58 protein-coding genes (2 of these 58 running past the window's edge) are annotated in these 55,888 nt (G+C 64.1%); 30 read left to right on the top strand and 28 right to left on the bottom strand.

Going from position 1 to position 55,888, the window contains the following annotated elements:
• Positions 1-586: the 5' portion of a LacI family DNA-binding transcriptional regulator gene (locus V1280_RS42330; protein WP_334536789.1), read on the bottom strand. The gene continues 455 nt to the left of window position 1, outside the view; only the first 586 of its 1,041 coding nucleotides appear in the window; the start codon lies at positions 584-586; its stop codon lies beyond the left edge, outside the window.
• A gap of 80 nt (positions 587-666) precedes the next feature.
• Here V1280_RS42330 and V1280_RS42325 point away from each other — a divergent pair, with 80 nt between their 5' ends.
• The 7 genes from V1280_RS42325 to V1280_RS42295 all read left to right on the top strand — a co-directional run bounded on the left by V1280_RS42325 (position 667) and on the right by V1280_RS42295 (position 7,370).
• Positions 667-1,812: an acyl-CoA dehydrogenase family protein gene (locus V1280_RS42325; RefSeq protein WP_334536788.1), complete on the top strand. Its 1,146-nt coding sequence runs from the start codon at positions 667-669 to the stop codon at positions 1,810-1,812.
• A gap of 14 nt (positions 1,813-1,826) precedes the next feature.
• Positions 1,827-3,362, top strand: coding sequence for an AMP-binding protein (locus tag V1280_RS42320; RefSeq protein WP_334536787.1), 1,536 nt, complete (start codon positions 1,827-1,829; stop codon positions 3,360-3,362).
• 10 nt (positions 3,363-3,372) lie between these two features.
• The gene (locus tag V1280_RS42315) at positions 3,373-4,152 is read left to right on the top strand and encodes a citryl-CoA lyase (protein WP_334536786.1); all 780 of its coding nucleotides are present in this window, start codon (positions 3,373-3,375) and stop codon (positions 4,150-4,152) included.
• A gap of 11 nt (positions 4,153-4,163) precedes the next feature.
• Positions 4,164-4,622, top strand: coding sequence for an acyl-CoA thioesterase (locus V1280_RS42310; RefSeq protein WP_334536785.1), 459 nt, complete (start codon positions 4,164-4,166; stop codon positions 4,620-4,622).
• Positions 4,623-4,624: 2 nt separating this feature from the next.
• Positions 4,625-5,386, top strand: coding sequence for an enoyl-CoA hydratase/isomerase family protein (locus tag V1280_RS42305; protein ID WP_334536784.1), 762 nt, complete (start codon positions 4,625-4,627; stop codon positions 5,384-5,386).
• Between the two features lie 3 nt (positions 5,387-5,389).
• On the top strand, positions 5,390-6,034 hold the full coding sequence (locus tag V1280_RS42300; RefSeq protein WP_334536782.1) for a flavin reductase family protein: 645 nt from the start codon (positions 5,390-5,392) through the stop codon (positions 6,032-6,034).
• A gap of 73 nt (positions 6,035-6,107) precedes the next feature.
• Positions 6,108-7,370: an epoxide hydrolase family protein gene (locus V1280_RS42295; RefSeq protein ID WP_334536781.1), complete on the top strand. Its 1,263-nt coding sequence runs from the start codon at positions 6,108-6,110 to the stop codon at positions 7,368-7,370.
• 693 nt (positions 7,371-8,063) lie between these two features.
• On the opposite strand, the gene V1280_RS42290 is transcribed toward V1280_RS42295, so the two are convergent.
• Positions 8,064-8,264, bottom strand: coding sequence for a hypothetical protein (locus tag V1280_RS42290; RefSeq protein WP_057848204.1), 201 nt, complete (start codon positions 8,262-8,264; stop codon positions 8,064-8,066).
• A 410-nt stretch (positions 8,265-8,674) separates the two neighbouring features.
• On the opposite strand from V1280_RS42290, the gene V1280_RS42285 reads away from it, so the two are divergent.
• Positions 8,675-8,911 carry a helix-turn-helix domain-containing protein gene (locus V1280_RS42285; RefSeq protein ID WP_334538569.1) on the top strand — a complete coding sequence of 79 codons (237 nt, stop codon included), beginning with the start codon at positions 8,675-8,677 and terminating at the stop codon, positions 8,909-8,911.
• Between the two features lie 471 nt (positions 8,912-9,382).
• Positions 9,383-9,667, top strand: a complete 285-nt coding sequence (locus V1280_RS42280; RefSeq protein ID WP_334536779.1) for a hypothetical protein — start codon at positions 9,383-9,385, stop codon at positions 9,665-9,667.
• Positions 9,668-9,949: 282 nt separating this feature from the next.
• Here the strand turns inward: V1280_RS42280 and V1280_RS42275 are convergent, their stop codons facing one another.
• From V1280_RS42275 to V1280_RS42225, 11 genes are all read right to left on the bottom strand, one after another.
• On the bottom strand, positions 9,950-10,630 hold the full coding sequence (locus V1280_RS42275; protein WP_334536778.1) for a response regulator transcription factor: 681 nt from the start codon (positions 10,628-10,630) through the stop codon (positions 9,950-9,952).
• Between the two features lie 295 nt (positions 10,631-10,925).
• On the bottom strand, positions 10,926-12,506 hold the full coding sequence (locus V1280_RS42270) for a Do family serine endopeptidase (protein ID WP_334536777.1): 1,581 nt from the start codon (positions 12,504-12,506) through the stop codon (positions 10,926-10,928).
• 226 nt (positions 12,507-12,732) lie between these two features.
• A complete protein-coding gene (locus V1280_RS42265) occupies positions 12,733-13,215 on the bottom strand; it encodes a cytochrome c-type biogenesis protein (protein WP_334538567.1) in 483 nt (160 codons plus the stop codon).
• Between the two features lie 5 nt (positions 13,216-13,220).
• On the bottom strand, positions 13,221-15,203 hold the full coding sequence (locus V1280_RS42260) for a heme lyase CcmF/NrfE family subunit (protein WP_334536776.1): 1,983 nt from the start codon (positions 15,201-15,203) through the stop codon (positions 13,221-13,223).
• On the bottom strand, positions 15,200-15,721 hold the full coding sequence (gene ccmE, locus V1280_RS42255) for a cytochrome c maturation protein CcmE (RefSeq protein WP_334536775.1): 522 nt from the start codon (positions 15,719-15,721) through the stop codon (positions 15,200-15,202). The genes V1280_RS42260 and ccmE overlap by 4 nt, the downstream gene beginning before the upstream one ends.
• A 37-nt stretch (positions 15,722-15,758) precedes the next feature.
• Positions 15,759-16,874, bottom strand: a complete 1,116-nt coding sequence (ccmI, locus tag V1280_RS42250; RefSeq protein ID WP_334536774.1) for a c-type cytochrome biogenesis protein CcmI — start codon at positions 16,872-16,874, stop codon at positions 15,759-15,761.
• Between the two features lie 131 nt (positions 16,875-17,005).
• Positions 17,006-17,275 (bottom strand): hypothetical protein, encoded by a 270-nt coding sequence (locus V1280_RS42245; RefSeq protein ID WP_334536773.1) that lies wholly within the window; start codon positions 17,273-17,275, stop codon positions 17,006-17,008.
• A 99-nt stretch (positions 17,276-17,374) separates the two neighbouring features.
• Positions 17,375-18,778, bottom strand: a complete 1,404-nt coding sequence (locus tag V1280_RS42240) for a hypothetical protein (protein ID WP_334536772.1) — start codon at positions 18,776-18,778, stop codon at positions 17,375-17,377.
• 148 nt (positions 18,779-18,926) lie between these two features.
• A complete protein-coding gene (locus tag V1280_RS42235; protein WP_334536771.1) occupies positions 18,927-20,303 on the bottom strand; it encodes a sensor histidine kinase in 1,377 nt (458 codons plus the stop codon).
• Positions 20,304-20,409: 106 nt separating this feature from the next.
• On the bottom strand, positions 20,410-21,084 hold the full coding sequence (locus V1280_RS42230; protein WP_334536770.1) for a response regulator transcription factor: 675 nt from the start codon (positions 21,082-21,084) through the stop codon (positions 20,410-20,412).
• A gap of 231 nt (positions 21,085-21,315) precedes the next feature.
• On the bottom strand, positions 21,316-21,471 hold the full coding sequence (locus tag V1280_RS42225; protein WP_177248457.1) for a hypothetical protein: 156 nt from the start codon (positions 21,469-21,471) through the stop codon (positions 21,316-21,318).
• Positions 21,472-21,705: 234 nt separating this feature from the next.
• On the opposite strand from V1280_RS42225, the gene ku reads away from it, so the two are divergent.
• From ku to V1280_RS42185, 8 genes are all read left to right on the top strand, one after another.
• Positions 21,706-22,704, top strand: a complete 999-nt coding sequence (gene ku / locus V1280_RS42220) for a non-homologous end joining protein Ku (RefSeq protein ID WP_334536769.1) — start codon at positions 21,706-21,708, stop codon at positions 22,702-22,704.
• A gap of 58 nt (positions 22,705-22,762) precedes the next feature.
• Entirely contained in the window at positions 22,763-22,999 is a 237-nt protein-coding gene (locus V1280_RS42215; protein ID WP_334536768.1) for a hypothetical protein, read from the top strand.
• 227 nt (positions 23,000-23,226) lie between these two features.
• Complete coding sequence (locus V1280_RS42210; protein ID WP_334536767.1) at positions 23,227-23,370, top strand: hypothetical protein; 144 nt, start codon at positions 23,227-23,229, stop codon at positions 23,368-23,370.
• A 186-nt stretch (positions 23,371-23,556) separates the two neighbouring features.
• Complete coding sequence (locus tag V1280_RS42205) at positions 23,557-23,721, top strand: Flp family type IVb pilin (RefSeq protein ID WP_148774078.1); 165 nt, start codon at positions 23,557-23,559, stop codon at positions 23,719-23,721.
• A 261-nt stretch (positions 23,722-23,982) separates the two neighbouring features.
• Positions 23,983-24,387 carry a hypothetical protein gene (locus tag V1280_RS42200; RefSeq protein ID WP_334536766.1) on the top strand — a complete coding sequence of 135 codons (405 nt, stop codon included), beginning with the start codon at positions 23,983-23,985 and terminating at the stop codon, positions 24,385-24,387.
• A gap of 132 nt (positions 24,388-24,519) precedes the next feature.
• A complete protein-coding gene (locus V1280_RS42195) occupies positions 24,520-26,154 on the top strand; it encodes a thiamine pyrophosphate-requiring protein (RefSeq protein ID WP_334536764.1) in 1,635 nt (544 codons plus the stop codon).
• Positions 26,155-26,249: 95 nt separating this feature from the next.
• Positions 26,250-28,727 (top strand): GAF domain-containing protein, encoded by a 2,478-nt coding sequence (locus V1280_RS42190; protein ID WP_334536763.1) that lies wholly within the window; start codon positions 26,250-26,252, stop codon positions 28,725-28,727.
• A 78-nt stretch (positions 28,728-28,805) separates the two neighbouring features.
• Positions 28,806-30,449 (top strand): alpha/beta hydrolase, encoded by a 1,644-nt coding sequence (locus V1280_RS42185; protein ID WP_334538566.1) that lies wholly within the window; start codon positions 28,806-28,808, stop codon positions 30,447-30,449.
• A 2-nt stretch (positions 30,450-30,451) separates the two neighbouring features.
• Here the strand turns inward: V1280_RS42185 and V1280_RS42180 are convergent, their stop codons facing one another.
• Together V1280_RS42180 and V1280_RS42175 are read right to left on the bottom strand one after the other, a co-directional pair.
• On the bottom strand, positions 30,452-32,041 hold the full coding sequence (locus V1280_RS42180) for an MDR family MFS transporter (protein WP_334536762.1): 1,590 nt from the start codon (positions 32,039-32,041) through the stop codon (positions 30,452-30,454).
• Positions 32,042-32,201: 160 nt separating this feature from the next.
• Positions 32,202-32,717: a YcgN family cysteine cluster protein gene (locus V1280_RS42175; RefSeq protein ID WP_334536761.1), complete on the bottom strand. Its 516-nt coding sequence runs from the start codon at positions 32,715-32,717 to the stop codon at positions 32,202-32,204.
• A gap of 257 nt (positions 32,718-32,974) precedes the next feature.
• On the opposite strand from V1280_RS42175, the gene V1280_RS42170 reads away from it, so the two are divergent.
• The 5 genes from V1280_RS42170 (at position 32,975) to V1280_RS42150 (ending at position 37,896) form a co-directional block, all read left to right on the top strand.
• On the top strand, positions 32,975-35,302 hold the full coding sequence (locus tag V1280_RS42170) for a transglycosylase domain-containing protein (protein ID WP_334536759.1): 2,328 nt from the start codon (positions 32,975-32,977) through the stop codon (positions 35,300-35,302).
• Positions 35,303-35,311: 9 nt separating this feature from the next.
• Positions 35,312-35,890, top strand: a complete 579-nt coding sequence (locus V1280_RS42165) for a DUF1214 domain-containing protein (protein WP_234681231.1) — start codon at positions 35,312-35,314, stop codon at positions 35,888-35,890.
• A complete protein-coding gene (locus V1280_RS42160) occupies positions 35,887-36,471 on the top strand; it encodes a DUF1254 domain-containing protein (protein ID WP_334536758.1) in 585 nt (194 codons plus the stop codon). The genes V1280_RS42165 and V1280_RS42160 overlap by 4 nt, the downstream gene beginning before the upstream one ends.
• Positions 36,472-36,729: 258 nt before the next feature.
• Positions 36,730-36,948: a hypothetical protein gene (locus V1280_RS42155; RefSeq protein WP_334536756.1), complete on the top strand. Its 219-nt coding sequence runs from the start codon at positions 36,730-36,732 to the stop codon at positions 36,946-36,948.
• A 165-nt stretch (positions 36,949-37,113) separates the two neighbouring features.
• A complete protein-coding gene (locus V1280_RS42150; RefSeq protein ID WP_334536755.1) occupies positions 37,114-37,896 on the top strand; it encodes a sulfite exporter TauE/SafE family protein in 783 nt (260 codons plus the stop codon).
• A gap of 7 nt (positions 37,897-37,903) precedes the next feature.
• Here V1280_RS42150 and V1280_RS42145 read toward each other — a convergent pair whose 3' ends face one another.
• The 4 genes from V1280_RS42145 to V1280_RS42130 are packed head-to-tail and all read right to left on the bottom strand — an operon-like array spanning position 37,904 to position 42,055.
• A complete protein-coding gene (locus V1280_RS42145) occupies positions 37,904-39,076 on the bottom strand; it encodes an MFS transporter (protein ID WP_334536753.1) in 1,173 nt (390 codons plus the stop codon).
• Between the two features lie 28 nt (positions 39,077-39,104).
• Entirely contained in the window at positions 39,105-40,325 is a 1,221-nt protein-coding gene (locus V1280_RS42140) for an MFS transporter (protein WP_334536751.1), read from the bottom strand.
• Positions 40,322-41,689 carry an NAD(P)-binding domain-containing protein gene (locus V1280_RS42135; protein WP_334536750.1) on the bottom strand — a complete coding sequence of 456 codons (1,368 nt, stop codon included), beginning with the start codon at positions 41,687-41,689 and terminating at the stop codon, positions 40,322-40,324. Before V1280_RS42135 ends, V1280_RS42140 begins: the two co-directional genes overlap by 4 nt.
• A gap of 48 nt (positions 41,690-41,737) precedes the next feature.
• The gene (locus V1280_RS42130; protein WP_334536749.1) at positions 41,738-42,055 is read right to left on the bottom strand and encodes an ArsR/SmtB family transcription factor; all 318 of its coding nucleotides are present in this window, start codon (positions 42,053-42,055) and stop codon (positions 41,738-41,740) included.
• 124 nt (positions 42,056-42,179) lie between these two features.
• On the opposite strand from V1280_RS42130, the gene V1280_RS42125 reads away from it, so the two are divergent.
• The 4 genes from V1280_RS42125 to arsC are packed head-to-tail and all read left to right on the top strand — an operon-like array spanning position 42,180 to position 44,161.
• Positions 42,180-42,542, top strand: a complete 363-nt coding sequence (locus V1280_RS42125; RefSeq protein WP_334536748.1) for an ArsR/SmtB family transcription factor — start codon at positions 42,180-42,182, stop codon at positions 42,540-42,542.
• Positions 42,535-43,062 (top strand): arsenate reductase ArsC, encoded by a 528-nt coding sequence (locus V1280_RS42120; RefSeq protein ID WP_334536747.1) that lies wholly within the window; start codon positions 42,535-42,537, stop codon positions 43,060-43,062. The genes V1280_RS42125 and V1280_RS42120 overlap by 8 nt, the downstream gene beginning before the upstream one ends.
• Positions 43,062-43,763, top strand: coding sequence for an MIP/aquaporin family protein (locus V1280_RS42115; protein WP_334536745.1), 702 nt, complete (start codon positions 43,062-43,064; stop codon positions 43,761-43,763). The genes V1280_RS42120 and V1280_RS42115 overlap by 1 nt, the downstream gene beginning before the upstream one ends.
• A complete protein-coding gene (arsC, locus tag V1280_RS42110) occupies positions 43,760-44,161 on the top strand; it encodes an arsenate reductase (glutaredoxin) (RefSeq protein WP_334536744.1) in 402 nt (133 codons plus the stop codon). The genes V1280_RS42115 and arsC overlap by 4 nt, the downstream gene beginning before the upstream one ends.
• 79 nt (positions 44,162-44,240) lie before the next feature.
• Here the strand turns inward: arsC and V1280_RS42105 are convergent, their stop codons facing one another.
• A complete protein-coding gene (locus tag V1280_RS42105) occupies positions 44,241-45,128 on the bottom strand; it encodes a transglutaminase-like domain-containing protein (RefSeq protein ID WP_334538565.1) in 888 nt (295 codons plus the stop codon).
• A 182-nt stretch (positions 45,129-45,310) separates the two neighbouring features.
• Between V1280_RS42105 and V1280_RS42100 the strand changes: the two genes are divergently transcribed.
• Complete coding sequence (locus V1280_RS42100) at positions 45,311-46,219, top strand: transglutaminase family protein (RefSeq protein WP_334536742.1); 909 nt, start codon at positions 45,311-45,313, stop codon at positions 46,217-46,219.
• Here the strand turns inward: V1280_RS42100 and V1280_RS42095 are convergent.
• Positions 46,216-46,842, bottom strand: coding sequence for a LysR family transcriptional regulator (locus V1280_RS42095; RefSeq protein ID WP_334536741.1), 627 nt, complete (start codon positions 46,840-46,842; stop codon positions 46,216-46,218). The genes V1280_RS42100 and V1280_RS42095 overlap by 4 nt on opposite strands.
• 128 nt (positions 46,843-46,970) lie before the next feature.
• On the opposite strand from V1280_RS42095, the gene V1280_RS42090 reads away from it, so the two are divergent.
• Both V1280_RS42090 and V1280_RS42085 read left to right on the top strand, forming a co-directional pair.
• Positions 46,971-47,363 (top strand): RidA family protein, encoded by a 393-nt coding sequence (locus V1280_RS42090; RefSeq protein ID WP_334536740.1) that lies wholly within the window; start codon positions 46,971-46,973, stop codon positions 47,361-47,363.
• Positions 47,364-47,401: 38 nt separating this feature from the next.
• Entirely contained in the window at positions 47,402-48,091 is a 690-nt protein-coding gene (locus tag V1280_RS42085; protein ID WP_334536739.1) for an L-2-amino-thiazoline-4-carboxylic acid hydrolase, read from the top strand.
• Here V1280_RS42085 and V1280_RS42080 read toward each other — a convergent pair.
• Positions 48,088-48,915 (bottom strand): MBL fold metallo-hydrolase, encoded by an 828-nt coding sequence (locus V1280_RS42080; RefSeq protein WP_334536738.1) that lies wholly within the window; start codon positions 48,913-48,915, stop codon positions 48,088-48,090. The genes V1280_RS42085 and V1280_RS42080 overlap by 4 nt on opposite strands.
• A 95-nt stretch (positions 48,916-49,010) precedes the next feature.
• Here V1280_RS42080 and V1280_RS42075 point away from each other — a divergent pair, with 95 nt between their 5' ends.
• On the top strand, positions 49,011-49,841 hold the full coding sequence (locus V1280_RS42075) for a LysR family transcriptional regulator (RefSeq protein ID WP_334536737.1): 831 nt from the start codon (positions 49,011-49,013) through the stop codon (positions 49,839-49,841).
• Between the two features lie 22 nt (positions 49,842-49,863).
• Here the strand turns inward: V1280_RS42075 and V1280_RS42070 are convergent, their stop codons facing one another.
• The 6 genes from V1280_RS42070 to V1280_RS42045 form a co-directional block, all read right to left on the bottom strand.
• Positions 49,864-50,628: a hypothetical protein gene (locus V1280_RS42070; protein WP_334536736.1), complete on the bottom strand. Its 765-nt coding sequence runs from the start codon at positions 50,626-50,628 to the stop codon at positions 49,864-49,866.
• A gap of 2 nt (positions 50,629-50,630) precedes the next feature.
• Positions 50,631-50,753 carry a hypothetical protein gene (locus tag V1280_RS42065; protein WP_334536735.1) on the bottom strand — a complete coding sequence of 41 codons (123 nt, stop codon included), beginning with the start codon at positions 50,751-50,753 and terminating at the stop codon, positions 50,631-50,633.
• A 71-nt stretch (positions 50,754-50,824) separates the two neighbouring features.
• On the bottom strand, positions 50,825-51,271 hold the full coding sequence (locus V1280_RS42060; protein ID WP_334536733.1) for a hypothetical protein: 447 nt from the start codon (positions 51,269-51,271) through the stop codon (positions 50,825-50,827).
• Between the two features lie 27 nt (positions 51,272-51,298).
• Positions 51,299-54,718, bottom strand: a complete 3,420-nt coding sequence (locus tag V1280_RS42055) for a CHAT domain-containing tetratricopeptide repeat protein (RefSeq protein WP_334536732.1) — start codon at positions 54,716-54,718, stop codon at positions 51,299-51,301.
• A gap of 316 nt (positions 54,719-55,034) precedes the next feature.
• Positions 55,035-55,796, bottom strand: coding sequence for a hypothetical protein (locus tag V1280_RS42050; RefSeq protein ID WP_334536730.1), 762 nt, complete (start codon positions 55,794-55,796; stop codon positions 55,035-55,037).
• A 15-nt stretch (positions 55,797-55,811) separates the two neighbouring features.
• A protein-coding gene (locus V1280_RS42045; protein ID WP_148778718.1) for a hypothetical protein crosses the window boundary here: on the bottom strand, positions 55,812-55,888 show its 3' end. Its footprint extends 112 nt past the window's final position; 77 of the gene's 189 nt are visible here — the last part of the coding sequence; its start codon lies off the right edge, out of view; its stop codon occupies positions 55,812-55,814.

Below are 55,888 nucleotides of genomic sequence, written 5' to 3'. Positions count from 1 at the left end.
TGAGATATCCGGGCGTACTCAAGAGCCCGATCCGGCGATGTCCAAACCCTATGAAACGCGCAGTTCCGTTGCGGCCAGCGACCGTCCGGTCGATATCCACGAAAGGAAAGGGCTTGCCGGTCTCGCTTCGCCCCAGCGCCACAAAAGGCACGTTGCGCTCCTGGAGATAGCGGATCCGGGGGTCGTCGCGGCGCGTGCGGCCGAACATCACGCCGTCGACCCGCTGCCGTTCGACCAGGCGGCGGAAGCTATCGAGCTCGGTCTCGAGCGTGCGTCCCGCGACGATGATGAGCTGAAACGGGGTCTGACTGAGATTCTGATCAATCCCCATCAGCAGATCGAGGAAGAACGGATGCGCGAAATGGGTCTGCGGCGGCGACAGCACGAAGCCGATCGTCTCCGACGTTTGCGTGCGCAGGCGCCGCCCCGCCGGATCCGGTGAAAAGCCAAACTTTTCCGCCGCTTCCAGCACGCGCCGCTTCGTCGCATCGCTCACGTCGCCGCGGTCATTGATGGCCTTCGAGACCGTCGACACGGCCAGCCCCAGATGCCGGGCGAGTTCTACGATGTTGGTCCGCTGCTTCATTCAAGCCTCTTGCCGCCAACACTTGACACAGGAGTTCGCCGGCGTCTAGGCTGTTTACGAAATCGTTTTCGGAGATTTCCATGATTGACATCGCCTCGCATGAAATGACGATGCTCCGCCAGACGGTGCGGGGCTTTGTCCGCAACCGCCTTGAGCCGCTCGAACAGCAGATCGAGACCGACGACAACGTGCCTCCCGACCTGCTGGCCAAGCTGCGCAGCGAAGCCTCGGAGCTCGGGATCTACGGCTTCAACCTTCCGCCCGAACTCGGCGGTTACGGCCTTCCGGTCGCGGCGCAGGTCGGCATCCTGGAAGAGGTCACACACACCTCCGTTCCACTGTCCGAGGTGGTCGGTTTCCTGCCGCTCTCGCTGGTCCACCTCAACGAGGAGCAGCGCGGCCGCATTCTTCCCGATCTCGTGTCCGGCTGCGTGACAATGACCTACGCCCTCACCGAACCGGATGCGGGCTCGGATCTGGGCGCGATCCGCACCAAGGCGGTGAAAGTCGAGGGCGGCTGGCGCCTCGAGGGCGCGAAGCAGTTCATCTCGAACGTCGAGACCTGCGACTACGTGATCGTGCTGGCCGTGACCGATGCTTCCGCCTCGCTCAAGGGGCGGCTGACCACGTTCATCGTCAAGCGCACCAATCCGGGACTGGTCGGCATGACGCGCTACAAGAAAATGGGGTGGCACGGCTATCACCTGAACGGCTTCTCGCTCGAGAATTGCTTCGTTCCGGATGCCGATGTGCTCGGCCGCCCCGGCGACGGCTTTCTGGTCATGATGGCCTCGATCAACCACGACAGAATTCTTTCTGCCTGCCGGTCGCTGGGACTGGCGCAGCGCGCACATGACATGTCCGTCGCCTACGCGAAGGAGCGCCGCGCCTTCGGCTCGCAGCTTGCGGGCCATCAGGCCATCCAGTTCATGATTGCCGACAACGATGTCGAGATCGAAGCGACCCGGGCGCTGATCTATCGCGCTGCCGCGTTGTGCGACCAGGAAGATCCGACCTCGCGGATCGCGGTGTCCAGGGCCAAGCTGTACGCCAGCGAGATGGGATGCCGCGTGGTCGATCGCAGCCTCCAGATCTTCGGCGGGATGGGCTACATGTGTGAGCTCCCCATCGAGCGTTTCTATCGGGATGCCCGCGCGTTCCGACTGGGCGAAGGCACATCCGAGATGCAGCGGATTCAAATCGCTCGTCAGGCTCTTTCCAACTGACTCAGGGGATCACAATGAGTGGAGCGCCAAGCCCCTTTTTCGGGCTGCTCGATGACCATGCCGACGCGCCGGCGATCTATCTCGGCGACTATGTCGCCACGCGCAGGGATCTGACCCAGGCCTCGAACCGCGCCGCCGTCTTTCTGAACAGCCTCGGCTTGACGCGCGGGGACGTGATCGCGCTCTGGCTCCCGGACGGCCCGACCTGGCTGCAATTCCTGTTTGCCGCCGCGCATCAGGGGATCTTGGTCGTTCCGATCAGCACGCGATACCGGCGCGCCGAAGCGCTTCATGTCATCACGTTGTCCCGCGCCAAAGCCGTCGTGGCAGCAACCAACTTCCTCGATGTGGCCTTCGCGCAGATCGTGCGCGACATCCAGAGCGAGGTACCCACGCTTGGGCACGTCATCGAGATCGCCGATCCGACCCGATTCCATGCGGGTGCCGATGGTCATGTTGAAGCCGTTGGCCGGCCACAGGATCTGCTGTGCACGTTCGGCACGTCCGGGACGACCGGCGCGCCGAAGCTTGCCGCTCACGAGCAGCATGGCTGCCGCACCCACGCCCACACCGTCGCTTCGGCGTTCGACATCCATCCCGGTGACAAGACGCTGTGTGCATTGCCGCTCTACGGCGTCCTGGGATTTGTCCAGGCCATCGCGACGCTGGCGGGTGGCGGGGCCTGCATTCTTCTGCCGGTCTTCAAGGCCGGCGAAGCCGCCGCGGCGATCGAGCGGCGCGAAGCGACCCATGTGTTCGGCTCCGACGGCCTGCTCGATGCCGTCTTCAACGTGCCCGCCGCGAAACTCTCGACGCTGCGCGCCGGAGGCTTTGCCGATTTTGCTGGCCTGACCGATCGGGTGATGAGAACGGCAGAAGACAAATGGGGACTGCGCCTTGTTAGCGTATACGGCTCGTCCGAAGGTTTTGCTCTGATGGCCGCGCGCTCGCCTTCCGAACCGATCGAGGCCAGGTCGCTGCCCGGCGGTCGGTTGCTGTCCGGCGAGATGGCGTTTCGCATCGTCGAGCTCGATAGCGCAACGCCGGTGGCGCCCGGCGCGACCGGTGAGTTGCAGATCCGGGGCTACAATGTGATGCCCGGCTATTTGAATAACGAGGCTGCAACCGCGCGGTCGTTCACCTCCGACGGCTGGTATCGAACCGGCGATTTCGCCTATGCGGAGCAGGACGCCTTCGTTTTCCTGTCGCGCATCGGAGACGGACTGCGCCTGCGCGGCTATCTGGTCGACCCCAGCGAGATCGAGACGTTTCTCTGCCGGCATCCGGACATCTCGGCTGCTCAGGTCGTTGGCGTACGCATCGAGGGCGAAGGCGACGTTGCGGTGGCCTTTGTTCGCGCCGATCGCCAGCTCGGCGAGACCGACCTGCTCGCCTACTGCCGCGAAGGCATTGCCAACTACAAGGTCCCGCGCCGCATCGTCCAGATCGACGCGTTTCCGGTCATCGACGGTCCGAACGGCATCAAGATTCGCAAGGCGGCTCTGAGGGAGCATGCCTCCCAACTCCTCAGCTCCACTCCCATCACCTGACGAGGTTGACATGAAACGGCAAGAGATCAAATCCGACATCGCCTGGGCGACCCCGACGCAGATCAAGGTCCACGGGCTCGACCTCTGCACCGAGATCGTCGGCGTCGTCGATTTCGGACAGATGGCGTTCCTCGAGATCTTCGCGCGTCTTCCAAGCGCCAACGAGGCGCGCATGTTCAACGCCATGATGGTGATCCTGGTGGAGCATGGCATCACGCCCTCGTCGCTCGCCACGCGCATGACCTATTGCGGCGCGCCGGAGGCCGTGCAGGCTTCGGTCGCCGCGGGACTGCTGGGACTCGGCTCGGTGTTCGTCGGTTCGCTGGACAATGCCGCGAAGATGCTCCAGGAAGCGCTGCCCGACCCGCAGGCGTCCGTCGATCTGAAGCAGCTCGCGACCGACATCGTCAGCGCTCACCGGAGCCGGCGTGAGATCATTCCGGGCGTCGGCCATCCCTTCCACAAACCGATCGATCCGCGCACACCGGCCCTGTTCAAGGTCGCGCACGAAACCGGCTTTGCCGGTCGCTACGTCGAGCTGATGGAGAACATCGGCGCGGAGGCAAGCAAGCAATACGGCCGGCCGCTCCCCCTCAACGTCACCGGCGCGATGGCAGCGATTGCCTCGGAGTTCAAGCTGTCCTGGAAGATGTGCCGCGGCCTCGCCGTGGCGGCTCGCGCGGTCGGACTCGTCGGGCACATCATCGAGGAAATGCGTCAGCCTATGGCCGAGGAGATCTATTATCGGATCGAGCACGAGGCCACCGAGCACTCCCGCCCGCGCGAGTGAAGGAGCGTCGAATGAACGAGGCTCCGGTTTCGCGCACCCCTTCGACGCCACGGCTGACGCCGGAGCACTTCCGGTTCTGGAGTCTGGAGAAGCTGCGCAACGCAGATACGGATCAGTTCCGACACGTCAACAATGCTGCGATCGCCAGCTTTCTGGAAGGCGGCCGCATGGATCTGTTTGCGGATCCCGCGATCAGCCGCCTGATGGATGGGCTCAACGTCGTGGTCGGGCGGCTGACCATCGAATTCCATGCCGAGATTTTCTATCCAGGCGAGATCAATATCGGCTCGACGGTCACTTATATCGGCCGTTCGTCTTTCGAGGTCCTGCAAGGCGTTTTCCGCGCCGGGACGTGCGTCGCTTCCGCCACCGCGTCCTGCGTGCTGCTCCAGGCGGGCAAGCCACATGCCGTTCCGGACGACATCGGGCGACACCTCCTCGGCGATTCCTTCGGTTCAGCGGGAGCCTGACCATGCCGGTGCTTTACAGCCGCCACGGCGACATCGCCGTCCTCACGTTGAACGACACGCAGCGACGCAATGCCCTGTCCAGGGCATCGGTCACAATGCTGCGCGAACTGATCGAGCGGTCTCGCGCCGAGAAGGCACGAGCCATCGTGATCGCGGCCAATGGTCCGGTGTTCTGCGCGGGCGCCAACATCGACGATCTGAAAGCCGGATGGATGAGTGGCGCTCACGATCCGACCGATCCCGCTCTGCTGTTTCGCGCCCTGGCCGAGGAGACGCGTCCGACCATCGCGGCAGTTCAGGGCGGGGCTCTCGGCGGTGGATTTGAGCTAACGCTCTCCTGCGATCTCGTGGTGATAGGAACGGAGAGCTATGTCACTCTCCCGGAATTGGGGCATGGCGTCATCCCCAACACCGCGCTGGCGCGCCTGCACCATGTGGTGGGCACGAGGCGTGCGGCTGAGCTGATATTGACCCGCCGCCGGCTGAGCGCAGCCGAGGCCGTCGACTGGGGATTGGCCAATCGCGTGGTCCCCACGGCTGACGTCCTGTCCAGCGCGATCGATCTCGCGATCGGCATCGTGCAGTCGGCGCCACCGGGCGCCATCGCTGCCGCAAAGCGCAACCTCGCCCATCACGGCGAGATGGATTGGGCGCGCGTGCTGTCCTCGCCCGAGGATGTTCCGCCCGCCGAATGGCGCGAGGGATTGCGATCCTTCGATGAGCGGCGCAAGCCCAGCTACGATCAATTCTGGCAGGACATGTAAACCATGGAGTCGAAGGGAAAGCCCGCAGCGTCGCAGGATATCCACTTCTACGAACCGGCGAAGGGGCACGGGCTGAAGCACGATCCCTTCAATGCCATCGTGGCGCCGCGGCCGATCGGCTGGATCTCCTCGCGCGATGCGAAGGGGAACGTCAACCTCGCGCCGTACAGCTTCTTCAACGCCTTTTGCTACACGCCGGCGCTGGTCGGCTTCTCTTCGACCGGCTGGAAGGACACGGTTGCGAACGTCCAGGACACCGGCGAGTTCTGCTGGAATCTCGCGACCATGGATCTGGCGCGGCAGATGAACACGACCGCTCTCCATGTCGGTCGCGAAGTCGACGAGTTCGCGATTGCCGGACTGACGCGAGCGCCGAGCCGGTTCGTCAGCGTGCCGCGCGTGGCGGAAAGCCCGGTGTCGTTCGAGTGCAAGGTCACGGACATCATCCAGCTCAAGGGTACGACGGGTGAACCAGCGGCGGCTTGGCTGACGCTCGGCGAAGTCGTCGCCGTCCATATCGACAAGGCATTCATCAGGGACGGTGTCTATCTCACCGAGCTCGCACGCCCGATCGCGCGCGCCGGCCGGCGCGGCGACTATTTCGAGATGACCGCCGACACCATGTTCGAAATGGTCCGGCCCGACTAGCGGTCGCCACACGATTTGCTTTCACCATCAGCCTGCCGAGTTGCCAATTCGGCGGGATCATCCGGAGTTTGACATGCCTACCTCTGCTCTCCTGTCCGACGTGCAATCGTTTCGCGCCGGTGGTCCAGACGCACGCCCGGCGCTGGTGCTGCCGCCCGCGCCTGACAGCCTCGCGACCTTCGAGGTCCATGTTCCGCAAGGCGCCATCGACGATCTGCGGCTGCGGCTCAGCCTCATCAGGTGGCCGGACCGCGAGACCGTGCGCGACTGGTCGCAAGGTGTGCCGCTGTCTGCCGCAAAGTCGCTCATCGATTACTGGCTGCACGATTACGACTGGCGAAAGTTCGAGGCGCGCCTCAATCGTTTCCCGCAGTTCCGCACGCGTATCGACGGCGTCGGCATCCATTTCATTCATGCCCGCTCGCCGCATCCGCAGGCCCTTCCCATCGTTCTCACGCATGGATGGCCGGGCTCGGTCGTGGAATTTCTCGACGTCATCGACCGCCTGACCGACCCGACACGGTTCGGCGGACGCGCCGCGGACGCATTCCACGTGGTCGTACCGTCGATCCCCGGCTACGGCTTCTCCGACAAACCCACTGAGCCGGGCTGGAATCCGGGACGCATCGCGCGGGCCTGGGCGGTGTTGATGCACGAGCGGCTCGGATACGAGCGTTGGGTCGCGCAGGGAGGAGACTGGGGCTCGGCCATCACCCACGCCATGGCCAGCCAGCGCCCGCCGGGTCTACTTGCCGCTCATGTCAACCTACCGCTGGTCGTTCCGAAATCGGCACCCAAGCACCCGACCAGAGAGGAGCAGCGGGCGCTGGAGAATATCGAGCACTATCTCAATCAAATGGCTGGCTACGCCGACCAGATGAATACGCGGCCGCAGACGATCGGCTATGCGTTGAACGACTCCCCGCTGGCGCTGGCGATGTGGATGTACGAGAAATTCTGGGAGTGGACCGATAACCGCGGCCTTCCCGAGGACGCCCTCACCCGCGATCAGATGCTCGACGATATTTCGCTGTATTGGTTCACCGGCACCGGCACATCGAGCGCGCGCCTCTACTGGGAGGGTGTCGGCAGCACGATCCGGGAAAACAGCTTCTTCTCGAACTCTCGCGCGTCGTCCGCCCCGATCGACCTTCCGATGGGAGCGACCATCTTTCCTAGCGAAACCTTCCTCGCTCCGCGCTCTTGGGCGGAAGCTTCTTGGTCTAAATTATTCTACTGGAACGAGGTCGACGAGGGCGGCCACTTTGCCGCGTTCGAGCAGCCGGAGATTTTTGCGCGGGAGATGTGGCAGGCATTCACCACGTTCCGAGGCTAAGCAGCATACCGGCGAAGCCATCTTCGAAGCCGACTTGCTCTGCAGACCGCCCACTCGGCTCCACGGGCGAGCAGGGCGGTCAAGGCATGCTCATGCTAACGGGATACGATTTTTCTTGGTCTCCTGGTGCACACGCCACGCACACACCGCCCTCTAACCAATTGAAAAACCTAAGCTCTCGCTCCAATCCATCAGGGGACAGACTGTGGCCCTAGCCTGCCGAATAGTCGGTGTGAGGTGCCTACTGAAGCTCACTTACCGCACCAGTTTCTCACCAGAAACGACCCGAACAAACCACGGCGAACGCGATCAATTCCAAACGAAAATGCAGCAAAATCAACGAAGCTGATCGACGGTCTGCCGCTCATAACGGCCTGGCTGCCGGTTCGAGTCTGGCCGCACATATCGGAAATCGCCCGCGCTAGATTCTGATTAGTTTCGTTCACCCTGCGGCTCTGAAGGCGCCAATACTTCGTACGTTGAACGCCGCTTGATCGCTCACCACTAGGTGGGCTTCTTTTCTGCTCAGCCTTCCAGGGTGTTCTTCTAGTCAACCGCCAACTGCGGCTGCCCAGCTGAAGTCATAATGAGCGCTCAACAACTTCATTGCGACAACAGCGACGAGAACGCAGATGATTTGCAACAACGTTCTGGTCGGGAACACTCTATTGAAGAGCGTCATGATGCCGCCTTCTAGCGCTGGTGACCGAGCCGGATTCCAAGCTTGAGCGCCTTTTGGCGGAGTGAGCCTTCGGAGCGCTTTGTGAGCTTCGCAATTTTTGCAACCGGAGTTTTCGCTTTCGAATGAGCGCGCAGCTCCTTCACGTCAGCCTTTGTGTATTCACGACGCACAGGTTTCTTCTTCGTAGCCGTCTTCTTTGCCTTCTTCGCCACTTTTAGCTCCTCGATTCGAGAGTGGGCGTACTAGCACAGCCGCATTGAGGCGCAACTGATGTTTAGTAGATCACCCACGAAGCCTAAGAACGCAGACGATTGCTTGCTAGATCAGCTGCGTAGGAAGGGGCTTACGTGCGTCTCTCAGCAGATGCGCGAAGATTGGGAAGCGAGAACCTTTCCTTTCTTTCGCTTTGGTATCCAATTGTGCCACGCATTTTTGACAACCATTTTGCTTCGGCACGGCCAATTGCATCATGTGGAGGATGATCACGTTTTCCGATGCGCTCTTTAACTGCCGCTGTACAAGCTACGCAAAGGAGGCGCGTGAGGTTGTCGCCAGGTCGAGGACAAGGGCGACGCGACTAGCCACGCCGTTGTGGCCCGCAAACGATAAGGGGCTTAAAGTGATGAACGAGTTCGGGCAGAAGGGAAAGGTACCGCTCTCGGAACGGCTGTCGGTGTCACCAGAGGAGGCAAGCGCCCTCACCGGGATCGGGCTGACCTCCATTCGCGAGGCGATTAGCGGCGGTAATCTCAAGGCCAAGAAGCACGGGAGGCGTACGATCATCCTGCCGGACGATTTGCGAGTATGGCTCAAAACGCTGCCGGACGCCCGCAAGTCGATTGAAGTAAGCCCCGCTTAACGTCTTCCGAATGACGCACTGACGCGTTGGCGAACTTACCGTTCGTCGACATCGAAGACGAACATCTTGTGAAGTGCGATCTTTGGGTTGGCCGCTTGAACTGGCCGACTGGTTCTATGTCATGTTCAAGCTGGCTTTGGATTGCCGCTTTTTTACCAAGTAGGAGCGGCGATGCGCCGCCTTGTTCCTTAGCGCCCCATCCCACCATTGCCGTCTTGTAGCAAGTCCGTGTCGATCATTTTGCCTTGGGCGAGTGGGTCGCTTTCCGAGCGATTGCACTGCTTCAACGAAGCCGGGAATGAACTACGATCGCGTTCAGCCCTTTATTGAGCCCAGCCGTCCATCGATGGGCTTGTGGAGCACTTTGGTAGTGTCGCATGGCCGCAGCACACGGTGCACATTCCGCTGGTCGCGATTGACCGCCGACAAGGGTGAGCGGTCACCGGCAGCGCGAGTGGCGAGGTCTCCGACATGTTCGCGTTTACGATTTGGTTGCACAAGGAAGCGGTGATCCGCGCCCTTTTAGCCGAGCTGGACCAGTGCGACTATGCGAATGCGCTGGCGCAGCAACAGCGTGAGGTCCGCTTGAGCGAGATTGGGCGTGATCGGCTGCGCGCCGAGCGGGAACTGGTCGGCACGCGCAGGCGCAAGGCGATGCCCATCGAGCACCGGTCCGACGAGCGACACGCCGGCGTCGAGCACGTCGCGGTCATCACGATAGGGGACAGGCGTCAGGCGTCAGGGGCAAGGCCGTAGGAAGGCCGTACAGCGCGCCGGGAGCCCGGGGCTCCACCCTTCGCCAGCGCACAGGCGGTCACGCGCGTCGCAGGGACGCGGCGCAAAAGCGGTAAGTAACCGGACCAAGCAAAATGAAGAAAGCACTTTAACAATGGGCACTTCTTCGATTGCGTCACGGACAATGCATTCGTGACGGGTTGCATCGTTGAAAATCAACGACTTAGACGCGCGCAATAATCGGTAATAAATCGGTAAGCGATCGGGAGGATGAAGTCCACGAGACCCAATTTTTATAGGGTTTCAGCGTATCCCGTCACGGATCATGTACCCGGCGCCGCGGATCGTGTGCAGCAGCGGCCGCTCAAAACCCTTGTCGATCTTGGAGCGCAACCGCGAAATGTGCACGTCGATCACGTTGGTCTGCGGATCGAAATGATAGTCCCAGACGTTTTCCAGCAGCATGGTGCGCGTCACCACCTGGCCGGCATGCTTCATCAGATATTCGAGCAGGCGGAATTCGCGCGGCTGCAGCGTCAGCTCGTCCTTGCCGCGGGCGACGCGGTGAGAGAGCCGGTCGAGCTCGAGGTCGCCGACACGGTAGAGCGTGTCCTCGGCCGGGCCGCCGCGGCGGCGCGACAGCACTTCGACGCGAGCCAAGAGCTCGGCGAAGGAATAGGGCTTTGGCAGATAGTCATCGCCGCCGGCGCGCAGGCCCTTGATGCGATCGTCGACCTGGCCAAGCGCGGAGAGAATCAGCACCGGCGTCGTATCGCCCTTGTCGCGCAGCAAGCCGATCAGCGACAGGCCGTCGCGCTTGGGCAGCATGCGGTCGACCACCAGCACGTCGTAATCGCCGTTCTCGGCCATGGCGAGGCCCTCCTCGCCGTCACCGGCGTGGTCGGCAATGTGTCCGACCTCGCGAAACGCCTTCACGAGATAGTCGGCGGATTCGCGGTCGTCTTCGATGATGAGGAGGCGCATTGTGCGTTCGGCGGCGGTCAAGGAGGTCAACCTTCTCTGAACATGACGCGAGCGGCAATCGCATGCAAGCCAAGCGGTCGGGACTTGGGCGAGAACCTGGGTAGGCAAAAAGGCGGGCGGTGAAGCTGGGGGGACCTCACCGCCCTAGGCCTTCCGACGGAGGGGGGCGTAATTCCACCGGAAGGTAGGTGTGGGGAGCAAACGTTACGCTGCTCCCCGGAAGAGTGCCGGCGGCGGGGGCGACTGATGCCGGCGACACCCTTCATCTCGTAAGCCTCCTGAGGCCTGGCCCGTATTAGCCCTTGGCGATGGGCACTGCGACGAAGCGCGACTGGCCGCCGCTCTTCACCCGCATCAGGACGCTGTTCTTGTTGTCGGTCCGCGCCGTGTTGATGGCGTCGCGGACATCGCCGGCGGTGCTCACGCTCTTGCCGCCGACTTCGAGAATCACATCGCCTTCCTTGAAGCCGCGCTCGGCGGCGGCGCTCTTCGGATCGACTTCGGTGACCACGACGCCGTCCTTGCCGGCACCGGCCACGGAGTTGGCGGGCGCAACCGTCATGCCGAGCTTCGGCACGTCGGTGCCCTTGCTCGCGCCCTTGCCGCTGTCGTTATCGATGTCCGCCTTGGCCTCGACCGTGTTCGGCAACTGGCCGAGCGTCAGGTTCACGACCTTGTCCTGCCCCTTGTGCAGCACATTGAGCTTCACGGTCGCGCCGGGCGCCAAGCCGCCAATGGTGCGGGCGAGCTCGCGGGCATCCTTGACGGATTCGCCGTTGACCGATGTGATCACGTCGCCGGACTCGATGCCGGCCTTCGCAGCCGGACCGTTGGCCTGCGGCTCCGCCACCAGCGCGCCTTCGGCCTTCTTCATGCCGAGGCTGTCGGCGATGTCCGAGGTGACAGGCTGGATCTGCACGCCGATCCAGCCGCGGCTGACCGAGCCCTTGTCCTTGAGCTGGGCGACCACGCTCTTCACGGTGCTGGCGGGAATCGAGAACGCGATGCCGACGCTGCCGCCGGAGGGCGAGTAGATCGCGGTGTTGACGCCCATCACCTCGCCGTTGGTGTCGAAGGCCGGACCGCCGGAATTGCCCTTGTTCACGGGCGCGTCGATCTGGATGAAATCGTCATAGGGGCCGTTGCCGATGTCGCGGCCGCTGGCCGAGACGATGCCCGCGGTCACGGTGCCGCCGAGGCCGAACGGATTGCCGACCGCCAGCACCCAGTCGCCGATGCGCGGCTTGCCGTCGGCAAGCTTGGCGAACGAGAAGTTCGAGCCGCCCTCGACCTTGATCAGAGCAAGGTCGGTGCGCTGGTCGGTGCCGATCACCTTGGCGCTGTAGGTCTTGCCGTCGTCGGTGGTGACCTCGACCTTGTCGGCGCCGTCGACCACGTGGTTGTTGGTCACCGCAAAGCCGTCAGCCGAGATGAAGAAGCCGGAGCCCTGGCCCTGCACGACGCGGCCACGACCACCGCCCTTCAGACCGGGAATGCCGTCCGGACCGCCGAAGCGGCGGAAGAATCGCTCCATCGGAGAGCCCGGCTGGAACGGCGAGGCGGAATCATCGCCATCGTCGTTGCTCGCGGTCTTTTCCTTGAGATTGACCTTCACCGAGATCACCGAGGGCTTCACCCGCTCGACGATGTCGGCGAACCCGATCGGACGCTCGACCTTCTTGACCTCGTTGTTGACCTGCGCGTGCGCCGGGCTGGAGAACAGGTCGGCGGGCGACGTCGACGGGCTGAAGCCGTGGACCGCGATGCCGAGGCCGGCGACGACCGAGGCCATCAGCGCGATCCTGCGGGCGGAAAATACCGAACGGCGAGGCCGCCGGTAGGACGGAAGGTTGGTGAGGTCGATACGGTCGTTCATGCAGGTCTCCAGGGCCTTGAAATCCATTTGGTGCCCGATGGCGGCACCTTACGGACCTGAACATGGGGGCTTCCGCCTTACCGCGCGCTGGCTGCGGGGTTAAACTTTTGTAATGAAGACCGTGCCGGCATGCGGCAGTTTAGCGCACACCGAAAATCGTGGTTTGACAGGAACTTATTCAAGTTCCCGTGACGGCGCGCTCGCGCTCGCGCCGACGTAAATCCAGCTAGCGCGATGCCGCATCTTCGGACATCAACGCGGCGAGCCGTGCCTGTTCGTCGGGCGTGAGCGGCGGCTGCGGTATATCCGCGCCGACCCGCGCGCGGCGTCGGTTTTGCCGCCACAGCGCAAAGCCGCCGCCGGCCAGCAGCAGCGGCGCGAGCAGCCACAGCAGCATGGTCTGCCGTTCGAAGCGCGGCTTCAGCAGCACGAACTCGCCGTAACGGGCGACCAGGAAGTCGAGCACCTGCGCGTTGCTGTCGCCGGCCGCGATCCGCTCGCGCACGAGAAGGCGCAGATCGCGCGCGAGCGGCGCATCGGAATCGTCGATCGACTGGTTCTGACAGACCATGCAGCGCAGCTCGCGCGACAAGTCTCTCGCGCGTGCCTCCTTGACCGGATCAGACATGATCTCGTCAGGCTGCACGGCGTAGGCCGCTGGGGCGGCCAGCAGCACAAGCGCGACGATCGCGGACATCATCCGGCGCATCAAAATCACTCCGCCGGTTGCAGGCGCTGCTTGGCCCGCGCCGGCTTCGGCGCACCGACCCGCAGGCGTCGGTCGGATAGCGACAGCACGCCGCCGAACGCCATCAGCACGGGCCCCCACCAGATCAGGAGCACCAGCGGCTTGTGATAGATGCGCACGGCGATCGCGCCCTCGGCGGTGACGTCACCGAGCGAGATGTAGAGCTGGCTCGCACCACGCGTCAGCAGCGCAGCCTCGGTGGTGGAGGAGCCGCGCGTGGTAAAACTGCGCTTCGACGGCGTCATGACGCTGAGCGCTTCGCCGTCCCGGCTGACGTTGAACTGGGCAATCATCTCGCGGTAGTTCGGTCCCTGGCGCTCGAGCAGACCGTCGAGCTTCAGCTCATATCCGGCGACCTGCGCGACGTCGTTCGGCTTCATGGTCGCGATATATTCGCTGTTCCAGGTGGTCTCGCAGACGATCCCGATCAGTGCAACGCCGAGGCCGGCATGCGCGAACACGGTTCCCCAGGCCGAGCGCGGCAGGCCGCGGGCGCGGTGCAGCGACGTCGCGAACGGCAGGCGAAACAACCCGGTTCGTTCGGCCAGATCCGTCATGGCACCGGCGATGACGAAGACTCCGAGCCCGATCGCCAATGGCGCCAGCGCACTGCCACCACGCGTCCAGGCCCAGACAAGGGCGATCACGACGAGCCCGGCGACTCCCGCCGCAAGCAACCGCTGCGTGACGCCGAGCAGATCGCCCCGTTTCCACGCCAGCATGGGCCCGAACGGCACGGCGAGCAGCAGCAGAACGAACAGCGGAGCGAAGCTGAGATTATAGAACGGCGCACCGACCGACATCTTGAAGTCGGCGAGCACTTCCATTGCGAGCGGATAAAGCGTTCCGAACAGCACGACCGCGCAGGCCACCGTCAGCAGCAGATTGTTCAGCACCAGCGCGCCCTCGCGCGAGATCGGCGCAAACAGGCCACCCTGCTTCAACGAGGTCGCGCGTCCCGCGAACAGCGACAGGCTGCCGCCGATGAACAGGCAGAGGATCAGCAGGATGAAGACGCCGCGGGTCGGATCGTTGGCGAAGGCATGCACGGAGGTGATGACGCCCGAGCGCACCAGGAAGGTGCCGAGCAAAGACAGCGAGAAGGTCAGGATCGAAAGCAGGATGGTCCAGACCTTCAGCGCGTTGCGCTTCTCCATCACCAGCGCCGAGTGCAGCAGCGCCGTGCCGGCGAGCCACGGCATCAGCGAGGCGTTCTCGACCGGGTCCCAGAACCACCAGCCGCCCCAGCCGAGCTCGTAATAGGCCCAGTACGACCCCATCGCGATGCCGAGCGTCAGGAAGATCCAGGCGACCAGCGTCCACGGCCGCACCCAGCGCGCCCAGGCCGCATCGATCCGCCCCTCGATCAGCGCCGCGATCGCGAACGAGAACGAGATCGAGAAGCCGACATAGCCGAGATAGAGCATCGGCGGATGCACGGCGAGACCGATGTCCTGCAGCACCGGATTGAGATCGCGCCCCTCGATCGGCGGATTGACGATGCGCAGGAACGGATTCGAGGTGATCAGGATGAAGAGATAGAAGGCGCTCGCGATCCAGGCCTGAACTGCGAGCACATGCGCGCGCAGCGACAGCGGTAGATTGTTGCCGAAGGCCGCGACCAGCCCGCCGAACAGCGCCAGGATCGACACCCACAGCAGCATCGAGCCTTCATGATTTCCCCACACGCCGGTGATCTTGTAGATCAACGGCTTCATCGAGTGGGAATTCTCGTAGACATTGGCGACGGAGAAATCCGAGTTCACGTGCAACGTCACGAGCGCGATGAACGACGCGCCGACGAACAGGAGCTGCGCCAGCGCGGTGGAACGCGCCACGTTCATCAGCGCGGGATCGCGCAGGCGCGCGCCGATCATCGGCACGAAGGACTGGATCAGCGCCAGCGCGAGCGCCAGCACCAGCGCGTAATGTCCGGCTTCCGCGATCACCGCACCGCTCCCTGCGAATTGCCCTGCGCCGTCGTGGCCGCAGGCTTGGGGTTGCCAGACGCCATATTAGAATCTTTGGCGCCGTAATCGTCCTTCCAGTGCCCCTGCTTCTTCAGGGCATCGGCGACGTCCTTGGGCATATAGGTCTCGTCGTGCTTGGCCAGCACCGTGTCGGCCTTGAACACGCCGTTGGCATCGAGCGCGCCTTCGGCGACGACGCCCTGCCCTTCACGAAAGAGATCGGGCAGAATGCCCTTGTAGGCGACGGGCAGCTTGGCACCGCCGTCGGCCACCTCAAACGTCACCGCGAGATTGCCGCCGCGCTGGAGCGAGCCCGGCTGCACCAGGCCGCCGAGGCGAAAACGCTTGCCGGGCTGGACGTGGTTTTCGGCCACCATGGTCGGGGTCGAGAAGAACACGATGGAGTCGCGCAGTGCGTTGAGCACCAGCGCGGCCGCGAGCGCGAGCACGGCGAGCGAGCCGCCGATGATGGTCATACGTCGCTGCTTGCGCGTCATGGCGTATCCGTTCTCCGCTCGTCCCGTGCTGCGACTGTCATCCGTCGAGCCCGAGAGTCTTGAGGCCATCGTTGAGCTGGCGCAACCGCTCGGAATCCCTGGCGACCGCCTGGCGGGCGTCGGTCGAGGCGCCCAGCGCCTTGTCGCGATCGCCCATCACCAGATAGGCGCGCACCAGACGCAGCCAACCCTCGACATCGTCGCCGTTCTGCTTGAGGCGCGTGGCGAGACGATCGACCATGCCGCGGATCATCGCGTTGCGATCGCCGTCGTTCATCTCCTTGGACGCTGCGATCGTCTCGTCGGACAGCGCCGGCATCGTCACGCCGCCACCGCCGACCCGCGCGAGCGAGGTCTGCACCAGCGGCCGCCACGGCGCATCGGCAGGTGCTTTCGCCAGCAGCGCGCGCCAGATATTGGCCGCGTCATCCTTGCGGCCGTCCTGCTCCGCGGCGAGCCCGAGGAAGTAGTTCGCCTTGGGATCGTCGGCGCTGAGCGCATGCGCGCGCTCGAACTCGGTCTTGGCTTCCGCCGTCACCACGCCGCTGGCCGCGGCCGTGATCGCTTCGCCGAGATCGGAGCGGCGCTCCGCGCTCTCGCCGTTGTAGGTGATCGAGTTGCGATAGGCCCGCACGGCCTCGTCGAAGCGGCCAAGCCGCTCCAGCACCGGCGCGAGCACGTTCCAGCCGCGGCCGTCGGTCGGATTTTTTTCCAGGTGTTGCTGGACCTGCACCACGAGGTTCTCGAGCGACTGCGCCATGCCAGGTCCGGCGCCACGCTCCCGCTGCGCCAGCGGGAAGTCGCGAAGCGCGGGCGAGCCGAGCGGACCATAGATCGCGGCGGCCACCAGAGGCAGGCCGACCAACGCCAGCACGGCAGCCGCGCGGCGCCATTTCAGACTGGATGTCGGCACGAGTGCAGACTCGCTGCCGGCGGCGGCGAGCAGCCTGCGGCTGATCTCGACGCGCGCCGCCTCGGCCTCCGGTGCTGCGATCAGTCCTGCCGCGAGATCACGGTCGATCTCGGCCAGCTGATCCTTGTAGACCGCGACCTCGCTGCCTTGATTGTCAGGACGCGCGCCACGGCCGAGCGGCCAGAGCACGGCGAAGATCGCCGCGACCGTCATCAGCGCGAACACGAACCATAGCGTCATCAGGCAAGCTTCCGGCAGCGCGCGAGCCGCGCCTGTAGCTGGCTTTACACCACGGCCGGACGATGCGGCAATTGACAATTGTCAATTTGGCGCGAGCGCACACAGTCCCGAAATAGTGAAAATCCAACGGCTTAGCCGATCTCGAAGTCCACGCTTTGAGCGGCGTCCTCGCCGTGCCCGTTGAAGGCCTTCAGGAAGTATGTTCCCGGCTCGATGGCATCAGGCAATCTGATCCGCAACGCCCCGACGGGAACGGGCGATGCAACCCTGGTCACGGTCTCGGGCAGTTGCCGGCCGCTTGCCTTCTCGACCAGCACCATCTTCGCGCCGACCATCAGCCTTTGATATTTGGCAACAATGACGCGGTTTTCGATTTCGATGGAGCTGATAACTGGTTTCATGCGCCCACAGATAGAAATTCCAGAAGCTTGCACGGGACCGTAGGGCCCACAACCGGTACCGTCAACTACAAATTGTGATCACGAAAAGATGCGCTTGAATCAGCTGGCGCGGGTTGATTTGCGCTCGCCCGTCGCCGCATTCTCTGCCGCGCGGCTCATCAGCGAGGCGTAATCGTCGCCGAACAGCACGTGGCAGAAGCGAATCGCGGCCTGCACCTGCTGCTGCCGGTAGGTGCGGACCTTGTGATCGGCGGCGCGCAGCGACTGCACCAGCTGCTCGGTCGACCGTTCCACATATTGCTGCAGGTCGGAATAGGTGCGCAGCGTCACCTCGTTGATCGCGAGCTCACTGGCATAATTGCGGCAGGTCGCGACGAAATCGATCAGCGCCACGGTTTCCTCGACCTCGGTGCTGTCGATCCGCGCGCCCGGCGGAATGTCCTTCTCGGGGCGCTGGCGCAGGATGCGGCGGACGCGGCCGGGAACGCTGTCGATCTCGGACTGCAGCGCGTTGGAGATGTCGGCCCGGATCGAGGTCAGCTGCTTGCCCCAGGCGGAATCGTTGCGCAGGTCGAGCTCGGTGCGCAGACCGCGGACGCCGTCATGCAGCGCCTTCAGATTGTCGGCGACGGTCTCGAAATGGCCGCGCTTGATGTCCATGCGCAAATTGGCGGCAACGCGGGCCAGATCGTGAAGGGCCATTGTGACCGCCACGCCGTAGGGCGTCGCCGCGACGCGGATCTCGTCGTCCGACGCGGCGATCTTGATGGCGAGACGAATGATCTGCCACGGTGCGGTCATGCGCTGGACCACCACCGACAGCGCAAATGGCAGCATCTGCGGGGTCTGGAGCACGGGAATGTTGAGGGCTGCGGTCACCGAGGCGATCTGGGGATCGCCGAATGCGCGCAGGAAGCGCGGCAGCTTTTCATTGAGCGTGCCGATGGCCTCGCGAACGGCGAGCACCGCGCCGATCGAATAGAGGTCCTCGATCACGCTGGGCGGACCGACACGGGCGAGCGCGCGCGACTTGTCGCCGCCGCCGGGCCCCGTCAGCTCGAAGATGGCGTCCGCAGCCACGGCCTGGAGCTTGAGCGCCAGCGCCTCGACCTGCCCCGCACTGTCTGACGCCGGCATGCGTGACAGCGCCGCCTCGAATTCGTTGATCTTGTCCGGGGCACCGTCGCGGCCGAGCCATTGCCAGATCGGAGACAGCGAGGAGCGGCGGATCTGGCCGACCCGGGTCGGGGCACCGGCCTCGACCAGGAACGGTTCCAGCACCTGGAACAGCAGCCGCGACAGATCGTCGGTGCGCGGCGGTGGAGCTTCGTCGGCCTCGGTCTTGCGCACGATCTTGCGCAGCTGCTCGAGCACCAGGGTCGCCACAGCGGTGTCCTGGCCGCGCTCGAGCGCGCGCTCGAACTCCCGCATCAGCAGCGCCTGCGCCTGCGGCGGGAGCTGCGCGAGATATTCCCTCAGCCGCTCGATCGATGTCTGGCTCATGCGCCCGGGTAATGCACGGTAAAATGGCGGACGTAGGATGCGTCCTCTCCGATCATAGGTGGGTGCGCCTTAAGAAGCCGTTGAGGAAGTCGCTCCGAATACCTCCGGTTTCGCCCGGAAGCCGAAATAATCGTTTGGGATCAGAGGATTATATTCCGGGCAGCACCAGCTCGGCCCGCAGGCCCCCGATCGGGGCGCTGCCGAGCGACAGGCTGCCGCCATAGAGCGCGGCAAGGTCGGTCACGATCGACAGCCCGAGCCCGGAGCCCGGCTTGGACTCGTCGAGCCTTTGGCCGCGCCGAGAGACCTGGGCGCGCTCGGCCTCCGAGAGGCCGCTCCCGTCGTCATCGACGATGAGCCGCAGCCTGGGGCCTGCGCCGGGGTGGGTCGGTGCCTCCACCAACACCTCGATGAAGACGCGCGAGGCCGCCCATTTGCAGGCATTGTCGACGAGATTGCCGACCATCTCCTCCAGATCCTGCCGCTCGCCGCGGAATTTCGCCGACGGATCGGCCTTGGCCTCGACGACGATGCCGCGGCCGCGGTGGATCTTCTCCATGGTCCGCCGCAACGCTTCGATGGCGGGGGCAACCTCGGTCACCGTGCCGACGATCGAAACCCGGGCCGCGATACGGGCGCGCTCCAGATGATGGGCGAGCTGGCTGCGCATCACGTCCGCCTGCTCCATCACTTTGGCGGCGAACGGGTCGGCGGCATGCGTTCCGGCCTCGTTGACGATCACCGACAGCGGCGTCTTGATCGCGTGCGCGAGATTGCCGACATGGGTTCGCGCGCGCTCCACAATCTCGCGATTGGCATCGATCAGCGCGTTGGTCTCGCGCGCGAGCGGCGCGATCTCGACCGGGAATTCGCCCTCCAGCCGCTCCGCCCGCCCGGAGCGGATGTCGGCGATGGACTCCGAGATTCGCTTGAGCGGCGCGAGACCGAAGCGGACCTGGAACACGGTCGTCAACAGCAGCACGATGCCGAGTGCGGTGAAGGTGCCGCCGAGATAATAGTCAAAACTCCGCGTCTCGTCGAAGATCTCGGTGTCGTCGCCGGCGACGCTGACCAGGTATTTGCCGTCGGCGCCGAGATCGACGGGACGCTCGACCATGCGCAGATTCTGTCCTTCCGGCCCGTCGACATAAGCGAGGCGAATGCCGGCTGCGGTGAGCTCGGTGCCTTGATCCTCCAGCTTTGGCAGCTTCTTGTCCCAGAGCGAGCGCGAGGACCGCACCTCCGGCTTCTCGGTGTCGGTGCGCGTGATCTGCCAGTACCAGCCGGACAGTGGCAGCTCGAACAGGGGTTCGCCGAGCGATTGGAACTGGCGGTCCGGCGGCTCGTCGGGGGTGGCGACCTCGGCGATCAGGGTGCGGAGATAGAGGTTGAGCCGGCGGTCGAAGGCGCGCTCGGTGGCATTCTTGTAGACCGACGACAGCACCACGCCGGTGATCGCCAGGATCACCACGAGCCAGGCGGTCGCCGACAGGAACAGTCGGTTGGCAAGCGAGCTGGCGGGCATCGGAATGATCCCGGAGGCGCGAGGTGGCGGCATGGCTTCGGCGGTCATGACTGGACCAAGGCCCGTGTCGGGGCGCCCGTCAAGCCAAGATCCTTGAAAACACCCCTTAGGCGCCCGGTGCCTGCGGCGGGGTCAGGAGATAGCCAAGGCCGCGGACGGTCTGGATAATGTCGACGTCGAGCTTCTTGCGGATGCGGCCGACAAAGACTTCAATCGTGTTGGAGTCGCGGTCGAAATCCTGGTCATAGAGATGCTCGACCAGCTCCGTGCGCGACACGACGCGCCCCGAATGGTGCATCAGGTAGGCCAGAAGCCGATATTCGTGCGAGGTCATCTTGACCGGATTGCCGGAGACGCTGACCCGGCCGGTGCGGGTGTCGAGCGTGACGGGACCGCAGCTCAGTTCGCTCTGGGCATGGCCGGTGGAGCGGCGCAGCAGCGCGCGGATGCGCGCCAGCACCTCCTCCAGATGGAACGGCTTTGCGACGTAGTCGTCGGCGCCGGCATCAAATCCCTGAACCTTGTCGCTCCAGCGGTCGCGCGCGGTGAGGATCAGCACCGGCATGGTGCGGCCGTTGCGGCGCCAGGCCTCCAGCACCGAGATGCCGTCCTTCTTGGGCAGGCCGATATCGAGCACCACGGCGTCATACGGCTCGTTGTCGCCGAGATAATGCCCCTCCTCTCCGTCGAAGGCCCGGTCGACGACATAGCCGGCGTCCATCAGCGCCTTGGTCAGCTGACGATTGAGATCGGGGTCGTCCTCGACAACAAGCAGGCGCACGCTTCTCTCCAGAAATTGGCTGCACGATCGATCGCAAGAGATGAGCAATTCCGGCGTGAACTGAGTATGAACGCCGGGAACCGGCAGCGTTACTTTTTGGTCATATACGATGTGTTCGCACTTAACGCGACTGCGCCCGCCACGCCACCGGACGAGACCTGTGGCATGGCGGGCGCAATGTGCCGCGTTAGCGGCTGAGTCGGAAGGTCCGCCCTTCCCGTAAGCCTGCCGTCAGGTCCGGAAGAACACGAACCAGATGACGGCGAGGATCAGGATCGCGAGCCCGGTCGAGATGGCGAGCAGCGCGGCCACCGACGGGCCAGGTTCGCCCTGGCGCGCCTCGGTTGCAGTTTCGACGATCTGACGGTCCTCGCGCGTGGTTGCCATGGTGGCCTCAATCTCTGGATGTCGTCCGATGACCGCGACGTCATCACGGCCCTGTGTCCGAAGCCAACGCCCGATCCGAATTGATGTTCCTGACTTTGGCCAATGGATCGGGCCGAACCGCGGTGGTCAGCGACTGGTTAACGCAGTTGCAAGAATCCGCTCTGAGCCGTGTATGATTCGGTGTTCCCCGATGGTATCCTCATAAGTCTGTCCCCGTTGCGTTTGGAGTAGCCCATGGCCCCCCGTGCCAATTGGAAGGGTTTTTTGCGCCTCTCGCTCGTGACCTGCCCGGTCGCGCTGTATCCGGCCACGTCGGATACCGAGAAGGTCTCGTTCAATCAGATCAATCGCAAGACCGGCCACCGGATCAAATATCTCAAGGTCGACGCCGAGACCGGTGACGAGGTGACCTCCGAGGACATCGTCAAGGGCTACAAGGTCGACACCGACACCTACATCGAGGTCACCAAGGACGAGCTCGACGACATCGCGCTGGACTCGACCCACACGATCGAGATCGACGAATTCGTGCCGAGGACCGACATCGACAGCCGCTATCTGATCCGCCCCTATTACCTCGTGCCGGACGGCAAGGTCGGCCACGACGCCTTTGCGGTGATCCGCGAGACCATCCGCAGCATGGACAAGGTCGCGATCGGCCGCGTGGTGCTGACCAACCGCGAGCACATCATCGCGCTCGAGCCGCTCGAGGCCGGCCTGATGGGCACGCTGCTGCGCTACCCTTACGAAGTGCGCAGCGAGAGCGAATATTTCGACGACATCCAGGACGTGAAGCTGACCAACGACATGCTCGACCTCGCCAAGCACATCGTCGAGAAGAAATCCGGCGCATTCGAGCCCGAGCTGTTCGAGGACCACTACGAGAGTGCGCTGATCGATCTCATCAACAAGAAGCGTGCGGGCGCGCCGATCGCAGCCAAGACCACCCCGAAGAGCGGCGGCAACGTCATCAACCTGATGGACGCGCTGAAGAAGAGCCTTGCCACCGAGAAGGACGCCGCGCCCAAGGCCAAGGTTGCCAAGGAGACAGTCAAGGAAATCGCCAAGGAAACCGCAAAGGCCAAGAAGCCGAAGAAGCGCGTCGAGGGCCAGCGCGAGATGCTGCTGCCGATCTCCGGCAAGGGCGGCAAAGAGGCCACCGCCAAGGAGGCCGCGCCGAAGAAGGCCGACAAGCCGGTGCGCGCGACCACACGGACGAAGAAGGCCGGCTGACGACCTCGCATCACCGATCGCGCCGTGACGTCTCCCCTCACCGATCGGGCAGCCTGACATGCCCTGGTCGACGCCGTTCGACGATCCGATCGACTTGCGCGGCGGCGCCAAGCTGCGCACGCTGCAAGAGGCCGCCGATTTCATCATGAAGCTGCCCGAAGCCGAGCAGCATGAGCCGCGCTGGCAGACAGCAATCGAGATGCTGATCAACGCGGCGGAGACCGGCGGCGGCTGGTTGACGTTCGCCCGCATCGGCATGCTGCGCGCGTTGAACGCGGACGTCCGCCGTGGATGAACCGCGATCGGCATGCTTGACGATCGGTTGACGAACAGCCTCAACAATCCCTTAAGCGGCCTGGTCACTTTCGGCACCACGCTGCCAACGTGTCGCACCGAGTATTCCTACGGGAGCCAAAATTAACCTCCTATTCCCCTTGCGCACACCATTGTCCGGCCATCGATTGAGCCAGGGTTCGCACCTTTGTGCCGCAGCAGGACGCCAGAAAGAACTATATCGGCATCGTGAGTGACACGACCGAGGACGAGCGCATCGCCGACGGTGCGGCGCGCGTGCAGCCGCCTGTGGTGGGCTATCTGGTCGGACGTCTCGCGGCGGCGCTGGGGCGCGCGCGCAAGGATACGCCGGGACGCGCCACCACGGGTTGAGGCGGGCCGGCTTTCATTCATTTGAATTGGATAATGAAACCTTCGTTTAACGGCTGTTACGTTAAGACACAGCGGGCAAGGTTCGGCCGAGCCTTGCATATTTGACGCGCGCAAATGCCCGTCGATCACTTTACCAGTTTGATAACGCCGCGCGCCCACATTGGACCGGATCATGAGGAGTTGGCGATGATTTTGCTCAGGTCTTTTCTTGCCGATGAGAAAGCCGCCACCGCGATCGAGTATGGCCTGATCGCCGCCGGCGTGGCCCTTGCCATCGTGACCGTCGTGACCAACACGGGCAGCGCCCTCCTCAGCAACAAGTTCAACTCGATCAGCGCGGCCACGAAGTAACGCCCTCAGTTCGTCATTGCGAGCGCAGCGAAGCAATCCAGAATCTTTCCGCTGAGGGATTCTGGATTGCTTCGCTGCGCTCGCAATGACGGCGTGTGGGGCATTCGCAGTCCGTAGGATGGGTAGAGCGAAGCGAAACCCATCCTACAAGGTCCCCATTTCCGTCACCTTTGACGATCATTTTAGTCCTGATATTCTTCAAGCCGTGGCACGACGCGCCATGCTGTCAATCATTGAACCTAAACTGTTTGAGGGATGCGGATGAGACGCACGACCGTCCTGGCTCTCAGCCTCATCTTGGTCGGCATCTGCTCGCAAGACAGCGCGAGGGCTCAAACCGCACCGCCGGTTTCGCTGAGCCCGCCCAAGGCATCGCCTCCGCGCGCGGGCGTGAAGAATTCCCCGGCAACGTCCGACAGGGCGTCGGCGACGCCGGCGACCAGCGGACCTCCACAATTACCGAACCCTGCTCCTGCCGCCGACTATGACGGCTTCAGCGCCGGCACCGACGACAACGACGCACCTAGCCAGGTGGCGCCGCCCGTGAGATCACGCGCCGCGAAGGGCTCCAATCGGGATACAAATGGCCTGGACGCGCAGTCATCCATTGATCAGGAAGACGAGGCGTTGAAGCGAAAGCTGACGATTTGCAAAAACTGCAAATAAGAAGGCTGGCAGCGCGCTGCATGGCTGACCTACCGCGACTGTCGGCTCCCCGCGCTTTACGCTTCCGGCATTTCCTGATCCTCTCTCCTTAATCGGCCGGACCAACCGGCCTGCCTCAGGGAGAGAGACGCCATGAAGCTCGGCACCGCCATTGCGGAAATCATGCGGCGCGAGGGGATCGAGATCCTCTGCGGTTATCCCGTCAATCACCTGATCGAGCACGCGGCGAAGGCCGAGATCCGCCCCGTGATGGTGCGCCAGGAACGCGTCGGGGTGCACATGGCGGATGCGATCTCACGCGTCACGTCGGGGCGCACGATCGGCGCGTTCTGCATGCAGCACGGCCCCGGGGCGGAGAATGCGATGGGCGGCGTCGCACAATGCTACGGCGAATCCGTGCCCGTGCTGGTGCTGCCGATGGGCTACCAGCGCCGGCTTGCGCATATCGAGCCGAACTTCAATTCCAGCGAGGCGATGAAGCCGTTTTCGAAATCCTCCGAGCCGATCATCCTCGCGGCCGAGGTCGCCAACATTTTCCGGCGTGCCTTCACCAAGCTGAAGAACGGCCGCGGCGGGCCGGTGATCGTGGAAATTCCTGCCGACATGTGGAACGAGGAGGTTCCGGAACCGCTGAACTACACGCCGGTGCTGCGCACCCGCTATGGCGCCGATCCCCTGCATGTGAAGGAAGCCGCCGCCCTGCTCGTCAATGCGAAGCGTCCCGTGATCTATGCCGGCCAGGGCGTGCATTACGCCCAGGCATGGCCGCAATTGAAGCGGCTTGCGGAGCGGCTCGCCATTCCCGTCACCACCAGCCTCGGCGGCAAATCGTCATTCCCGGAGACGCATCCGCTTTCCCTCGGCTCCGGCGGCCTCGCCGTGCCGCGCGCGGTGCCAAAGTTTCTCACTGATGCCGACGTCATCTTCGGCATCGGCTGCTCCTTCACCGAGACCAGCTTTGGCATCGCAATGCCGAAGGGCAAGACCATCATCCATTCGACGCTCGATCCCAATCATCTCAACAAGGATGTGGAGTCGAAGATCGGCCTCGTCGGCGATGCCGGCCTCGTGCTCGATGCGCTGCTGGAGGAGATCGGCAAGACCGTCACCGCCGATCGCGACGCTTCGGCGGTCGCCGCCGAGATCGCGGCTTCGCACAAGGAGTGGCTCGCAAAATGGATGCCAAAGCTCACCAGCAATGATGCGCCGCTCAACCCCTATCGCGTGCTGTGGGACCTCCAGCACACCGTCGACATCGACAACACCATCATCACCCATGACGCCGGCAGCCCGCGCGACCAGCTCTCGCCGTTCTGGAAGGCGGTGACGCCCCTCTCCTATCTCGGCTGGGGCAAGACGACGCAGCTCGGCTACGGCCTTGGCCTGGCGATGGGCGCCAAGCTCGCAAAGCCCGACAAGCTCTGCGTCAATGTCTGGGGCGATGCGGCGATTGGCTTCACGGGCATGGATTTCGAGACCGCTGTGCGCGAGCGCATCCCGATCATGTCGATCCTGCTCAACAATTTCTCGATGGCGATCGAATTGAAGGTGATGCCGATCTCGACCGAGAAATATCGCTCGACCGACATTTCCGGCGACTATGCCGCGATGGCGCGCGCCTTTGGCGGCTACGGCGAACGGGTGACCAGGTCGGACGACATCATCCCCGCGATCAAGCGCGGCATCCAGAAGACCAAGGAAGGCATCCCGGTGCTGCTGGAGTTCATCACCAGCAAGGAGACCGAGGTGTCGCGGCCCGGCACGTGAGACAGAAGCAGCGCCACGGGTGCTGGCTCCGGCCGCAGGAGATGTGATAATCCGGCCTGGTGCCGCGCCTGTCGCGGCATTCAGCCGGAATGCGAATGACCGCCCTTTCCAACGATGTCGCCGGGATCGACGAGCTGAAGCGGCAATTGCAGTCCGCAGCGGCCGAGAACGCGCGGCTGCGCGATCGGCAAAATGCCAGCGCCGAGATCTTGCGCACCATCGCGGCTTTCCCGTCGGATGCGCGGCCAGTCTTTGCGGCGATTGCGTCCAGCTCCAAGCGCCTGCTCGGCGGCTTCTCCGCCACCGTGCTCCAGTTCATCGGCGACGAGCTGCACCTCGTGGCGTTCACGCCGACCAGCCCGGAAGGGGACGAAGGGCTGAAGGCGTCGTTCCCGCGGCGGATCGAGGATTTTCCGACTTTTGCGCTGGTTCGCGGCGGCGAGACGATCCAGTTTCCGGACTGCGAGGCCAGCGACGTGCCGGAGCCGAACCGCGATCTCGCGCGGCTGCGCGGCTTTCGCAGCGTGCTGTTCATGCCGCTGATGAACCGCGGCGCGGCGGTCGGCATGATCAGCGTTACGCGCACCGAGACCGGCGCATTCGCGCCCGACCTCGTGGAGCTGCTCCAGACCTTTGCCGACCAGGCGGTGATCGCGATCGAGAATGCGCGGCTGTTCAACGAGACGCGCGAGACGCTGGAACGCCAGACCGCCACGGCCGACATCTTGAGAGTGATGGCGGCTTCGCCTTCCGACGTGCAGCCGGTGTTCGACGCCATCGCCGCCAATGCCAACCGGCTGATCGGCGGCTTCTCCACCGCCGTGCTGCGCTATATCGACGGCGCCGCTCATCTTGCCGCCTTCACGCCGGGCGATCCGGCCGGCGATCGCGTGCTGCAGGCATCGTTCCCGGTGCCGTTCGCCCAGTTTCGGGCCTACCAACTCACTGCCAATGGTGAATCGGCTGAGCTGCCCGACACCGAGATCGAGCCCGCGGCGCGTGACATCGCCCGCGCGCGCGGCTTTCGCAGCATGCTGTTCACGCCGCTGATGAGCGAGGGCGAAGCCAAAGGCGTCATCATCGCCACGCGGCGCACGACCGGCGCGTTCGCCGAGCATCACGTGCGGCTGCTACAGACTTTTGCCGACCAGGCGGTGATCGCAATCAAGAATGTCAGCCTGTTCAACGCCACCAAGGAGGCGCTGGAACGGCAGACCGCGACCGCCGAGGTGCTCAAGGTCATCAGCCGGTCGGCGTTCAATCTTCAGGCCGTGCTCGATACGCTGGTGGAATCGGCAGCACGGTTGTGTGAAGCCGACATGGCTGCCATTACCCGGCGAAGCGGCGAGGTCTATTACCGCGCCGGTTCATACGGCTTTCCGCGTGAGTTCGCCGACTACGTCAAGGATATTCCGGTCAAGCCCGAACGGCGCACTATCACGGGGAGAACCCTGCTCGAGGGACGTATCGTCCACGTGCACGACGTGCTTGCCGATCCGGAGTATGATTTCGAGGGTCAGCAGCTCAGTGGCAATCCTCGCACCTTTCTCGGCGTGCCTCTGCTGCGCGAGGGCATGCCGATCGGCGCCCTGACTTTGACCCGATCCATCATGCGGCCGTTCACCGACAGTCAGATCGGGCTCCTCTCGACCTTCGCCGACCAGGCCGTAATCGCCATCGAGAATGCGCGGCTGTTCGACGAGGTCCAGGCGCGCACGCGCGAGCTGTCGAAATCGCTCGACGATTTGCGCGCGGCGCAGGACCGGTTGATCCAGACCGAGAAGCTGGCCTCGCTCGGCCAGCTCACCGCCGGCATCGCGCACGAGATCAAGAACCCGCTCAACTTCGTCAACAATTTCGCCGCGCTCTCCGCCGAGCTGACGGACGAGCTGAACGAGGTGCTGGCGCCCGCTTCGCTCGGCGATGACGTCCGCAACGACGTCGACGAGCTGACGGGGATGCTGAAGGACAATCTGCAAAAGGTCGTGCAGCACGGCAAGCGCGCCGATTCCATCGTCAAGAACATGCTGCTGCATTCGCGCGAAGGCGGCGGCGAGTACGGCTTGAGCGACGTCAATGCGCTGGTCGAGGAGAGCCTCAACCTGGCCTATCACGGCGCACGTGCCGAAAAGCCGCAGTTCGACGTGATGCTGAAGCGCGAACTCGATCCGGCGGCGGGCTCCGCAAACTTGTTTCCGCAGGAAATCTCGCGGGTGCTGCTGAACCTGATCTCGAACGGGTTTTATGCCGTGGCAAAGCGCCAGGCGGAAAGCGGCGCCGGCATTTTCGAGCCGGTCGTGACCGCCACGACCCGCGACCGCGGCGACAATATTGAGATCCGCATCCGCGACAACGGCACCGGCATTCCCGATGACGTGAAGGCGAAGATGTTCAATCCGTTCTTCACCACAAAACCGGCCGGCGAAGGCACCGGCCTCGGATTGTCGATGAGCCACGACATCGTGGTGAAGCAGCACGGCGGCACGATCGACGTTGCGACCGAGCCGGGCCAGTTCACGGAGTTCACGATCCTGCTGCCGCGCAAGAGCGGCTTTGGGGACAACAAGGGATAGCATCGTTCGGGGGATAGCTTGACTGGTCTCGCGCGGCTCATTCGGCGGCAATTGCTTTCGCTGTCCGGCGTCGGCCTCATGCTGGGCGCGCTGTTCTTCGCGGCCGCGCTGACGCCGACGCTGATCCCGCGCAGCTATCTCACGCAAGGCGCGCTGGCCGGCGGCTGCTTCGCGATCGGCTATTTCGCAGGCGAGCTGTGGCGCCGGCTGTGGCACTATCTCGAACTGCCCGAGCCGTCGGCGCGCGCGAGATCTGTTGCGAATGCGCTTGTCGCTGTCGGCTGCCTGCTCGTCGTCATCGCCGCTCTCTGGCGTACGACCGCATGGCAGAACGCGATCCGCAGTGTCATGAAGATGGCGCCGGTCGAGACCGCGCATCCGCTCAAAGTCTGCGCCATCGCGTTGATCACGTTCGTGCTGCTGCTGGTGCTGGGGCGGCTGTTTGCGTTTGTCTCCCGCTTCCTCGCTGCACGCATACGGCGCGTCATTCCGCGAAAAGTTGCAAACGTCATTGGCGTGCTGGTGGCAACACTGCTGTTCTGGGCGATCGCCAGCAATGTCCTGATCCGCACCGCCTTCAACGCGCTCGACTCCTCCTTCCGCGAGCTCGACGTTCTGTTCGAACCCGAGCGCCCGCAGCCGACCGATGCAGCTCGGACAGGAAGCACGGTCTCCCTGGTGAAGTGGAAGGAACTCGGGCGCATGGGGCGCCGCTTCATTGCCTCAGGCCCGACCGCAGTCGAGATCAGTGCCGTCACGGGACGGCCCGCGCAGGAACCCGTGCGCGTCTATGTGGGGCTCGCGGCCCGCGACACCGCCCAGGCGCGCGCCAGGCTTGCGCTCGACGAGCTCAAGCGCCAGCACGGTTTTGAGCGCAAAATCCTGATCGTCATCACGCCGACCGGCACGGGCTGGATCGATCCGGCCGCGATGGATACGGTCGAATATCTCCATCATGGCGACGTCGCCGGCGTCGCGATGCAGTATTCTTATCTCAACAGCCCGCTGTCGCTGCTGTTTCAGCCCGAATACGGCGCGGAAGCAGCGCGTGCCCTGTTCGCGGAAATCTACGGCTACTGGACGACGCTGCCGAAGGATGCGCGGCCCAAGCTTTATCTGCACGGGCTCAGCCTCGGCGCCCTGAACTCGGAGAAATCCGCAGAACTGTTCGAGACGATCGGCGATCCCATTGCCGGCGCGCTGTGGAGCGGTGCGCCGTTCGCGAGCCGCATCTGGAGCTCGGTCACCGACAACCGCAATCCGGGCACGCCGGCTTGGCTGCCGGAATTCCGCGACGGCCGCTTCGTCCGCTTCATGAACCAGAACGGGCCGACGGTGCCGCCGGATACGCCCTGGGGGCCGATGCGCGTGGTCTATCTGCAATATGCCAGCGACGCGATCACGTTCTTCGCCTACCGCGACTCCTTCCGGGCGCCGGCCTGGATGAATGCGCCGCGCGGGCCGGACGTGTCACCGGAGCTGCGATGGTATCCCATCGTCACGATGCTGCAGCTCGCGCTCGACATGGCGGTCGCGACCAACACGCCGATGGGATTTGGCCATGTCTACGCGCCCGAGCATTATGTCGATGCCTGGGTCGCGGTCACCAATGTCAGTGATTGGTCGGCTGAGGCGCTGGCGAAGCTCAAAAGCTATCTTGCTGCCAGAGCACGCAAGACGAGCGCAGCCAGTCTCGACGACGATCCCGATCGCGGCGGTTAATCCTACTCCGCCATCTCGACGGGTTGCGCGATGGAAGGACCGGCCAGCGGCCGCTCCTCCATCATGATCAAGCAGAGCGCCGCAGTGGTCATCAGTGCGGTCGCGGCCGCGAAGACGTAGCGGAACGCGTGCCGCATGTCTTCGGTGGGGATCGCGGGGATGCTGCCTGCGGCGTGATGCTCGCCGGCCAGCGGAATGTCGGCGCCGAGCGCGATCAAGAGGATCGCCGCGAATGCTGCGACCGTGAATGACGACATCAGCGAGCGGAAGAAGTTCATCGCCCCGGTGATGGTGCCGACCTGCGGGCGGGCCACCGAATTCTGCAGCGAGACCACGCAGACCGGAAAGGTCGTGCCGAGGCCGAGCGCAAACGCCGCCATCAGCGTCAGCAGTCCCCACAGCGGCAGCGCGGTGACGGTGAGGCCGAGCGCGCAGATCGCAGCCCAGGAGGTACCGATGATGGCGACGCGCTTGTAGTGCTTGGCGCGCGCCATGGTGCGGCCGGCGATTGCCGCACCACAGGTCGAGACGGCCGCGAGCGGAATCAGTGCAAGCCCCGCCTCGCTGGCGCTGAGATGGTAGACCGACTCGTAATAGAGCGGCAGCTGCACTGTGAGGCCGGTGATCGCACCGAGACCGCAGCCGCCGGCGGTCAGCGCGAACGGCGCGACCGATCCCGAGAGCAGCGGCAGCGGCAGGAACGGCTCGTCGGCGCGGCGCGCGTGCCACACGAAGGTGACCGCGAGCGCGACGGCGCCGCCCACCATCGCCAACACGGTCGGCGAGAGCCAGGGAAAACGCGTGCCGCCCCATGTCAGCACCAGCATGAAGACGACGGCCGAGGCCATCAGCAGCACGCCGCCGAGCCAGTCGACCTTTCGCTTGCGGTGGAACACCGAGATCTTCGCCATCTTCGGCAGCAGCAGCGCAAGGGCTGCGGCTGCGAGCGGCAGATTGATCCAGAAGATCATCGACCAGTGCAGATGCTCGGCAAACACGCCGCCGATGACGGGGCCCAAAATACCGCCGACCATCCAGACGCTGGAGAAATAAGCCTGGTACTGGCCGCGCTCGCGCGGGGACACGACGTCGGAGATGACGGTCTGCACGACGGGCATGATGCCACCACCACCCAATCCCTGGAGACCGCGTGCAAGAATCAGCATCGGCATGCTCGGCGCGATCGCGCATAGCACGGAGCCCGCAATGAACAGGCTCAACGACACGATGATCATGACCTTGCGGCCGTAGATATCGCTTAGCGTCCCGAACACCGGCGCAACTGCGGTCGAGGCGAGCAGATAGGCGGTGATGACCCAGGAGAGATTCGAGACATCGCGGAACTGGCGGCCGATGGTCGGCAGCGCCGTGGCGACGATGGTCTGGTCGAGAGCGGCCAGGAACATCGTCAGCATCAGGCTGAGGACGATGGTCCGGACCTCGTCCTGCGACAGCGGGACCGGCGGCGCGAGCGAGGGAGCGTCGCTGACGCTGATGACCTCGCCCGGGAGGCGGGTAAGCTCCTCGGCGATCTCGTCAGGCAATGTCTGGATGTCGGCAGACTGGCTGCTCTGCCGTGCGAACTGGTTCATTTCGGGCGTGTCAGACGTCTTGCTGCGGCGCAAAGCCGCGAAGGATTCGTTCTATGAAGCCAATCTAGACAGCAAAGTTCTTCTCAGGCAGGCACCGCGGCGCATGGGTGCATCCCGCACCGGGGTCATCCCGAACAATTGATCCGGCACTACGGGTTAATCAGTCTTTCGGACGTCGCTTCAGGCGTGCCCGTTTCGGGATCTGCCCCGGCCATTGCACCAGGTAATTTTCGAGCTTGTCATCCGGGACCTCGTCCTCGGTGCCCGAGACCCGGCCGCGCACGGAGACGCCGGCCTCGTGCACCGTATTGGGATCGCCCGAGATCAGCGGGTGCCACCAATAGAGATCGCGCCCTTGCGCGACCAGCCTGTAGCCGCAGCTCGGCGGCAGCCAAGGCAGCGTGCGGACCTTTTCGGGGGTCATGACAACGCAGTCGGGGACGAAGTCGAAGCGATTCGCGTAGTCCTTGCAGCCGCTGGTGCAGGAATCGAGCATCTTGCAGCTGACATCCGTGAAATAGATCTCGCCGGTATCCTCGTCTTCGAGCTTGCTCAGGCAGCAGCGGCCGCAGCCGTCGCACAAGCTCTCCCATTCGGCCGTCGACATGTCCTCCATCTTCTTGGTTTTCCAGAAGAATCCATCCTGGTCTGAAGGTCGTTTGCGAGCTGCGGTCATGCGCCTGATACGATTCCCAAGAAATGCGGCCAGCGCCATCTAGGGCGCGCGGCCGGAAAGCTGCAAGCAATGCCCCCGCAAGGCCCGTAATGAACCGGGGTTCAATTAGGCCTGTTGTTCAAAATTGCGAGCCTGACCATTGGTTTATAGGCCCCGCTCGGCTAGAAGAACAGCAAGTCCCCTCGGACGCGACACGGGCGCCTTGGGTTTGCCGCAACAATCCCGCAAGACGTCTCGATGCCGCCCCGGCCGGGTGCTTGAACGCTTTCGAAGCGAGCCTCAAGGGTTCTAGGTGGTCCAGAAACACACCATCCAACTGGAAGAGTCGTATCAGGAACTTCTTCCTGGACCTCGATGCGCGCATCGACTCCTCGCTGTTCTCCTCGGCCAAGGGCATCCGCGAGCTCTACGAGCGCTACTCGACCTTCATGGACCGCTTCTATGTCGGGCGGTGGAAGCGCTGGGTGTTCATTGAGCCGTTGTCGGAGGCCGCAACGCTCGGCCTCGGCGGCATGGTGCTGATGCTGATCCTCGCCATCCCCGCCTTCCGCGAGACTGCGGACGAGGACTGGCTGAAGAAGTCCGATCTGGCGGTGACGTTCCTCGACCGCTACGGCAACCCGATCGGCAGCCGCGGCATCAAGCACAACGACTCGATCCCGCTGGAAGATTTTCCGGACGTGCTGATCAAGGCGACTCTCGCGACCGAAGACCGCCGCTTCTACGAGCATTTCGGCATCGACATCGCCGGCACCGCGCGCGCGCTCGTCACCAACGCCCAGGCCGGCGGCGTCCGCCAGGGCGGCTCCTCGATCACGCAGCAGCTCGCCAAGAATTTGTTCCTGAGCAATGAGCGCACCATCGAGCGCAAGATCAACGAGGCCTTCCTCGCGGTCTGGCTGGAATGGCGCCTGACCAAGAACGAGATCCTGAAACTCTACCTCGACCGCGCCTATATGGGCGGCGGCACGTTCGGCGTCGATGGTGCGGCGCATTTCTACTTCAACAAGTCGGCGCGCGACGTGACGCTTGCGGAAGCCGCAATGCTCGCCGGCCTGTTCAAGGCGCCGACGAAATACGCGCCCCACATCAACCTGCCCGCTGCGCGTGCCCGCGCCAACGTCGTGCTCGACAACCTTGTCGATGCCGGCTTCATGACCGAGGGCCAGGTGTTCGGCGCCCGCCGCAACCCGGCCTTCGCCGTCGACCGCCGCGACGAGGCGTCGCCGAACTATTATCTCGACTACGCCTTCGACGAGATGCGCAAGCTGGTCGACACCTTCCCGAAGTCCTACACCGAGCGCGTCTTCGTGGTTCGCCTCGCGATCGACACCAACGTGCAGAAGGCTGCCGAGGACGCGATCGAGAACCAGCTGCGCCAATTCGGCCGCGACTATCACGCGACGCAGGCGGCCACCGTCGTCTCCGATCTCGACGGCGGCGTCCGCGCCATGGTCGGCGGCCGCGACTATGGTGCGAGCCAGTTCAACCGCGCCACCGACGCCTATCGCCAGCCCGGCTCGTCGTTCAAGCCTTACGTCTACACCACGGCGCTCTTGAACGGCTTTACGCCGAACTCGATCGTGGTCGACGGCCCGGTCTGCATCGGCAATTGGTGTCCGCAGAACTATGGCCATTCCTATTCCGGCGCGGTGACGCTGACGCAGGCAATCACGCGCTCGATCAACGTCGTGCCGGTCAAGCTGTCGATCGCGATCGGACAGAAGGAGCAGCCTAAGGCGCCGAACCCGGCCAAGATCGGCCGCGCCAAGATCGTCGAGGTCGCGCGCCGCTTCGGTCTGAAGGCGCCGCTGCCCGATACGCCGTCGCTGCCGATCGGCTCGGACGAAGTCACCGTGCTCGAGCATGCGGTGGCCTATGCGACCTTCCCGAACCGCGGCAAGTCGGTGACGCCGCATTCGGTGCTGGAAGTGCGCACCGGCGCAGGCGACCTGGTCTGGCGCTGGGACCGCGACGGCCCGAAGCCGAAGCAGGCGATTCCGCCGAACATCGCCGCCGATATGGCCGGCATGATGAGCCACGTCGTCAGCGAAGGCACGGCGCGCCGCGCCGCGCTGGATGGCATTCCGACCGCCGGCAAGACCGGCACGACCAATGCTTATCGCGACGCCTGGTTCGTCGGCTACACCGGGAATTTCACCTGCGCGGTCTGGTACGGCAATGACGACTATTCGCCGACCAACCGCATGACCGGCGGCTCGCTGCCGGCGCAGACCTGGCACGACATCATGGTCGCAGCCCATCAGGGCGTCGAGGTCCGCGAAATTCCCGGCATCGGCATGGGCCAGAAGCTGCCGCCCGAGCGCGTCGCCAACGCGCAGGCCAATGCGGCGCCGAAAGTGCTGGAGACCAAGCCCGGTCCGCCGCCGGTGCTGACCAAGCGCGGCGCCGACATCCTGGTGCGCGTCGAGAAGCTGCTCGACGACGCGGCCAAGACCGCGACCAAATCGACGGCCAACGACAGCCAACAGGCCAAGCCGGCATCGTCGAACAGCGCGCTCGCCTTCCCGCAGAACTATGCGGCGGAGGAGAACGCGAACGCATCCACCCCGCGCAAGAACTGATCTGATCCCGTGCGGCTGATCCTGATCACATTGACGGCCCTCCTGCTCGCGACCGTGGTCGGCCTCGGCGCGACCTGGATGACGACGACGCGCGGCACCGAGATCGGCGCGCTGACCATCGGCCCCTGGACCGCCCGCCCCCGCACCGGCACCGCCGACGTCGATCCCTATTCGCGCGCCACCATCGTGCGCAACGGCGAGCTGCCGATCGGCACCGGCGACGGCGTCGCCTTCACCGCGACCGCCGACGGCAAGAAGAAGGCGCTCGACGGCCGCTGCGACGTCGTCGTCTCCGGCGTGACGCCGCCGGCGCGGTTCTGGACGCTGACGCTGTATGACCGCAAGGGTCATCTCGTCGCCAACTCGCTGCAGCGCTACGGCTTCACCAGCCAGGAGATCATCCGCCAGTCCGACGGCTCGTTCGAGATCCACATCGCCGCGCGCTCGCGCGCCGGCAACTGGCTGCCGACCGGCGGCATCGAGCGCTATGCGCTGATGTTCCGCCTCTACGACACCCCTGTCGGGGTTGCGACGCGCACCCAGCGCGATGCGCCCATGCCCACCATCTCGACGGTAGGCTGCTCATGATCCGGCTCGCATTCACCATCGTCGCCGGCGTGGTGCTGGGCCTCGTGGTCCATCTCGTCAGCGTGCTGGCGCTGCCGCGCATCGCAACGCAGGACGCCTATTCGCGGCTGACGCCGATGACCAAGCTCAACGGCGTGACGCAGCTTCCGCTCGCCGATCCCAACACCTCGCCGATGCCGTTCATGGACCCGGCCTTTGCTCTCGCGATCTGCCGCTATGATCTCTCGGGCGGACCGATCAAGCTCACCGTGCCGGTGAGCCAGGCCTACACGTCGGTGTCGTTCTACACCCGCAACGAGATCGCCTATTACGCCATCAACGACCGCTCGGCCGGCAAGAAGGTGATCGAGCTCGACCTGATGACGGAGGCACAGCACGACGCCCTGCCCGAGGACGAAGAGATCACCGCGGCCGACCGCCTGATCATCGATTCTCCGAGCAGCACCGGCCTGATCGTGATGAAGGCGCTGGCCGCCGAGCCCGGCCTGATGCCGCAGGCGCAAGGCTCGCTGGCGGCCGCGAGCTGCGGGCCACAGACCGATGCGCCGGCGAAGGCCGAAGCCCCGCGCGGACGCCGCTGACGCGCGGGCGTTGAGCCGCCCTCAAAACCAAAAGCGCGAAAACAACCCCATGCACAGTAGCGGGGGTGTTGAAGCGATTGGCAATTTTGACGTCGCGCCAGAGCGGGCGTTTGCAGGGGCGAGGCATCCCCTGCCGACCGCACTTTTCCGCTTTGACACGTCGGGCAAAACACTGGCAGAGTGGCACCATCGAATAATTTCGTAACACCCGCGCGGAGAAATCCGCAGCGGGTTTTTTCATGCCGGAGAAGGAATGCCATGATCAAGCAACCATTGTCGCCCGTCGCGGTCGTCAAGGCCGGTTTACCCGCGAATTCGGAATTGGATTTGGAACGCTGGCCCCGTTGGATGCGCGAGGCGCTTGCAATACAGCCCGAGACCACAACGCGGGCGGCGAACTCGGTGACTGCGGTTGCGCCGGCGCGCGTCGATCCTGCCAGCGTACGCGTTCTGCATCGCATGCCGCCCCGTTCATGACAGCTTTGGTCGAAGCCAGGTATTCCAAGTTTGCAACACGCAAAATTCTGGACTAGACTTTTCCTTAGCCCCACGCCCTGCCGTAAGCAGGTGTGAAGCTCCCCGCCACGACGGATTACGGGCAAGATTGATTTTGCGCATCAGCGCATTTTTTCCGTCGTGTCCATGCGAAACAATTCCGCGGCGTTCGGCTCGGGCGCAATCATCGGTACTTTGGGCGGCCTCATCGGCCTCGGTGGCGCAGAATTTCGACTGCCGCTGCTCATCAGCTTGTTCAGGTTTCGCGGCCTTGAGGCCGTGGTTATCAACAAGGCGACGAGCTTGATTGTGGTTGCGAGTGCACTGCCGTTTCGCGCACGCGCCGTTCCCTTTGCGGAAATATATCTGCATTGGCCGATCATCCTGAACCTGCTAGCCGGCAGCCTTGTCGGCGCCTACGCCGGGGCATCCTGGGCGACGCGCCTCAAATCTGAAACGCTCTACAAGATCATCGCCGTCCTCTTGCTCCTGATCGCCGGTGTGCTCCTGTTCGCACATGTGACTGCGGCACCAACTGCACCGGCGTTGACGGGCGCGAGCCTGATTGTCGCGGGCGTCGCAGCAGGCTTCGTGATCGGCGTCGTCGCGTCACTGCTCGGCGTCGCCGGAGGAGAATTCCTGATCCCAACCCTGATCCTGTTGTTTGGCGCAGACGTGAAGCTCGCAGGGAGCCTCTCACTCGCGGTGAGCCTTCCTACGATGCTCGTGGGATTTGCGCGCTATAGTCGAGATCAGAGCTTTTCGGTGCTCCGCGCCAACCGGCAATTCATGCTTGCAATGGCGATCGGATCCATCGTCGGCACACTCATCGGCGGCCTGCTTCTCGGCGTCGTCCCGAATTCGATTCTCTTGCCGGGATTGGCCGTGATCTTGATCATCTCGGCTGTGAAGGTTTGGAAACACGAGTAGAGCCAGCTCAAGCGTAAGGCGCTCGGGCCCTTCGCGCCCAGAACAACGCGAGCGGCCCCACCGCAATGCCCGCCCCAAGCACGATGAAGACCAGCAGCCAGCCGGTTGCGCTCTGCGGGCCACCCGCCGCGTCGAGCGCAGCACCAGTTCCCCAGGCCCCGAGCGCGGACAGGCCGAAGCCGATCGTCGAATGCAAGGCCAGGGTCGCGCCGCGATGTTCCGACACGGCGGCGGCCGACATGCCGGCGGTCAACGCGCCCGAGTCCGCGGGCACGGTCAGGCCATAGATCATCAGCAGCAGCGCGAGCAGCCCTGCCGGGGCGGTCGCGTTGAAGCCGATGATCAGCGCAACGCAGGCCGACGCGATCATCACGATCGTGATCGCGCGATGGCGGCCAAACCTGAGCGCCGCTTCGTTGCCGAGGATGCTGGCGGGCATCGAGATCACCGCGAAGCAGAAGCTCATCACGACCGGGCTGAGCCATGACGGAGCGCCCTGATGAGCAATGACGAACGTCCAGAAACCGACCAGCCAGGTGCGGATGCCGTAGAGCTCGAAGCAATGCGCGCCGTAACCGAAGATGTATCCAAGCGCCTCACGATTGGAGAAGACGGGCGCGAAATTGAGGAGGCGCCCCGCCTTCGGCGCGGGCTGCTGCTCCTGCATCAAAAGGCACGCGACGACCATCGCGATGGGACCGAAGCCGGTCACGACGAATGCGGTCCGCCACCCCCAGCGATCGGCAATCACTTGCGCCACCAGGAACGAGAGGCCGACACCGACCGAAAAGCTCGACGTATACAACGTGACCGCCCGCGAGGTGTCGCCGGCGGGCAGCCGGTCCGTCAGGGCCTTCAAACCCGGCATGTAGGCGCCGGCAAATCCAAGCCCTGCGAGGGACCAGATCGCCGTGCCTGTCCAGAAGCCCTGCGCGTAGATGCCGAAGGCGGCGGTCGCGAGCCCGCTGACGATCGAGCCCCAGAGCAGAACGAGCCGCGCATCGATGCGGTCGGTCAACGTCGTCAGCAAGGGCACCGCGAGCATGTAGCCGAACGCGTAACCGCTCGCCATCAACCCGCCTTCGGCGGCGGAGAGTCCCCATGCCGGCATCAGGTGCTGCGCGAGGTTTGCCGACAGCGTCACATGCGGCAGCAAATTGCCGACCTGCCCGATGCACATCACCGCAATCAGAGCCCGACCGTTCAGGCTATGAATGTTGCTCTCCTACCTGGACAGATCGTGACGGCGACGGGTCGACGCGAAGCAGCAGAAGCGCGATGAATGCGGAGACCGAAGCGAGCGCGCTGATCCATAGCGCACTGCGACCCATGTGCTCCACCATCAACCCCAGCACCAGCGGCGCTGCGGCACCCGTCAGCCGCGCCGGGAGCGAAATCATGCCGACGCGTTTGCCGAAGCCCACCGGTCCAAACAACACCAGCGGCAGCGTGCCGCGCGCGATCGTGATGATCCCGTTGCCGGCACCGTAGAGGACGGCGAAAACCGGCGCAAAGAGTGAACCGCCTGCAATCAAGGCGACAACACCGATCGGATTCATCAGCATGGCGAGCCGCGCCGACAACAGCGGATGGAAACGATTGAGCAAGCCCGCTTCGAGAAGGCGCGCGCCGACCTGAGCCGGGCCGACGAGTGTTCCTGCGAGCAACGCCTGGGCCGGCGTCGCGCCGAACGCGACCAGCATCGAGGGCAGAATGGCCGAAACGCCCGAACTGACGAAGCTTGCAGCCGCAAACATGTAGGCCAGCACGCCCATCGCAAACGTCTCGCTCTGGCGTTCGCCATGCGGGTTCGCTCCGGAAACCGGTTGAGAGGCCTGATCGAGTGGCCTGGCACGCGGCAATGAAAGATTGAGCGGCAGAGCGAGGCAGAGGTGGATGACCGCCCATATCTGGCAGGCTTCACGCCAGCCGTACTCGGCCGCCAACCAGCTCGTGAGCGGCCAGCCAACGGTGCTCGCAAAGCCGGCGATCAAGGTAATGCCGGTGATCGCCTTGCGAGCGCGCGTGCCGTAGATGCGCGTCAGCGTGGCGAATGCCGCTTCGTAGAGACCCATACCCATGCCAATCCCGAGCGTCATCCACGCGGCAATCAGCAACGCCGCGCCATGGGCAACGGACAGCAGCAGCAAGCCTGCGACGAAGATGGCATTCGATGCCGCAAGCAGATAACGCCCTCCAAACCGGTCAATCGCATGGCCGACACGCGGCCCGAGAAGTGCGGAGATGACGAGCGCACTCGACAGCGCCGCGAACACATAGGTCGGTGCGAGATCAAGATCCCGCGCGATCGGAGCGGCCAGGACGGCTGGAAGATAGTAGCTCGACGCCCACGCAATGGTTTGCGTGGTGCCGAGCTTGACGACAACCGCAAGTGAACGAGTAACTTGGCCCGCAAGAACCTGCGTCATGAACAACCACAACCCGAGGCACCGGCCTTCTTGGCTGTTTCGTCGGCGGCACAGCACGCCGACACCTCTTCCATCGCTGGGCCTCCGCAACATCCTGCGGCCTCGCCGGACTCGACGCCTCCGCGCGTACACACGCCGGTCTCCGGCAGCACAAGCTCGACCCTCTCCGCCGCCGCCCTGTCGCCGGCGAGATCGGCGGCGATCGATCGGACCTGCTCATAGCCGGTCATCATGAGGAAGGTCGGAGCGCGGCCATACGACTTCATGCCGGCGAGATAGAAGCCCGGCTCGTCATGCGCGAGCTCGCGCGCGCCGTGGGGGCGCACGGTCCCGCAGCTGTGTTCGTTGGGATCGATCAGCGGCGCCAGCGCGACCGGCGCCTCGATGGCCGGATCGAGCCGCAGACGCAGCTCGGACAGAAACGAAAAGTCGGGACGGAAGCCCGTCGACACGATCAATTCGTCCACGACCACACTTCGCGCACCACAGCAGGCGCCAGCCGAGACCTTGAGGCGACCTTCGGAATCCCAAAGATGCGTCACGCCGAATTCGGTCTCGACCCTGATCTTTCCGGAGGTCACGAGCGCGGCAAAGGCACTGCCAAGCTCGCCGCGTGCCGCAAGCTTGTCGTTGCGGCCGCCGCCGAAGGCCTTTGCAGGATCAGCGCCACGCAACAGCCAGACGGCTTGCGTCCCCGGCACCTCGTCGGCAAGACGTGCGAGATCGATCAACGTGCCCACTGCAGAATGCCCGGCGCCCAGCACGGCAACGGTCTTTCCGGCATATCTGGAACGACCGGCACCCCGCACGTCGGGCATGCCGTAGGCGACGCGGTCAGCGCGCTCGGCCTCGCCGATCGCCGGCAGGCCGTTGCTGCCGGCAGGACTTGGCGAGAACCATGTGCCTGACGTATCGATCACGGCATCGGCGCGCAGGACTTCAGGCCCCTTGCCGTTCTGATAGCGGACTTCAAAGGGCGCCTGCTCCCTGCCCCTGGTCTTCGCCTTGTCGAAGCCGACACGGCTGATGGCCGAGACGCGGCTGGACGTGCGGATCACCTCGCGCAACGGCGTTCTCGTCGCAAGCGGCCTGAGATATCCCTCGAGCAATTCACCACCGGTCGGATAGGCCTGAGGGTTCGGCGAATTCCAGCCCGTCGGCGCGAGCAGACGCGCGGCGGCCGTGTCGACATTGTATTCCCATGGCGAGAAGAGCTGGACGTGCTGCCACTGGCGGATCCCGTGTCCGGCCTGTGATCCGGCCTCCAGCACGATGGGCGACATGCCGCGTTCAAGGACGTGCGCGGCCGCTGCGAGGCCGACAGGCCCTGCCCCGATGATGGCTACCGTCTTTGCGCCGCTCATTTCGCTACTCCCATTATTCTAGAATCATCGAATAATTAGCCAAAAAAATCAGGCCGCCGATTGAGCGCCGCCGCATTCGGCTTCGTCCGCGCAGCACTCCGCCACCAGGAAATCCACCAGGCCCTGCATCGCATCGTAGTTCGCATGGCAAACAAGCGTGGTGGATTCACGGACCTGACTGACGAGCCCGACCGCAACCAGAGACTTGATATGATGGGACAGCGTCGATGCCGGGATCTTCAGCTTATCCTGCAGGCGGCCGACCGGCATGCCGGAGTGCCCTGCCCGAACCAAGGCACGATAGATCTGAAGCCGGGTCCTGTTACCCAAGGCTTCCAGGCGTGCTGCTGCGTCGTCGATCTTCATGGCGCGTAACATGTGCTGGTTCGATTCCGCTGTCAACCATATTTCTAGAATGTTCGAAATATAGCGCCGCGAACGGCGGATATCCGGATTGACGTCAGGCCCATAATTCCATAAGTCTGGATATATGGAAACCGAAGAAGCCGTCCTCGCGCTCGCCGCGCTGTCGCAATCGACCCGCATGGAGGCGTTCCGGACGCTGGTCAGGCACGAGCCCGACGGCCTTGCGGCCGGCGACCTCGCGCGCCTGCTGGAAGTGCCGCCGAACACGTTGTCGGCCCATCTGTCGATCCTGACGCGCGCGCGTCTCGTGACCTCCGAGCGGCACAGCCGTTCGATCGTCTACCGCGCCAACCTCGCCGAATTCCGCGATGTCGCGGTTTTCCTGCTGCGCGATTGCTGCGGCGGGCGGCCGGAGGTTTGCGAGCCCGTCGTCGACAGCCTGCAAGCCTGCTGCTCTCCAAAACGAAAGGGGCGAGCCCGTGTCTGATCAGATGTACAACGTGCTGTTCCTGTGCACCGGCAATTCGGCGCGCTCGATCCTCGCCGAGTCGATCCTTCGGAAAGACGGCGCCGGCCGCTTCCAGTCGTTCTCCGCCGGCAGCACGCCAAAAGGCCTGGTCCACCCGCTGGCGCTGCGCACCCTCAAGAACATGGACTATCCCACCGACAGGATGCGCTCGAAGAGCTGGGCGGAATTCGTCGAGCCCGATGCGCCAGTGATGGATTTCGTCCTCACCGTTTGTGACAATGCCGCCGGCGAAGTCTGTCCGGTCTGGCCGGGACAACCCATGACCGCACATTGGGGAATCGAAGATCCCGCCGCCGCCGACGGCACCGGTCTGGAGAAGCAAGCGGCCTTCGTCACCGCATTCCGCTATCTCAAGAATCGGATCGATACCTTTGTGAACCTCCCGCTCGGAAGCATCGACAAGCTGTCGCTTGGCACCCAGCTGCGCGAGATCGGTCGCTCGGACGGCGCAACACATCCAGAGCCGAAGGCCAGCTGATGGACACTTTCGACCTTCCGCGACGCCTCGCGGCCGAAGCGCTCGGCACCGGCATTCTCGTCGCCACAGTGGTCGGCTCGGGCATCATGGCGGAGACGCTGACCAAGGACGTCGCACTTGCGCTTCTCTGCAATACGTTGCCGACCGGCGCCATTCTGGTTGTCCTGATCACCGTGCTCGGCCCGATCTCCAGGGCGCATTTCAATCCCGCGGTCACGCTGGTCTTCACCGGCAGGCGCGAGCTGCCGGTGAACGAAGCCGCGCTCTACGTGATTGCGCAGATCGCCGGCGGCATCGCGGGCACGATGGCGGCGCATCTGATGTTCGGATTGCCCCTGCTCGATCTCTCGACCAAGGTTCGAACGGGCGGACCGCAATGGTTTGCCGAAGCCGTCGCCGCCTTCGGGCTGGTCGCGACGATCCTGGCCGGCATCCGTTTTCAGCGGACGGCGGTGCCCTGGCTGGTCGGCCTTTACATCACGGCGGCCTATTGGTTCACGGCCTCCACCTCGTTCGCCAATCCGGCAGTGGCCATCGCGCGTTCCCTGACAAACACGTTCTCGGGCATTCGTCCCACTGACCTGCCCGGATTCATCCTCGCGGAACTCTGCGGAGCGTTCGCCGGCCTACTGCTGATGAACTGGCTGCTCGGACATTCGCGCGCGCCGGCCCCTCTCCCGATGACGGAAACCATCCAATGAGCGTCACGATCTATCACAACCCCGACTGCGGCACCTCGCGCAACACGCTGGCGATGATCCGGCAGAGCGGCGTGGAACCGACCGTCATTGAATACCTCAAGACGCCGCCGTCGCGCGACACGCTCAAGCAACTGATCGCGGCGATGGGAATATCCGTCCGCGCACTGCTGCGCGAGAAGGGAACCCCCTACAAGGAGCTCGGGCTCGCTGATCCCAAATGGTCCGATGACGAACTGATCGACCAGATGCTCGCACATCCCATCCTGATCAATCGCCCGATCGTGGTGACGCCAAAGGGCACGCGCTTGTGCCGGCCTTCGGAGGCCGTTGTCGATCTCCTGGACCATCCCGTCGGCCGGTTCGTGAAGGAGGACGGCGAGGTGGTGGAAGCGCGCTAGCTTCGTGCCGCCCCACCCCATCGGTTCAACAGACGCCCGGCTTCCTGCCGGTCGTCCGGCCAATGGTGACGACGGTAGCCTAGACCGCCGCCGGCACAGAGCGTGCTGCACGGTTCTGTCTCGCATCAATATACGGCTGGAGCGGAAACACTTCACCGGCACGCACTTCTTCCGTCAGCACCTTGAAGCGTGCAAGCTCCGTCGGCCCAAACATTGTCGAGATCGCGACGTCGGCTGCGTCGCGACCGCGAGCGATGACAATCCGGCCGATGCGAGGATGGTTGTGCCGTGCGTCGAAGGTGTACCACTGCCCCCCGATATAGGCCTCGAACCAGGCACTGAAATCCATCGGCGCCGGGTCGATGGGAACGCCGATATCGCCGAGATAGCCCGTGCAATATCGCGCGGGAATGTTCATGCATCGACACAATGCAATCGCCAGATGGGCGAAATCCCGGCAGACGCCAACGCGTTCGTGGTGACCTTCAGAAGCCGTGCGGTCATTTCGGGCAAAGTGATACCCGAACTGAATGCGATCGTGAACGTAATCGCAAATGGACTGCACAAGCTGCCAGCCACTACCGTTGATATTTCCGAACGTCGACCAGGCCAGATCCGCCAGCTTTTGCGTGTCGCAATAGCGACTGCCCAGCAAATACAACAAGGCATCGTCGGGCACCTCGTCCAGCGGCACCTGGGCGGCCTGCGGCATGGCTGTATCAGGCATACCGCTGTCTTCGATGACAAATTCGGTGCGAATCTCGATCAGGCCTGCGGGTGCAACAAGGCGGGTGCAGACATTGCCGAAAATGTCGGTGTAATCCTTGGTCCGGACATTCGGCGATACGCCGATGGCATGACCAGCCACAAGATCGGAGTACCGAGACGGATGAACGGTGAGCATCAGCACCATCGGAACGTCCTGAAGGCACTTGAACGCGATATCGTAGCCTGCCCGAATTCTCAAAGCCGTCTCCACCCGTGTCATCGTTGACCGTGGGACAGAAAGCGCGCGCACCTTCCACTTGTTCCAGCAATGCGCGCCCAAAACTGCTGAAATGAGGGGCAGTTGTGCGGGACGAACAATGGACTTAGCTCTGGAACCGTCAGCCAATCGTGGCAATATCCCCTGCCCCGAGCACGCAAGTCATGCCCCTCTACACCGTCCATCACACCACGGCTTATCGCTTCCGCCGGCCCGTGAAGCTCGGCCAGCACCAGATGCTGTTCCGGCCGCGCGACAGCTTCGACCAGCGTTTGCTGGCCTGTCGCCTCGAAGTGCACCCTGAACCGGCCGAAGTCCGCTGGATCCATGACGTGTTCGGCAACTGCGTCACGTTGGTCGACTTCAACATTTCGACCGAGGCGCTGGAGTTCGAGACGACGATCCATCTCGAGCATACACCCGAGAATGCTCCGGACTTCCGGATCGAGGCGTACGCCAGAGAGCATCCCTTCACCTACGATCGCAGCGAACTGCCGGACCTGGAGCCGTACATCCGCCGTCATTTTCGAGATGACCGAACGGTCGACAACTGGCTGTCCAAGTTCATCGCGCCCGGCCAAAGCCGGCCCACAGGCCAGCTGCTGATGACACTGAACGAAGCCATTTCGGAGGGCTTTTCATACCGTCGTCGAACATCAAAGGGCACGCAGACGCCCGCCGAAACTCTGGGCCTTCAACAGGGGACATGCCGTGACTTCGCACTGCTGATGATGGAAGCGGCCCGCTCGCTCGGCTTCGCCGCGCGCTTCATCACGGGGTACGTCTACGTCCCCGATCGAGACGGACCGGCAAGGCTTGGTGGCGGCTCGACCCACGCCTGGTGTTCGATCTACGTCCCGGGGTCTGGCTGGGTCGAATTCGATCCAACCAACGGCATCGTGGGAAATAGAGAACTGATCAGGGTTGGTGTCGCCCGCAACCCGGCCCAAGCCATTCCGCTGTCAGGCAGCTATTGGGGCGATCCCGAGGACGAAGCCGGGATGGAAGTCACGGTCAACGTGACATCAGAACCTGTCGGGCAGCTCCTGTCTGAGCCAATGCTAAAGGCTTAAAACTGAAACGGCGTGACCGATACGGAGAGGCGGTTTGCGCCGGAGTTCTCGGCCGACCGGGCGCGCAGCCATGCGCGAAAACTGACGATCTCGGGGCAATCCGCGGTGCCCTCGGGCGCGATCAGCCAATCGCCCAGACCGGATCCCTCGTTGATCCGGTCGCAGCGATAGCCTGGATGGTGGCCGAGACCGCGGGCGATCAGCACATCGACCTTGCCTTCGACCAGCTCGTGCAGGCCGGCGGGCTGCAGCACGCGCAAGCCGATCTCGGCATGCGCCCCGCGAAACGCCGCAAGATCGAGCCGGCGCAAATCGAGGCTTGGATGCACGCCCAATTGCAGCAGCACCGCACCTGAAGGCTTCAATTGCGAGGTCGCCTCCGCGATGCGGCGAAAGCCATCGGATATCCCGGGCAGATAGGCCTGGCCTGCCGCAGTCAGGATGAGCTGCTTGTGCAGCCGCTCGAACAGTTGCACGCCGAGGCGCGCCTCCAGCGCTTTCACCTGTTGGCCTACGGCTGCGGGCGTCACGTGCAGCTCGTGCGCGGCCAGCTTGAAGCTGAGATGGCGCGCGGCGGCCTCGAAGGCGCGGAGCGCGTTGAGCGGTGGAAGGGTGTAGGTCATCGCGCTTCAGTTTGACACCGATGGACCGCGGCCTTGCAATAGATTTTCTTGCGCTGAACCGCAGCAATGATGCTTTGCGCCGCGGCGATGTCGCCGGATACGGTCGGCCCGCAATCCGGAGAAACGCCATGCCGCCTGCTCACATCGTCAGCCATAATCCCGCAACGGTCTCCCCTCCCGCCGGCGGCTACAGCCTGGGACTCGAAGTGACGCAGCATCGCCGGCTGCTGTTCATCAGCGGCCAGGTGCCCGAGAGATCCGATGGCACGGTTCCTGAGGGTTTCGAAGCGCAGTGCGAGCAGGCCTGGCGCAACGTCATCGAGGTGCTTGCCGCCGCCGGCCTTGGCGTCGCCCATCTGGTCAAGGTCACCACGTTCCTGACGGACCGGGCTCAAGTCGTGACCAACCGCACCATTCGCCGCAAGATGCTCGGGGAGCATCAGCCCGCACTGACGGTCGTGATCGCCGAGACCGTCGACAGCAAATGGCTGCTGGAGATCGAGGCGATCGCCGCGGAATAAAAATCTACTTTCCGACAAGCCCACGATGCGAGAGTTCAATGACTGAGGCGATCCATCCCTTCTACGCGCAGCATCGCGACGCCATGGAAGCGGCGATGCGCCATCGACTCGATCTTGCCGAGGCGATGTTGCGCGAGCGCGCGCAGCTCACCGATATCGAGAAGATCAGGCAGGAGGTGATGGACGAATTCGGCATCGTGCTCACCCAGACGCCCTATGTCGGCGGCGCGGCGAGCCGCATGAGCGATTTCTTCATGCGTCTGATCGGCTTCATGGCGATCAGCCGCGTGCTGCAGCGGCACGGCGTGCCGCTGCCTGACATCGGCGAGATCGAGCGGGAGACCTACAAGGCGCAATTGCTCACCACGCCCGAAGCGGAACGCCTCGCCGCGGGAGATCAATTCATGTCACCGGAAAACCAGATCTTGCTGCGCGAGCAGGCGGCGAAAAGCATCACGGAAAGCCATCAGGTCGAATTTCCGGAGGATTTCGTCTACGATTTCGTCGAGCCGGGGCCGCATGACGGCTTTGAATTCGGCATCAACTACAAGGCCTGCGGCTTCTGCAAATTCGCGGGTCGCCATGGCGACAAGGAGATTTTGCCGAACATTTGCGGGCTCGATTTCGACGCCTATGCAGCACGCGGCATTCATCTGGAACGCACGCAGACGCTGGCTGGCGGCGCGAGCCACTGCAATTTCCGCTTCTCGCGGCTGCACCTCGGCTAATGCGCCCCGCACCGGCAGTTCTCGTAGTCCACGGGATCATGGCTGTTGAAGATCGTCACGCGGCCGCCGTGGCTGAGCTTGAGCTCGCGCAGCCGGGCCTGGTTGGCGATGCGGGCCTTGCGGTCCATGTCGACCTTGCGCTGGAAATAACGGAGCACCAGCGGCGCGCGCGGTGAGGCGTCGAGCTGGGCGTGATGGAAATAGCTGTCGCCGGCGTGCAGCAGCCATTTGTCGCCGAAGCGCACCGCGATGCCGCAATGGCCGAGCGTGTGGCCGGCGAGCGGGATCATCAGGATGTCCCCTTCCCGGTCGCCGAGCGCGCGGACGCCCTTGAAGCCGAACCAATCCTCGCCGACCTCGCCGTAAAATGTCCAGCTTGGCCCGTGGCTCCATTGTCCCTCGACATAGCGCCCTTCGGGCGGCGCAGGCTTTCGCAGAACCGCCATGTCGTATTCGCTTCGATGGACGTGGATCGCGGCATGGGGAAAGTCGGGCACGCCGCCGGCGTGATCACGGTCGAGATGCGTCAGCAGCACGTGGCGCACGTCGGCAGGCGAATAGCCGAGCGCCCTCACCTGCTGCACGGCCGTCTCCGCCGGATCGAGTTTTGGCGCGGTCTGCCGCAGCCAGCGTTTCCCGAGCCGGTCGGGCGTGGCGATATCGCCAAGGCCGATGCCGGTGTCGACCAGAGCGAGGCCGTCATGGGTCTCGATCAGCAGGCAATGGCAGACCATGCGGGCGCGCTGGAACAGGCTGCCGGTGCCGTTCACCAGCCGCCGCCCCATGGGGCACATCGTGCCGGTGTTGAGATGATGGATCTTCATGGATGACGCTCGCCTGTTGTGAACAGGGCGTTCTTGTCTTCTTTCCGATCTATAGGTAAAATATCGAGTATTGATGCTACCTATAGGTATGGACTATGGATATCCGCGAGCTCCGCTACTTCGCTGCGGTCTACCGTGAACGCAACCTCACGGCCGCGGCGCGCACCTGCTTCGTGTCGCAGCCGTCGATCTCGACTGCGATCACCAATCTGGAGGCCGAGCTCGGCACCACGCTGTTCATCCGGCACAAGAAAGGCGTCGCGCCCACCGCCTCGGCCGAGCAGTTTCATGCGCTCGCCCGCCGCATCATCGACGAGACCGATGCTGCGCGCAGCCTGTTCCGCAAACCCAGCACCAGGACCAATCTGAGGCTCGGCCTGATGCGCACGCTCGACGTGCCCCGGACCATCGCGCTGCTGAAGCCGCTGACGGCGCGCAGCGACATCGCACTCCGGCTCGTGGGCCACGACGAGCGCGCGGATGCCAGGATCATCTCGAAGAGCATGCTTGGGGATGACGAGCATTTCGTCACGCTGTGGAGCGAGCGCTATGTCGCGGCGCTTCCGCCGTCGCATCCGCTGACACTGAAGGAGCGGCTGCGGGCCGCTGACCTCGCCGAATTCCCCATGATCGACCGCTGCCATTGCGAGCAGAGCCAATTCTTCGGTCGCCTCGCGCAGCGGCGCCAGTCCGCGGCGATCGCGCAATCGGAGGATTGGGCCATGGCGCTGGTCGCGGCCGGCATCGGCATCGCCATTGTCCCGGAGGGCGTGGCCAAGGGCCATCCGGACGTCGCGATCCGGGAGATCGAGGTGAAGGTCAAACGCGAGGTCGGGCTCGCCTATCGCGCGTCAGTACCGCTGGCGGATGCGTTGAAGGATTTTGTCGGCAAGCTGCGGAAGCAGCGATCCAAACGCGGACGCTGATCGCACTTGCGCGAGGCCACGATTATCCGAGCAAGCCCTTCAGGCCGGCGTAGATGGAACCAACGGCTGTCGCGGCGACACCCGCCAGCGGCCCGACGGTCTGCATCAGGTCCTGAATCAGGCGGGCGCGACGACGGAGCTGTTCCTCACCGACATGCTGCCCGAGCAGACGCGCCATCCTGAAGGCAAACGCGTTCGGCTTGCCGCCCTGGCCGAGCACGCGCGGCAAGACCTGGAAGATCACGACTCCCAGGATGTTTCCGGAAACGAAAGCGAGCAGGATGCTCGCACCGTATTCGAACACCTCGCGCCATTCGACCCACACAGTCGGCAGGATCGGAACGTCATCGTGGAGGCCCGTCACCGTCAGCATTGCCTGGATGCTGACGCTGGCGAGCAGCAACGCCAGCACGAACGCCCCCAATGCCGAGACCCGATGCAGAGGATAGGCAGCGAACCCGAACAGCAGGGGGAGAACGATCGACGCGATCCGAAGCGGGATTGGAGAGAGGTTGAAGGTGATGGTGATCAGAATATGCGTAATCGTCAGCAGGACGGCCGGAATGACGACGTAGAGAAGGACATGCGTCCCGAAATAGCGCAGTGGATTCTTGTACCGCTCGAGCCGGACATTGACCCGGTCGAGATCGCGCCTGAGCTTGTCGAGCTCGGCAACGATCTCCTCGATCTCGATGAGCGTCGGCCGCACGACGCGCAAATCGCGCGAGCAGTGCTTGCACGCGATGGCTTCGTCCTTGATCGTCTCGGCGCAGAACGGACACTCCATCGTCAGCGCGACTTCCTGCGCCGCATGATGGCGTCGATCTCGTCTCTGGCCTGCGTCAGCTGATCGCGCAGCTGGTCCCGCTTGCGCAGGAGATCGTCGCGCTCCGCAATCAGCGTCGCGGGCACGGCGATGTCTCGCGAACAGGATGTGCAAACCAGCGCGCTATCCGCATTCTCGGCCTGGCAGTAAGGACACGTCACTTCGGTGCGACCTTGAGGGTAAAAATGGCCGTGCCCGGCCGCCCGTCACTATCCTTGATGTCGACGCGCATGGTGTAATCGCCCGGCGGCAATTCCGCATCCTGCATGTTGATCCCGTCAGCCTGCACGAACGGCTTCACCCGGGGCGTCAGATCGACGTTCGGCGTGCGGAGGAAGATCACCTTGACCGATTCCGGATCGATCTTGGCGCCCCCGAATGACTCGAACTTCAATTGGAGCCGCATGGGCGAGGAGACGGAATCACCGGGCGAGACAAACTCCACCTTCGGCCCGCGCAAGATACCGCGTCGGTCGGTCGCGACCGCGCCCTTTGGCGGCGGCAGCTTCGCCTCCTCTTCCGTGATCAATTGTGTTGCCGCTCTCGCTGCTCCCGAAAACAGGAGAGCTGCCGCGATCAGCCCCGACAAGATGTTCCGCTTCATTTCAATTCCAACCCTCTTCACATGCCGTCAGCGCACGCCGCCATCGCCAATGATCGTGTACGGCGCCCAGAACAGCGGATGCGCATAGGCGAACTCGGTCTTGCCCTCGCCGTTCAGGTAACCGGGGCCGTCGACCAGGGCCATCATCGCCTGCCGCAGCGCTTCACTTCGCGACAATTTGGGATCGTCGGCCTGCCGCTTGAACAGATCGGTCACCAACTGCCGCGCGGATTGCGAATGCACCGACCAGTTCGTCACCAACAGTGCGCGCGTCCCCGCGTAGAAGAAGGCACGACCAAGTCCGGAGGCTGCCTCGGCGCCGGCGCCTGCACCTGCGCCGGTATTGCAGGCGGACAGGATGACCCAGTCGGCGTCGAGCTTGAGGCTGAGAATCTCCTCCATGGTCAAGAGGCCATCGCCGCCTTCGCCCGTCACGGCTGGCGATGACAGTGCGAGCGCCGGCTGCGTCAAACCGTTGAGCTCGCCCGGAACAAGGCCGTGCGTGGCAAATGCGAGAATCCTGAAGCCTGAGAGGTTCATCGTCTTCACGGCGCTCTCGGTCGCATTCTTGCCGAGGAACAGCACCTTCGAGGGGTCAGCCTGCAGCGCCAATGCGATCGATTTCAGCTCGTCGGCTGTATCGGGAAGGCGAGGCAGGAGGCCGAGTTCGGCGCTGTCGACGCCGTCCAGCTTCGGGCTGTTGCGACGCTTCAGCGGCATGCCGCGCGTGACGTTGCCACCCGCGTCGGCGACCTGAACCTTGGCTTGATCGCTCTCTGCCTCGGCCTGCTGATCCTTGTTGAAATAGGGATCGCCAAACGCCACGAGATCCCCGCGGCCGGGCTTGCCAGGCGGCAACTGCCGCAGCGTGCGCAGGGCCGCGGCCGACGGCACCGTCGCGACGGCATGGGTTCGCGCAAGCCATGGGACGTTGCGATAACCGACGAAGAGCGGATCCTCGTCCGCGGCCACCTCGGCGGGCGCCGTCGGCAACAGGGACAGCGGGAGCAGGCCGAGCGCGCCATTCGTGACCACGATCAAATTCTTGGCCGGCTTCCATCCGCTCTCGACCGGCTTCAGCAACAGCTCGTAGAGCTCGTAACCAAGCTTGAGATCAAACGGCGGAATGTCCGAGATCATCGCCGCCTGCGGCTCGAGCGCTTCCCGCAGCTTGCGGATCTTGGTCTCGACGTCGCCGATGCTGGCCTTGACGGCCGCGAACGCCACCGGCCCCGACTTCGGCACGGCCCAGACGAAGCTGCCGTTCTGTCCGAAATAGAACGACAGCATGGCCTCGTTGTCAGCCAGCGTCGCACGGATTTCGGCGACGGCCGGCGGCTTCGGCGAGACCAGATCGGCATAGGACGGAAACTTCTGCTTGATCTCCTGGCGTGCCTTGTCGCGTTCACCGCGCAAGGCGACGATCGAGGCCTGGATCTGCTGCGCGCCCTTCTCGTCGCGCTCCGCCGAGGGAATGGCGAGAACGTTGGTGAGCGTGCCGAGCTGGGCGTTGACCTGCTTGGTGAGGTCCTGCTCCTTGCGCACGAGCTCCGCCAGCGCGGGATCCTTCGCCGCAGCGCGCGCGCTGGAGGCGGCCAGCGCCTGCTGCACGGAGCGGCCGCGGATCGCATCGGCCAGACCGAACGTCTCCTCGCCGATGCCGCTGCCGGTGCCTTCGGCCCGCGCCAGCAGCAGGAGGTAGCTCTCGACGATGGTCTGGAGCCGCTGGCTGCGCGCGGCCACGACGGTCGTGTTCTCGTCGTCGGCGTTCTCGTTTGCGTTCGCCATCATGATCGGAATGGCAGCCTTGAACTCCCGGATCGCGTCGGCATCGCGCCGCGCGCGCATCAATCCGATCGCGAGCGTGCCGCGCGCCGACGCCGCATCGAAATGGTTCTCGCCGACCCGGCCGATCTGCTTCTTGACCAGTTGCTCTGCGACGGCGATGCCGGCGTCGAGCTGGCCGGAATTGTAGAGCGCGAGAATGCGCGCCGGATTGAGCTCGATGACCTGGCGGCGCTGCGGATCCCAATTGGCGACCGCCTTGTCGATCCGCGCAAACATGTCGTTGGCCTCGGCATTCTTGCGCTGCAGATTCAGGATGCCGGCGAGTTGCGAGAGCAGCTGCACGGTCGATTGCGAGTCGTCCGGCACGCCGACCGTCTTGTTGATCTCGAGCGCGACGCGGCCGAGCTGCTCGGCTTCGTCGTAACGGCCTTGGTCGACCAGAATTCCGGCCAATCCCATCACATAGCGCGGCATCACCGGATTGTACTTGCCGGTGTCCTTCAGTCGCGACAGCAGAGCCCGGCGCGCATCGACCTCGGCTTCGGCGAGCCTGCCCTGCCGCGCCTTCATGCGGGCCTGGCTCAGAACCATATAGTCGATCGACTGCAAGACGACGGTTTCAGCGGGAGGATTATCCGAGTCCATCACGGCCTTCATGCCGGCGCGCTTGCGCTGCTCGGCCAGCCGATAGGAAGCCTCGGCGTCGCTGAACTGCCCGCGCGATTCGAAGATTATGGCGCGGGTGCCCTCGATTTCCGCCTCCCAATTCTGCCCCATCTTCGCATAGGAGGCGCGCCATCCGGGAAGGCCGCTCGTGCGAGCCTCCTGGATGCCGGCCAGGCTGCGGCGCAGATAGCCCTCTGCTTGGGGAACGTCACCCATTTGAATGAGAATGCCGGCGATCGAGCGATTGGCGTTGAACAGATAGCCCTTCGCGCCCGGCATGGTCGCGACCTCGCGCAACTGCCTCTGCATGATCTCGAGTGCGCGCTTTGGATCGCCGTTGGCCGAATATTGGATGGCGGCAAGCTGTGTCAGACGCCCCATCATAGGCGCGCTGATGGCGCCGCGTCCCACCTCGACGGCCTTGTTGGCGTCAGTGATGGATTCGGCAAGCCGTCCGAGCTGGGCGCGCGCATTGGCGCGATCGAAATAGAACTGGGCGAGATCCTCGCGAGACTCCTTGCCCGTGGGCGTCGAATCCGCGTCCGCCTTCAGCTCCGCAATCAGCTTTTCGTTCGGCTTTTCGCTGTCGAGGATCGCGGTGATGTCGGAGATGGTGCGCGGCGGCGCGATGAAGTCCTTGGGCAGTGCGGTCCCCGACGCCAGCTTGGGCGCCTCCTCCTTCGGCACCTCGACAGCGACATTGGCGCGTCCGTTCGCGGCATTAAGGGCGGCGAGCACGCAGGCGTGGACCTGCGGTTTAGCCTTGGCGCGGCACCCCTCGATATCGGCACCGGCCTTGCGACCTCCCTGGGCCTGCATGCAAGCCTGCACGATCGGTTTGCCGACGGTCATCCGGCAGTTCTCGAGCGCAGCCTCCTTGGTCAGCGCGGCGGCGGAGCCGGTCGATCCGAGCAGGATGGCAAGGGCCAGGAATTTTCGCACAGGCGCGGAATGTCGACGGACGTCAAGCGGCATCGCGGAATTGATGCTCATCTCAAAAGACCTTCGTGCAAAATGACTTGGTATAACAGCGCGATCCTATCGCTATGGCTTGGGAGAACAAGCACCAATCGGGGCGGCTCGACCAAATGCCGAACCGCGTGGGCCGCGGCCAGCACAGGTTCCCGAAGCCCGTCCCGGTGGCACGGGGACGTGATACTCGCCAAGGTTGCAGGATTGGCCGCCGTCTCGGCGGGCCGGGATCGCGGCTCGTGCTGATGGGAGATGCGGACGCCGAGACGGCCGCACCCGGATGCGTCAGCTCCGGGCACAGCGGGTCGAGCCTCCAGCTGACTCGCTCGAAGAGCTCTCAGCCCTTCGAGACGACGGCGCGGTCGTAGACCGGCTGCGCTGCAACCGGTGGATTGGTGGTCTGGGCGGCGAGCTCGCCGATCAGGCGATCGGCATCGGCAGCCATGCCGTCGGGCGCCTGGATCACCAGCCGCTCCAGCGCGAAGCGATAGGACGAGACACGCTGCTCGAGCGACAGTTGCACCCACTGGATGATCAGCGAGTTCTCCTGCATGCGTTCGACGGCGTCGGCCTTTTCCTGCGGCGACAGCGCCGAGACGCGCGCCATGCTTGCCTCGCGCTTCTTGTCGAGATCGATGACGCGGATCGCGCTGGCGAAGAACGGCTCGAAGCGGGTGACGTCGTTGCGCACGTCCTCGATCAGCTGCGCATAGCGCGAGGAATGCGAGCGATGCGGCTCGTCGATCAGCGTGCGGCCATACATGGTGCGGTCGAACACGATCTTCTGCCGCCACGGCGACGGCAACGCCTTGTAGTCGCCGAACACGCTCTTCCAGGCCGGCCGCGACAGCGGCGGCTCGATCATGGGATAGGCGAGATCGCGAAGCTGGCGCTCCTCGTCGGTCAATTGGAATTGCGAAGCCTTCAGGCCGAGGCTGCCGGTGGCCTCGGCGCCGAGCCAGCCGTGCATATCGTCGCTGCGCATGTTGGCGCGGGTGCGGCCGAAATCGCCGCCGCTACAGCCGGCGAGCGACGCGCCCACAGCCGCGAGCAGGATGGCCGATACGATTGTGCGGAGCTGGCGGATGGAGTCCGGCATTGCAAAGGCCGGAACCTAGCGGCGACGACGACGGCGCCCCGGCGCTGTGCCCGCTTCCGGCCCACGATCGCCGTTGGTTTCGTCCGCCTCGC

The sequence above is a fragment of the Bradyrhizobium sp. AZCC 2230 genome, from assembly GCF_036924495.1.
Classification (GTDB): domain Bacteria; phylum Pseudomonadota; class Alphaproteobacteria; order Rhizobiales; family Xanthobacteraceae; genus Bradyrhizobium; species Bradyrhizobium rifense.
This window is presented reverse-complemented; position numbering and strand designations above follow the sequence as displayed.

Excerpts from the sequence above, each read along its gene's own strand:
- V1280_RS42325 (WP_334536788.1), top strand. The coding sequence starts at position 667 with ATGATTGACATCGCCTCGCATGAAATGACGATGCTCCGCCAGACGGTG.
- V1280_RS42320 (WP_334536787.1), top strand. The coding sequence starts at position 1,827 with ATGAGTGGAGCGCCAAGCCCCTTTTTCGGGCTGCTCGATGACCATGCC.
- V1280_RS42315 (WP_334536786.1), top strand. The coding sequence starts at position 3,373 with ATGAAACGGCAAGAGATCAAATCCGACATCGCCTGGGCGACCCCGACG.
- V1280_RS42310 (WP_334536785.1), top strand. The coding sequence starts at position 4,164 with ATGAACGAGGCTCCGGTTTCGCGCACCCCTTCGACGCCACGGCTGACG.
- V1280_RS42305 (WP_334536784.1), top strand. The coding sequence starts at position 4,625 with ATGCCGGTGCTTTACAGCCGCCACGGCGACATCGCCGTCCTCACGTTG.
- V1280_RS42300 (WP_334536782.1), top strand. The coding sequence starts at position 5,390 with ATGGAGTCGAAGGGAAAGCCCGCAGCGTCGCAGGATATCCACTTCTAC.
- V1280_RS42295 (WP_334536781.1), top strand. The coding sequence starts at position 6,108 with ATGCCTACCTCTGCTCTCCTGTCCGACGTGCAATCGTTTCGCGCCGGT.
- V1280_RS42285 (WP_334538569.1), top strand. The coding sequence starts at position 8,675 with ATGAACGAGTTCGGGCAGAAGGGAAAGGTACCGCTCTCGGAACGGCTG.
- V1280_RS42280 (WP_334536779.1), top strand. The coding sequence starts at position 9,383 with ATGTTCGCGTTTACGATTTGGTTGCACAAGGAAGCGGTGATCCGCGCC.
- V1280_RS42275 (WP_334536778.1), bottom strand. The coding sequence starts at position 10,630 with ATGCGCCTCCTCATCATCGAAGACGACCGCGAATCCGCCGACTATCTC.
- V1280_RS42270 (WP_334536777.1), bottom strand. The coding sequence starts at position 12,506 with ATGAACGACCGTATCGACCTCACCAACCTTCCGTCCTACCGGCGGCCT.
- V1280_RS42265 (WP_334538567.1), bottom strand. The coding sequence starts at position 13,215 with ATGCGCCGGATGATGTCCGCGATCGTCGCGCTTGTGCTGCTGGCCGCC.
- ccmE (WP_334536775.1), bottom strand. The coding sequence starts at position 15,721 with ATGACGCGCAAGCAGCGACGTATGACCATCATCGGCGGCTCGCTCGCC.
- ccmI (WP_334536774.1), bottom strand. The coding sequence starts at position 16,874 with ATGACGCTATGGTTCGTGTTCGCGCTGATGACGGTCGCGGCGATCTTC.
- V1280_RS42245 (WP_334536773.1), bottom strand. The coding sequence starts at position 17,275 with ATGAAACCAGTTATCAGCTCCATCGAAATCGAAAACCGCGTCATTGTT.
- V1280_RS42240 (WP_334536772.1), bottom strand. The coding sequence starts at position 18,778 with ATGAGCCAGACATCGATCGAGCGGCTGAGGGAATATCTCGCGCAGCTC.
- V1280_RS42235 (WP_334536771.1), bottom strand. The coding sequence starts at position 20,303 with ATGCCCGCCAGCTCGCTTGCCAACCGACTGTTCCTGTCGGCGACCGCC.
- V1280_RS42225 (WP_177248457.1), bottom strand. The coding sequence starts at position 21,471 with ATGGCAACCACGCGCGAGGACCGTCAGATCGTCGAAACTGCAACCGAG.
- ku (WP_334536769.1), top strand. The coding sequence starts at position 21,706 with ATGGCCCCCCGTGCCAATTGGAAGGGTTTTTTGCGCCTCTCGCTCGTG.
- V1280_RS42215 (WP_334536768.1), top strand. The coding sequence starts at position 22,763 with ATGCCCTGGTCGACGCCGTTCGACGATCCGATCGACTTGCGCGGCGGC.
- V1280_RS42205 (WP_148774078.1), top strand. The coding sequence starts at position 23,557 with ATGATTTTGCTCAGGTCTTTTCTTGCCGATGAGAAAGCCGCCACCGCG.
- V1280_RS42200 (WP_334536766.1), top strand. The coding sequence starts at position 23,983 with ATGAGACGCACGACCGTCCTGGCTCTCAGCCTCATCTTGGTCGGCATC.
- V1280_RS42195 (WP_334536764.1), top strand. The coding sequence starts at position 24,520 with ATGAAGCTCGGCACCGCCATTGCGGAAATCATGCGGCGCGAGGGGATC.
- V1280_RS42190 (WP_334536763.1), top strand. The coding sequence starts at position 26,250 with ATGACCGCCCTTTCCAACGATGTCGCCGGGATCGACGAGCTGAAGCGG.
- V1280_RS42185 (WP_334538566.1), top strand. The coding sequence starts at position 28,806 with ATGCTGGGCGCGCTGTTCTTCGCGGCCGCGCTGACGCCGACGCTGATC.
- V1280_RS42180 (WP_334536762.1), bottom strand. The coding sequence starts at position 32,041 with ATGAACCAGTTCGCACGGCAGAGCAGCCAGTCTGCCGACATCCAGACA.
- V1280_RS42175 (WP_334536761.1), bottom strand. The coding sequence starts at position 32,717 with ATGACCGCAGCTCGCAAACGACCTTCAGACCAGGATGGATTCTTCTGG.
- V1280_RS42160 (WP_334536758.1), top strand. The coding sequence starts at position 35,887 with ATGATCCGGCTCGCATTCACCATCGTCGCCGGCGTGGTGCTGGGCCTC.
- V1280_RS42155 (WP_334536756.1), top strand. The coding sequence starts at position 36,730 with ATGATCAAGCAACCATTGTCGCCCGTCGCGGTCGTCAAGGCCGGTTTA.
- V1280_RS42150 (WP_334536755.1), top strand. The coding sequence starts at position 37,114 with ATGCGAAACAATTCCGCGGCGTTCGGCTCGGGCGCAATCATCGGTACT.
- V1280_RS42145 (WP_334536753.1), bottom strand. The coding sequence starts at position 39,076 with ATGTGCATCGGGCAGGTCGGCAATTTGCTGCCGCATGTGACGCTGTCG.
- V1280_RS42140 (WP_334536751.1), bottom strand. The coding sequence starts at position 40,325 with ATGACGCAGGTTCTTGCGGGCCAAGTTACTCGTTCACTTGCGGTTGTC.
- V1280_RS42135 (WP_334536750.1), bottom strand. The coding sequence starts at position 41,689 with ATGAGCGGCGCAAAGACGGTAGCCATCATCGGGGCAGGGCCTGTCGGC.
- V1280_RS42130 (WP_334536749.1), bottom strand. The coding sequence starts at position 42,055 with ATGAAGATCGACGACGCAGCAGCACGCCTGGAAGCCTTGGGTAACAGG.
- V1280_RS42125 (WP_334536748.1), top strand. The coding sequence starts at position 42,180 with ATGGAAACCGAAGAAGCCGTCCTCGCGCTCGCCGCGCTGTCGCAATCG.
- V1280_RS42115 (WP_334536745.1), top strand. The coding sequence starts at position 43,062 with ATGGACACTTTCGACCTTCCGCGACGCCTCGCGGCCGAAGCGCTCGGC.
- arsC (WP_334536744.1), top strand. The coding sequence starts at position 43,760 with ATGAGCGTCACGATCTATCACAACCCCGACTGCGGCACCTCGCGCAAC.
- V1280_RS42100 (WP_334536742.1), top strand. The coding sequence starts at position 45,311 with ATGCCCCTCTACACCGTCCATCACACCACGGCTTATCGCTTCCGCCGG.
- V1280_RS42095 (WP_334536741.1), bottom strand. The coding sequence starts at position 46,842 with ATGACCTACACCCTTCCACCGCTCAACGCGCTCCGCGCCTTCGAGGCC.
- V1280_RS42090 (WP_334536740.1), top strand. The coding sequence starts at position 46,971 with ATGCCGCCTGCTCACATCGTCAGCCATAATCCCGCAACGGTCTCCCCT.
- V1280_RS42085 (WP_334536739.1), top strand. The coding sequence starts at position 47,402 with ATGACTGAGGCGATCCATCCCTTCTACGCGCAGCATCGCGACGCCATG.
- V1280_RS42080 (WP_334536738.1), bottom strand. The coding sequence starts at position 48,915 with ATGAAGATCCATCATCTCAACACCGGCACGATGTGCCCCATGGGGCGG.
- V1280_RS42075 (WP_334536737.1), top strand. The coding sequence starts at position 49,011 with ATGGATATCCGCGAGCTCCGCTACTTCGCTGCGGTCTACCGTGAACGC.
- V1280_RS42070 (WP_334536736.1), bottom strand. The coding sequence starts at position 50,628 with ATGGAGTGTCCGTTCTGCGCCGAGACGATCAAGGACGAAGCCATCGCG.
- V1280_RS42060 (WP_334536733.1), bottom strand. The coding sequence starts at position 51,271 with ATGAAGCGGAACATCTTGTCGGGGCTGATCGCGGCAGCTCTCCTGTTT.
- V1280_RS42055 (WP_334536732.1), bottom strand. The coding sequence starts at position 54,718 with ATGAGCATCAATTCCGCGATGCCGCTTGACGTCCGTCGACATTCCGCG.
- V1280_RS42050 (WP_334536730.1), bottom strand. The coding sequence starts at position 55,796 with ATGCCGGACTCCATCCGCCAGCTCCGCACAATCGTATCGGCCATCCTG.